Genomic DNA, 57,671 nt, shown 5'->3' with positions numbered 1-57,671 from the left:
GTGCTTCGTGCCTCCGAGATAGTCTCCTCCCAGAGGATGACCTACCGAGAGGTTTGGGGTGCCCTAGTGAGGGCACTGGTTGGAGATCTGCCAGCCCAGATAGCAGGCGCTGACATCGAGAATTTCCTAGAGTCATCCCAACCTGTACAGCCCCGAGCGTTAGCAAGGTTCGCTGAACTCCGTGCATTGGCGGCCTTTCGATACACCCAGTCAATATTTGGGATCGGCGATGGAACCGATCAAAAGGACGAAGCCCTTCAGAATCCCGTCCTCCGGTTGACTCGTCTCGTCGATCCGGTCCGTGATGCACTTCCCGGCACTAACTCTCCGACCTCAGATGGATGGGCCACCCCTCTTTTTGACGCATTTGCCAGTGAAGCCGGCCATGGCTCTCCTCTGGACGCGCTGATGCTCTCTCTCAGCCCAGAGGACCCGTTTCGGGACTGTGTGGGAGCGTTTGATCGCGGTCTGGACGAAGCTTTTGTAGCGGCTCTCGCTTGTTCGGAGCTGAAACAACGGTCCGAAGTCGTGATTTGGTACAGCGGCTATCTCATGCGCTTGTACGCAACCGCAAACGGTATACCTGCTTTCAGACGCGAAATTGAGATTTGGACAAACGCATGGGCTCTGTCGCCCAAGATCCCGGGAACGTTGGAATCGCAGCTTCTGACGCTGCTGAAGCCTGCGCGGGTTCATGGCGCTACGGATGGAGCGTCACTCATCCCTATTTTTGACAGCAGGACGAGTCCAATTACAGGAGAGAGCCGTCCTATTCTCGCTCTCCGCACAAGTTCCATCGAAATGGAGACCTCACGTGACTCGGAGTCTTTATTTCTCCGGCTAAAGGAAAGCGGAAAGGAAATTCGACGCGTTTTGTTGGATTTCCCGCTTGTTCGTGAGGCCCTCGCATGTGGAGAGGGGTATGCCGGTGTTACGGAACTCTCTGACATCACATCGCCACGTCTCGAGAGGTTCCGGGCTGCAAGGTTGGTACCCGGGAAGCAGATGGATACTCAACGGTATCGAGTCGTGGTTGGCCTCACTGACGAGGTGCTCAGCGTTGGGGAGGCGTTCTAGATGTCGAGAATTTCTATGTCGCTACCGCGGCCCCAGTACGTCGCCGTTCCCGAAGCCTTTATCTCAGCGTTGGCCTGGAAGATTCTCCATGTGGACCGTCTAGAGAACTCGACGGATAATTCATCAGAAATACCTATGGTCAAGGACATTGCTGGTAAGCCGATTGGGCTGCTCTTTCGGACAAATGGTGGAACCAGCCGACTAATCAAAATGAAACAGACGCTTCCCACCGGGATTCGACTTGTCGAATTCGTCGACGCGTTGGAAAAGGCGGGGTTGCAAATAGAAGGAGGATCAGACCTTCTGGGGGAGGCCGTCCTCAACAGCCTTGATGGCGTAAGGATTGAAAAGAGTGGAGGCCAGCCGGCCAGTCCACTTACGCCTTCGATCGCGCTCCTCCAGAATATGAGAGGAGCACTCGGAACCAAGGGGCCTCCCGACACGGCGATGATAATTGAATCCTTGTTCGCTCTGGGTGCGTCTACGTCTCCGGAATTGCTCACCGCCTCACGTTTATGGCTGCGAGCAGCGAAGCATCGAATGGAAATTGATCCATTGCTCAACGCACTTGACTCCGCGGTTGATCGAACGATCTTGGGCTCCCAACGCGTGGAGCCGCCGCCACTGCCAGCGGGGTTACCCTCTGCGGAAAGCGTGCCCGAGGGCGATTATTCGGGAACGCCGTTTGATTGGTTCGCCTCGGCCTGGCTCCGCCTCACCAGTGACGAGTGGGTTGAGGCTCTACCCGCTCGGGTTTGGGTAGATTGGGCAACCACCGTCCTTCGTCTGGCCACGGGCCTGGGATTCCTCTGGGAGTGCTCATGGAATGAGGCATTCGCGCGGGCCGTGCTGAAATCAGAAACCGTCTCCTGGGGCGACGTGCGCAGTGAGGTCCGTACAGTTTTGCCTTGGGGGTCGTCGCGTGCGGGCACCGTCGCCTTGGATGTTGCTCCCCAATTGGTCGCGCGAGTATACCGGAGCGAACGATTGAGGTCGTTGATCGCAGATCGATTGGACGCCTGCTCTGCTGCGGCGTCTGACTTTGGCGCTGTTATGGATGAAATGCGCGACGACGAGGGGTTTGCAAGGAGCCTGACTGAGGCCTTGAGCAGTAACGAGCGGGTGGGTTCGGGGAAGAACGTTTGGGAGGCGATCACTTACGCGCTCAAGACGCGAGAGACGAGTGAATCAAGAGCCGACTACTACGGGCTCCTTCAATCAAACGGGCGGTATTTGAAAGTCGACCCGGGAACCGAATGGATCGCTGTTGTAGCGAGTCTCTCTTGTGTGACACCGGGCGCATCGTCGGACGTTGGGCGAGTGATGGCGGACTTGGAAAAGATGGGAATGCGACCCAACCTCTCTGACCTCGTGGCTCTCTTGGAACGCGCAGGCATGGCCCGTGGAAGTGCGGACGCAGATCAGGGTGTACGAGTGGAGAGCGCTTACTAATGACGAGATATATGAACGAGGAGATCCTCGGGCATGCCTTGGCCTTGTGCCTTACCGAGACCGATGGGCTGGGCGCGGTCTACTTGCCGGACGGTACGGGCGAAGAAATTGCCGTGGCAATTGCGAAGGCAGCTAATTTGATCAGGCCCACCCATCCGCCGTACGCGATCATCATTGCGCCGGTTGAAGACACCAGAGATTTGACGTGCATCCGAGTGACATCGCAAACGGCGATCGCCTACCGTAACTCAGACCGCCTAGCGATTGTTACTGGACGCAATCCGGATCTTGCTTCCTTCCGTCAGGCATATAGACCCGTGCTCAACGAGTCTTATCCGGACGGGGACGGGCAGAAGGCGGCCTTGAGATCGCTGGCGCTCGCGGCGATTGACACTCTGATTTCCGCAGCGGGGTTGCCTCTCGACCAAACCTGCGACAAATCAGTTGCCGCTGATCGACTTGCCTCCTGCTTCCGTCAGTTACAGGAGGCGTATCGGGAACTAGGACAGGGTGCCCGCGGATGGAATGCGTATTGGTTCGATCATGTGGCGCTTGGTCTAGAACTGCTGGCCCATCTGACAGTGTCGAAGGTGTATCTTGGCGCGGCCCTCACGCTAGATGACCTCTTCAAGCGGTACACCTACGCGTGTTTCGCTCTCCCATCTCCGGTCGCCGGAACCTCTCTACTCGGCGGTAAGGCGGCAGGGAAGGCGATTGTAGAGGCATTGTCGCTGTGGTGGTCCAGTGCGGCGACGATTGAAATGACTGTTCAACAGCTTGATCATCATCCCGATACACCAAAGGGGCAGAATCATCCCCTAGCGAAACTCGAATGGTCCGGATTCGACCAGACGAATGCAGCACACGGCAATCAGCTCATCGCCATGATCCATCACCTTGAAGGTCAGATCGACGGTGGTCTTGAGGCCTTTTCCCAACTCACTGAGAGACAATTTTTCGACCCTCTGAGCAGCGAAACCCAGACTCGATTCTTGTCGATTTTCGGGCCGGAGGGACAGGACTTGACTGCCGGAGGACAGCCGCATCTCGGTCCGTTCATCCTGCAGTCCTCATTTGTTAGCGAGTCGTCGGTCGGCGCGTCCTCGGTCTCCGAAGAAGTGCGGATTCAGATACCGCTCCTCGCGGCCGTTAGCCCAAGCGCTCTGACTGCCTCTGCGGCAACTGTGCGACTGGTCAAGGCCAAGTTGTCCTGGCAAGGAACACTCGAAGTTGATGCTGATGGCAAGCTTTGGGCCCGTGGGCGATTCGTGCGCGAATTAGGGAAGATCGTTTTCACGAAAGCGGTGATCTCGTCGCGTGTGCTGTTTGTCCTCGATAGTGCAGATTCTCTGGCGGGCGTCGTTGACACTTCGAGCTCGTGCGAGGTCGTATTGCTACCGCCGGTAGGCAGCGGTCTCTTTCACATGAAAATCGGTAAGTCCAGTATTGGGCGCCCCGCATATCTTGGCCAAGACAAGTACGATCTGTCGACGGCCGAATATGTCGATGAGGATCGACATGTGGGCACGTTTGACGACGCCAAAGCCATGCATCTAGTCGTGTTGTGGACCACCACGGGCCGCGAGCGCGTGACGTTCGAAGGGGTGGCAGCTCCTCTCATGAAGGCTCGTGAGCGGATCCACCTCGTCTCTGTCTTGCCTCAACCATCTTCTTCATTTGCAATCGGCGACGCGTCCTATGTGATCAGTTCAACCAGCTCAGCGGGACTATTTCGTTCCCCTGTTGTCGCTGCCATTGAGAACCAGACTGTCTCTGCCACGGCTCCGGCTCAGGACACTCTTGCATCGCTTCAAGGTCAATACGAGGTACTTGCAGCGGGTCATGTCGTTTCGAGGAGCTGGCTTCAGGCACTGGGGCATGTGGTCGTGCCTGAGGACCGTGAGATTCGATTCGGCCAGATAGGTTTCGACGAGTCGGGTGTGCTTATGGACCCGGCAATTGCAGATATTGGCCTGGTCACAGGATTTGCAGTTCCGAAAGCACTGCTGAATTCACCGGAAGCGGACAACTTTCGAAGCTCGTTTGTCAAGCTTGGAGTAGCGCAATGCGTGGACTTCAGCGACGGCGAATCAACGAATCACGAGTGGCCGTCCCGAACGTCTTGGCGCTACCTTTGGGATGACGGTCGGGCCGAGCTGGAAAACTATCTGAATGCCTACTCGGCGCTTATGGCCTTGGCAGCGGAAATCGGAGATCCGCACGGCGTGTTCTGGGCCACTTATCCATTCGGAGTAAGCGCGTGGAACTCCCAGACTGGAGTGTGTCAGGCCGTTCTGCTGAGCCCGCTGCATCCCCTGCGCCTCTCATGGCTGGCGGCGGCAGAGTCCACCTTGTGGCATTCCCGAATTGCGACGCTCCTTGCGGGGACGGTCGAAGGATGGAATTTCCCATTTATTGGGCCCAGCGAGACGGACAACGGTCGGTTGATTGCACTGCCCACGGACAGTGGCGAAGGTCAAGTCTTTTTGGGGTGGTCCATGCTCGTCCAGTGCTCCATCAACGGATACCAAGCGCTGAGCGCGCCCCTGCAAATTGGGGGTTTCCCTGCCCCTGGGAATGCCGTTAGTGGACTGAATTCGAATGCAGCAGCGACAGCGCTAAAGAGCTACATGAGCATGCATCCACACGTTTCCACTCTGACAGTGGACCTAGCGGCGTCCCACCCCATGACGCGATTGAGAGAGGTGGATTCGGCCGTTCTGACTGCAGTCGAAACTTGGTCTGCCGGAAAGGTCAAGCGCTTAGGCGGCGGTGTTCGCGTATGGGACTCTGTGGACAGGGTCGGAGACGTGCCAAGAGAGGCAGTCACGAAGCTCGCCCGTGCGGCTGAAGATATACCGTTCAGCTGGACCCGCTATCTCCGCAAACCCGGGGAACAATCCAAGACATGCAACGTAAGGCTCTTGCAAGACTCTGGCGTGCGGCTGGAGGCTGGCAATGGCGCCTGTCCTAACCAGGGTGTAGTGGGGCGCGTGCCGCTGCGTCGGTTTGAAGCACATGGAGCGCCTGTCGCAAACGCTCCATATGCGGTTTCCCTTCCAGCGGTCGATCGCCACGCCGGGTGGGGTCCCTTCGCCGCGGCGTTAACTAACGTCGAAGGGGCTTCTCTAAGGCCACATCTTCGGTCGAAGTTATTGCAGACTGCCCTTCTGGATATCACTGCCGACTGGACCGTATCAGGTGAAGGTCTCATGGGACCAAGTGCCCTCGCAAATCTCATCGAAAGTACCGGGTCTGGGTCGCAAATGCTTTGGGAATGGCAACCACCCTTCCTGGACCGGTCGGACGGAACGCCGGTGCTGGAGCGCCGTCCCCACGTGTCGGTCGCTAGAATCCCCGATAGTTTCCGAGCCCAGCTACGGATTCTTGTAGAGAAGGCACACGGTGGGGAGGTCGACGATCAGACGATCATGGCGATTATGGCCAAGCTTGGCGCGAGGGGAGTTGGGTTATCGACGCTTCTAGCGATTGGCGGCACCCACGCGGCTGGAGCACTTGGCTTCTATCTCGCGTTTTCCCTCATGGACACCATCGATCCCCGTGGAGCCGAACAATTCGTACTGCCCATCGATGCCACGGACTCCTTCCTCCGAGGGCTCGCCGGCGGTGCTACACCAAATGAGTCCACTCGCCGAGCTGATCTCTTGGTCGTACGCGTCGACGAATCCGGTGTGACTGTTGCGCCGATCGAAATCAAGTTGCACGGGTTGATGGGTGCGCCCTCGTCCGATACCGACCATCTGCCAGGCCCGGAAGGTGCAGCCCTAAAGGAGAGTGTGGCCCAGCTGGCTGCGACGCAGACGCTTCTGAAGAGAGTGGCGACGCACTCCGCTTTGGTTCGCGAAAACGGCCAAGGCCCCGACAGCATTCTGTGGGATAACGCGCTGGCGACAATGCTAGAGGCCGGCAGCCGACTTCAGCCAAGTGGAGCACGATCCACCGGGCGATTGCTGGCCCGTCTCCAAGCTGCAGTTGACGGTCAGCTCCCAATTCGTATCGGCAAGCCAATTGCCAGCTACTTCCAATTCAACGCCGAGACGACCGAGGGGGAGAAGTTCAAAACGCACGTGGATCTAAACCGAGATGGGCTCGATTGTTTCGGAGCACTCATAGCTGATGTGGGTACGACCTTCGGCTCAATCGGCAGCTCGCACTCAAAGATGGCTGGCCAGTGGGCCGATTTGATCTCATGGGCGATGCAGGTAGACGACGAACCGTCATCGAGAGCCTCTGACGTGGGCCCCCAGAACGACCTTGTTCCTCCAGTGCCGCCGATTGAGGCGAGGCACGGCTCTCCTCGATCTGGGGGCGAAGCACTCGCGACACGTGGTATTCCTTCTGGGCCTGATCGTATTAACGCTGAGCTAGTACCGACCCGACCTCCCGCAAATACTGATTCCACCGATGAGTCGAGTACTGAGTCGTCCAAGAGCTCGGTTGTAGTCGTGCCAAATGAAGCAGCCTCTTTAGGGGTGAAGTTCGCGGTGGGTCGACTGATCGATTCAATCGGTGCCGCGAGCGCAGACTTCTGGCCGGGCAATACGGCGCTGAACCAAATGAATATCGGCGTAGTCGGTGACCTCGGTACTGGAAAGACTGAACTCTTGAAGACGGTAGTCTCCGAGCTTCGTTTTCATGCGCAGCGCACGCAACAGAACCCACTAAATTTCTTGATTCTGGACTACAAGCGGGACTATCAGGAAGATACGTTTGTCAAGCGCGTCGGAGCCAAGGTCCTCCTGCCTAACAAGATCCCACTCAACGTTTTTGCATTGTCGGGCGAGTATACAAAACTGGCGGCCTTTCAGAAGGGGCAACAGTTCTCCGACGTAATTTCAAAGATCTACGGTGGAGTAGGGCCGATTCAGAAGGCCCGAATTGCGCGACTGACCGCGGACATCTTTGCCTCACAGGGAGGACGACCGCCCACTATCGCTCAGCTCGCGGAAGCCTATGGCTCAGAAGTCTCGGCTGACTCGGTGACGGCGATTCTGGACGTTTTTGTTTACGGTGAAATCTTCAGCGACGATCCGACCGAGTTGTTGGACTTCGACTCGCTGATTGGCGACCGAGTCTTGGTCGTTGCAATCGATCGTCTGGGCGTCGATCAGAAAACCAAGAACGCCTTGGTGATTCTCTTTCTGAATATGTACTACGACTACATGCTCCGATCAAAGAAGTTTCCGTTTCTGGGTACAGACCCGCAGATCAGGCAGCTCAGCTCGTTCCTCCTGGTCGACGAGGCCACGAATATAATGGAATATGAATTCCCGGTTCTAATGTCCCTGATGCTTCAGGGCCGTCAGTTCGGCTTCGGCACTGTGCTTGCCTCTCAGTACTTGTCGCATTTTCGTACGTCTACTCAGAACTATGGGCAACCTCTGCTGACTTGGTTCATTCATAAGGTCCCGAATGTCACCGATGTCGAATTGACGCGGTTGGGAATTACCGGATTGCCCGTAGCGGCCAGTACAAGGATCGGTGGACTCCAAACGCATGAAGCCCTCTATAAGTCTCTCGGCTACAGCGGCAGTTTCATCCGGGGAAAACCGTTCTACAAGTTGGTCGAGGAGAGCGATACGCATCACGCTGGCTACGACGACGGCCCGAAACAAGGCTGAACGAGGGTACCGCGCGAACGAACCTAGGCAAGACGAGCGCTCTGGCGAGCAGCGCTCGTTGGTAGTGGCGGTCCGCGCAGTTAGTGGCGCGGTTCTGGCGAGGTGGTAGCGACCCGGGCTGGGTGCGGGGGCCGCTGGGGATACCTCCCAGTAATCGTTCTGGCGGGGGCTCGGTCATTGCGGTGTCGACGCATGTGGATCTGGCCGAGGTCGACGACTCGGGAATAGTTGGAAAGGCGGCTCACGATCGAGTCTGCAGCGACTCAGTCGGGCAGCTCGTCAACCCAGTGCATGGGTTCGGACTGGGGCGATCATCGTCAGCAGCCCGTTTCGCAATTGGCGAGGATAGCGAAGAGGTCGCAGCCGAAATCGCTGTCTATGCGGACGGTGAGAAGCCGCAGATGAGGAGCCGGTCGATGTTGGAGAGGTCGTTGAGTCTTTGGCGCGCCATGCTTTTGCCTCCGGCGATGACGGGCGGGGTTACCCATCCGGAGGTAGGCCACGGAGTGTTCGCTTTGGCAGGCGCCGAATGCTAGAGCGCAGGCGAGATCTGTCTTCCTGTCGCCGGCAGGCTAGACGATCAGCAGGTTCGTCGGATCGAAGCTCCAGTCGTGGGCGGCATTACGGCGTATCCGAACCAGAGTGATGCCGTGCCCGTCACGTTAGTCGATCTCGCCGTGGTCGTGTATGGGATCGGGAACGTGGCCTGACGGGCGAGGTTGTCGACCTTGTTGAGGCGCCGGGGCTCAAATGAATCATCGAAGCCTGTGAGGTAGAGCTGCTCGTGGGGTGAGGGTGTCGCTGGCTTCGTCCTGTATGAGTTCATCCAATCTGGTCGCAACATGCGTGACAGGCAGGGCCCGGACCTTGACGCGATCGAGGCTGGTGAACATCAAATGCCTTCCATATTGCGTGCGTAGTGGAAGGCATCGCGAACATTGACGTCGGGCGTGGTGTCGCGGAAGACGAACGGACTGACGCGTTTGCGGGTCGAGGGCGCCGGGACTACCGGCCGCGGCTTCCTCGCATCACGATCGATCGCGGCCACTAGACGCTTGAGGGTCGAGTAGGTTGGGTGCGCGCGGCGGTTCAGGAGGTACGGGGCGACGCCTGACACGAGGCATCCCGGTGCCGGTGCAGGTTCTCACTCTCGCCTCCCGCAGCTCAGCAGCATCGGCCTGAGTGGCGCCTGAGCGGTTGCCGTCCTCGATATTGGCCAGTTTCAGCCAGCGTTCAGACGTGACTCCAAGGTCCCGAGGTCTTTCGCGACCCGCGCGAGGGGGTCTCGTTCTTCGGGCGACTGCAACGACGTCACGATGGAAGTCGAGGGAGAGATCCTTTGGCGCGATGAACATCCTTACGTGAGAAACGAAATGCTCAGAAATCAGGAGGCAATTAGACCGACAGCAGTCCCGCCCTACGCAAGATAGGCGTTTGGGTGTTCGGGTGCACCATCTCCCGTTGGTTGCAGTCCAGCCGTTAAAGGATCGATGTCGGGAGATTCGACAACAGGAAACGTGCCGACGGCGAGTTTCTTCACATACCCGCTAACCATGCTTCCAAGGGCTGTCCCAACGAAGGGTGAAACCGCATTTCCAACCTGAGAATATTGGGGAACGTCGACTCGTCTGCTCTCACCGCCGGTAGTCACTTTGCCGTAGAACTCGAACGCATCGGGGAACCCCTGGAGGCGCGCGAGCTCTCGGACGGAAAAAGTCCGAGGGAGTAGCGGATGGATATAGTCGTCTGGAATCGTGACAACGGTTCGCGAAGGTTCAGTCCAATCAAGTACCGTCTGCGAGTGCTTGAGAGTCAAGTGGTCTCGAATAAGCTGAAAGAAGGCGGCCTCGTTCTCGGCTTTCAAAATCCCATCGGGAGAGCTGACCGGGAAATCGATGCGGGCCATTATTTCCCGAAGAGGCGCGGAGGCCTCATCGGTGAAGTCGCCCATCTTCGCTTTCCTCGCTGCGGCCACAGCCTGATAGCGCTTAAGTATCTTCAAGAGGCGAAAGAGTTGAACAGTCGATGGCCGGTGGCTCCGAAGCTCAGTGTTTGCTCGTCGGGCCTCTCGCCCGTCTGAGCGCACGTCGGCCGCAGTGAGATGCCAGCGAGCTGAATCGGAGATTTCTTCAATGTATCCCGTTTTCGGCCCCAATCGTTCCATGTGGTCGATGCCAGGGTCCAAATCGCCTATCGCCTCAGCAACGGTGCGGACTTCGTTCCTAATGACTCGGCCTCGGGGAAGAAGAGACTTGGCAACGAAGGGAGACTCGTCGGAGAATCCAGATTCCAGAATGGATGTTGAGGGAACAACGCCGAGTTCTTGCGCCACGTCCTCACGAACTCCAATCAGCATCATGCGGGGTCGGCTTTGAGGCGCACCGTAGTGTTTCGCATTGACAAGTACGCCCTGCACGCGATAGCCCTTCGTCCCTTGTTCCGCCAATGCCTTTCGAAGGCTGTCGAATGGAGATTGGCTGCTAGTGGCGTGGAACTTGCGGTGCATGCCGACGACGTTCTCAATGATGACGAAACGCGGGTTCGTTGCATCAACGAAGCGAAGAAACTGCCAGGCAAGTTGGTTTCGTGGATCGCTTGACCTGCGTCGGCCGGCCAGAGAGAAGCCCTGGCAGGGTGGCCCCCCAGCAACGAGGTCGAGTTGAGCGTGAGCCATCCGGCTCATCGTCGCGGCGTCATCAAGTAGGGATTCGACTGTGCCAACTATCAGACCGTGGGCGCCCTGCTCAGTTACGCCGCGCTCCAGATGCTTTCGCCACTCAAAATTGCTGCGGTTCAGTTGGTTCTTGAAATACGTCTCGCTCGCCATCGGCGACTTCTCGACGGCCATTACGTGCGTACCGCCGGCCCTTCTCAAACCCAATGAGAGGCCGCCGCAGCCCGCGAACAGATCGACATATGTGAAGGCACCGGATGTCTGAGCGATTGAGGCCGCGTTCACTCTGTCGCTTCTTTGAACGTGGCTAAGCTAGCGCGACGCAATGTGCGGTTACGGAGGGCGGATTGCCGCAAAAATTCACTGCTTAGCGCGGCGTAAACCATATGATTCCAATCTCGTCGAGGACAGGTCGCAAAGTGCGGTGCACGCTTTCTGGGCAGTCGGCGGCGGTGGTCGGGCGATTCCTCTAAGACCCCCAAGGTAGTTTAACGCCGCAGGCCGTGTGCACTGGATGCGATCTCCCAAGCGCCCTCCGACAACAACTAGTATTTCGCTGCGGCGAAATTCAGCCCGCTGCAACGTCGCACTATGCATCGGAAGAAGTCTCGGGACACTTTCCCTGCATGCGGCTGTCGACTTCTTCCCAGTCAAGGATTTCGATTCGGGGTAGGTTTTTTCTCCCGGTACCCAGTCTGAGGTGGACAGCCGACAGCGTGTTCCCGAAAACGGGCGTCCGTGCTCCAGAACGCCGATCGGCCAGTGATCGATCCGGAGCCCGAGAGCTGCCGGTGCGGATCGTGGTCAGCGGGGTGAACCCTACCGATTGGAAATCGCGCCGCGGCTCAGTACCCGGCGAGTCACCCACGCTTGAGGGGGTTGTGCCCGGACAGAATGGCGCAGGCAGCGTGGTGTTGGTCGGCGCAGGCGTGGCGCACTTCGCTGTGGGCGACCGGGTCTGGCTGGCGCTCGCCGCCTACCAACGGGGAGCAGCGGCTCGGCCCTGGAGCGTGCGGTGCTTCCCGGCGCCGCCGGCGGCCGACAAGCAGGACTTGTCCGGGCGCGACGAACTTCGGTGGCTGGCGGCCGCGATCGTGAGCCACGCGCGGCGAAGACGGAGAAACTTACGCAGATCCACCAGTCGTCAGTTAGCGACCACTGCACGGCAATCAGGCTGATCGCACTCATAACGGCAAGGAGGCTGCCGAGAATCCACAGCACTAACCGGAGGGGCGAGGGATGGTTCCCTTCAATCAAGAGAGCCTTTCAGTGTTCGCGGCCCTAGTCGATCGCAGGCGTCAGAGGGATTGAGTCACTGGTACAAGCTTTGCCTCGTGTAGGCGGCGGATTGCAAAATGCATCCGCTCGAGGGGGTGTCTCCCGCGCCACCGGTGAGAACTACGGCAGGTCGACGATCTCCTTGCCGAGCGGCAGGAGTGCGACCGGGATCAGCTTGAAGTTGGCGATCCCCATGGGGATGCCGATGATCGTGATGCAGAGCGCGATCCCGGTGGTGAGGTGGGTCAGGGCGATCCACCAGCCGACCAGCACCACCCAGAGCACGTTGCCGAGGAACGACCCGAGACCCGCGTTCGGCGTGGAGACGACGGTCTTGCCGAACGGCCAGAGCGCGTAGACGCCGATGCGGGCGGCGGCGATTCCCCAGGGGATGGTGATGATGAGCACGAACATGATCAGCGCGGCCAGCATATAGCCGAGGAACAGCCAGAAGCCCGAGAGCACGAACCAGATGATGTTCAGGAGAGTCCTCATGATGGTGTCCAGTCTCTCAGGTCGTGCATCCCATCTGCCGGAGAGCTCGGCGGTTTCGGGGCTGCGGCGCGCGGGCGTCCCGGAGGCCAGGCCACGCCCGGCGGGCGCGCGGTGAGCGATGCGCCAGACTGGGGAGATGGACTGGACGCGACTCGGGCTCGAAAACGCGGGCTTCACGGGCTTCGTGCGGTTCGCGGATCTCGCGGCTGCGACCCTGCCGGCAGCGCCGGGCGTCTACCTGGTCCTCCGTGCCGATGATCGGAGCCCGTACTTCCTCGAGACGAGCCCGGCCGGGAGGTTCAAGGAGCGCAACCCGACCGTGTCGAATGCGCTCCTGGCGGAGGCGTGGCTCGACGCGGCATCCGTGCTCTATATCGGGAAGGCCGGCGCCGGGGCGAAGGGCAAACGGGGTCTGCGGAAGCGGCTGACCGAGTATCGGCGGCACGGCGCGGGCGAGAAGGTGGGGCACTGGGGAGGCCGCTACGTGTGGCAGCTCGCCGGCAGCGCGGAGCTGCTCGTTGCCTGGCTGGAGACGGGAGTCGAGGATCCCGAGGAGGTTGAGGCCGCTCTCATCGACCACTTCGTGCTCACGTTCGGCGCGCGCCCCTTTGCGAATCGGAAGCTCGGCGCGGCGAGGCGGAAGACCGGGCCGATGGGGCGTCACCGCTGATACGTCGAGTTGTCATTCCCGAACGCGGCTCGCTAGTCTGGCTGCACCGGAAGTAAAACCGCGGGGCTCTGCCCGCGCTCATACGTTGCTCATCGAGCAGCCACTTCTCCCCACGTGGAGAGATGGATATGAGCAACCAGAATGAGCTACCGAACCCGACCGATGATTCCCGCGTCTCACCGGATCGCCACCGCCCGCAGACCCTGAGGGCCGCCGCCGTGGCGCTCGCCGGGTTGTCCGCGGTGTTCCTGTTCGAGATGCTCGACAACTCGATCCTCAACGTCGCGCTCCCCACCATCGGGCGCGAACTGGACGCGTCGACCACCGCACTGCAGTGGGTCACGGGCGCGTATGCGGTCGTCTTCGGCGGGCTGATGCTGCTGTTCAGCGCCATCGCCGACCGGTTCGGCCGCCGCCGGGTGATGCTGATCGGGCTGTCGGTGCTGGGTCTCGCGAGCCTGGCCACCGCCCTCGTCACGACGACCGAACAGCTCATCGCAGTGCGGGTCGCCATGGGCATCGCCGCGGCCATGACCACCCCGGGCTCGATGGCACTGGCGTTCCGGCTCTTCGACGACGAGAACCTGCGCGTCCGCGCGATCACCCTCATCTCCACGGTCGGGCTGGTGGGCCTGGCGATCGGCCCGACCGTCGGCGGCTTCATCCTCGCCGTCGCGCCGTGGCAGGTGCTGCTGCTGATCAACGTGCCGATTGCTGTGCTGGCCTTTGTCGGCATCCGGATCGGCATCGCCCAGGACCTTCCCGCCGAACTCCACCGCGACCCGCTGGACATCGCGGGAGCCCTTCTCGGCACCGCCACTATCGTGCTGGCGATCGTGGCCCCGACGCTGTTCGTGGGGGAGGGCGCCGGTTGCTGGACCCCCTGGGCGGCAACGGGCGGTGCCGTGATCGCGGCGATCCTGTTCGTCGTCCGCGAGCGCATGGCCCGGTATCCCCTTCTGGACCTGCACCTCATCGCCCTGCCCCTCGTCTCCAGCGGACTCGCCTACAAGGCCGCGTCGGGCCTCGCGATCTCCGGCCTCAGCTACATGGTGACCCTGCAGCTCCAGTTCGCCTGGGGCTGGCCGCCGGCCCTGGCCGCAATCGGCATGCTTCCCCAGGTCATCGTGCTGCTCGGCGGCGGCCGCCTCGTCGGCCCCTTCGTCGCCAGATTCGGGATGAACCGCGCAGCCTGGATGAGTGCGGCAGCGGTCGTGCTCGGCCTCGCCGTCTTCGCGGCCGGGAGTCGCTTCGGCTACGTCTGGGTCGCCCTTTCCCTCGTGCTCGTCGCAGCAGGGATGCGCGTGGTCGGCGTGGTCGCCGGCACGAACGTTATGCGGGGCCTGCCGAAGAACCGCACCACAATCGGCGCCGCCCTCGTCGACACGTCGAGCCAGGTCGCCACCGGGGTCGGGATCGCGGTGACCGGCACCATTCTCGCGGCGCTCTTCACCGGCACCATCTCAGCACCGGCCTGGAGCGCGGACCAGGCGGCCGCGTTCCAAACCGGCGTCACCGTCGCCGGGGTCACCCTCACGGCTGCAGCGGCCGCACTTGTGCTGGTCGGAATCGCCCGAAGCCGCCCGGCTCGCGACGTCCTCTGACAGCTGCCGTGGTCACCCGCCACGGGTCGTCGCGTCCCGCCTATTAGGCGGTGTACGCGGCGGCCACGTCGAGAATCCAGGTCACGCCGAACGCGTCGGTGAGCATGCCGAATCCGGGGCTCCAGGCGGATGCCGCGAGCGGCTCCACGATGGAGGCCCCGGCCGAGAGCGCGGCCCAGTAGCCCTGGATTTCGTCGAGGGCGTCGCCGCGGACGGAGACGAAGAACGGCTGGTCAGTGAGGGTGACGCCGTTCTCGCGGCGGGTCGAGCCGGCCGGGCGTGCTGCGGTGGCCGAGTCGCCTGCCTGGCCGGGGATGTCGTACGCCATCACCCGGAAGCCGGCCTCGGTCTCGACCTGGCCGAAGACGACGTTCGCGGCCCCGGGGGCGTCCTGGGGCATCCCGAAGTCGCCGTACGTCGCGATGGTGACCTGGCCGCCGAAGACGGACTGGTAGAACTCGAGAGCCGCTCGGGCGTCGCCGTGGAAGTTGAGGTGCGTGGTGGTCGTGATACTCATGTCTGCTCCTAGTGAGAACGGTGCCGGGCGGGTCCCGACAACGGTCACTCTGACATCCGTCTAGGACAGTTTCGGTCCTCTACTCGAACTACGATCGAGGAATGACGACGACCACCGCGCGGCTGCTGAATCTGCTGTCGCTGCTGCAGACCCGGCGCGACTGGCCCGGCGCCCTGCTCGCCGAACGGCTGGACATCAGCCACCGCACGGTGCGCCGCGACGTCGACCGCCTTCGCGAGCTGGGCTACCGCATCCAGGCGACCATGGGGCCGGACGGCGGCTACCGGCTCGACGCCGGAAGCGAGCTGCCGCCGCTCCTCTTCGACGACGACCAGGTCGTCGCGCTGGCCGTGGCACTCCAAACGGCCACCGTCACCGGGGCGGGAATCGAGGAGGCGGCCCTGCGGACGCTCACCACGGTGCGGCAGGTGATGCCGTCCCGGCTGCGCCACCGCCTAGATGCCCTCGACTTCACGACCGTCCCGCGCCCGGGCGAGGGCCCCGCCGTTCAGGTCTCAGCGGATGTCCTCCTCGCCCTCTCCGCGGCGGTCCGCGCCCGCGAGGTGCTCCGGTTCGACTACGCGAGCGCGGAGCCGGGCGCCGACGCCGCTGAACCGAGGCCGCCACGGCGGGTCGAACCGCACCACCTCGTCACCTCCCACGGCCGCTGGTACCTCGTCGCGTGGGATCTCGACCGGTACGACTGGCGGATCTTCCGCGCCGACCGGATCACCCCGCGCACCCCGACCGGCCCCCGCTTCGGCCAGCGCGAGCTCCCGGGTGGCGACGCCAAGGGCTACGCCTCGGCCCACTTCAAGGGCTCAGCCGAGGCGAACGCGTGGCCGTGCACCGGAACGGTCGAGCTGCACCTTGCCGCTCGTGCCGTGCTCCCGTTCGCGGGCGACGGCGTGGTCGAGGCTCTCGGACCTGACAGGTGTCGGTATACCTCGGGATCCTGGTCCTGGATCGCCCTCGCCGCGTCCCTGAACCGCTTCGACACCGCCATTGACGTGGTCGGCCCGCCGGAACTGACGGATGCCTTCGCCCGGCTCGCCGCACGGAACGCGGCCACGTCGCGGGGCGAGTAGCCCCGACGTTGCCTGCGGACTAGTGCGTCGACGAACCGCCCGGCAGGTTCACGCTTTGATGTGCCGACGTCGGCGCTGCACCAACGCGACACTGCCCGTCACGGCGAGGGCGATCACGGCCAGGGCGAAGAGCCACAGCCCCGCATAGGTGGACATGGCGACCCAGTCGGGCGCATAGATCGGGTCGAGTCCCTGCTCCTCGCGCACGCGATACTTCACGCCTTCGATCACCGTGAGCACGATCGCAGTGAGAAGCCCGAGGCCTCCCAGAATCGTGAAACTTATCCACGTTCGCTTCATCACACGATTCATTTGCGATTCTCCCTCTGGTCAGGGAAATGACGGATCAGAGGTTCATCGTACTGCCGTGGGGAGGGCGTTGTCGATGAGGACAACGGCGATGGCCGCAGAAGTGGCGAAGGCGTCGGCGTCGCGGGCGAGGACGCGGGCTGAGGCGCCGTCCAGGCGCGCCACTTCGGGACGACCGCGCTGGCGCCCGCACCCGTTTCGGCACGCCGCGCCCGAAACGGCGGGCGCGGGCTGCGGAAACCGGCGCGGGCACGGGGTCAAGCGGGGCGCGGGCTGCGGAAACCTGCGCGGGCGCGGTCACGCCTAGCGCGAGGTAGCGGCCAAGGTGACGGTTGCCGTGGGCAAGAGCTAGGCCGTAGAGAACGATCACGATCGAGTGTCGGTGGTCAGCGAGACGCTTTGAGGGAATTCGCCGGTCAAAAAGCACCACCTTCCATCAACCCGTCCAGTGTGCGGTCTTGCTATGCGTATATCGGGAGAATACGCTTGTGATCAAGTCGTTTCGCCACAAGGGACTTGCCCGTTTCTTCTTTTCCGGAAGCAAGGCGGGCATCCGCCCGGATCATGCTTCTCGGCTGCAACGACTACTCGCAGTATTGGACAACGCAGTGTCGATAGCGGATATCCCGGCGTCGTGGAGACCTCACGTGCTGCGAGGCGAGGGGGAGTCGGGGCGCGACGTTCAAGCACACTATTCGATTTGGGTTTCAGGAAATTGGCGTCTCACTTTTTCGTTTGATGGCACGGATGTTGAACTTCTCGATTACGTGGACTATCACTGATTGGCTGTAGACAGAATCGAAGACGGAAGGAGCGGAAGGTTCATGACCGGAATGCACAACCCGCCGCACCCGGGCTCGCTGCTTGAGGACTACCTCGGCGAGGTGAGCGTTGCCGAGGCGGCGCGGCGCCTGGGCGTCACGCGTGCCACGCTCTCCAGGATTCGGCACGGACACTCCGCGGTGACGGCCGACATGGCCGTGCGGTTGGGGCTGCTGTTCGGCACCAGCGCCGAGTTGTGGCTGGGGATGCAGAGTGCCTACGACCTGTGGACCGAGCGACAGAAGCCGCGGCCTGCGATTGTTGCGCTCGCGGGTTCGGGGCGCTGACCAGGACGAATCCTTTGGAAGTGCGGGCGGCATTCGCTGGGGGCGCTAGTCCACTGGGGCGCCGGCTCTCGAGCGCTTGGGCCGGGCCACCCACCCGCCGGGGCGTTGCTCGGGGCGAGCGGGCGCGATGATGACCGGGATGCGCCCCTCGGTATCCGGGGAGTCGGTCGTCCCGAGGACCTGGCATCGTTCGGTGCCGAACTGGGCCCAGAGGGCGGCGGTCCATGCGCAGAGGGTGGCGTCGAGGAGATCCTCGCGGTGCTTGTATGCGGCGTCCTTCAGGGGAGACGGTTCCTCGAGCAGGGCCGCGGTGGTCGGGTGGGAGCGGAGGTCGAGAGCTGGGTGGATGTCGGTGAGGCGCAGCATCCGTTGGAGGAGGTCGTCGCATTCGGCGGCGCGGAAATCGCGCCGGGCCGCGGGGGAGGGCAGCGCCGGGTTGAAGCGTTTGTAGCGCGGGCGCTCCACGTCGTAGCCGAGCTCGGGCGCGCCGACCAGGGTCGTGTACGGGTAGCACTCGAAGAACTGCACTTCGTCGGGGAGGACCGGCCCGCTGCCGTCGGTGTAGCGGAATCCGGCCTGCTCGAGGCGCTTGCGGAGGGTGACGCCGCCGAGCCACGGGAGGCCGAGGTTGGAGGGGTTGGCGTAGACCTGCCACTGGCTGTAGCGCTGGGCGACCTCGCGTTCGCATTCACGGATGCCGGTGGCATTCGCCACGACGAGGGGCGCGTCGATCGCGATCACGTCGCCGGGGGCCGAGCGCGTGATGACCCAGGCGGCGACGGCGTCGATGCCGCGTGCCCAGCCGGCGTCGAGCACGGTTCCGGACGCGTCGATCAGCGCCAGGCCGGTTTCGTTGGCGCGTTTGGTCGCCGTGCCTTCTCCCCAGGCCAGGTCGACGCCGATGTAGTTCACGCTCGCCGAGGTTCCATGTTCATAAGGGTCCTATTCTCGTCTCTGTCTCGCCCCATTCGGTCGTTTGCAATTCGCACCAGACCCTCGGTCCAGCAGGATAGAAGGCATGGCCCACCGACAGCGCAAACCGGCCGATTCCGAGGCCGCCGGTGAGCGGGCGGACAAGACGTGCGCGTCGTGCGGCCGGCGCATGGAGTGGCGCGCGAAGTGGGCGAACAACTGGGATTCGGTGAAGTACTGCTCGGCCACCTGCCGAGCACACGGAGTCACCGCGACCGACCTTCGGCTGGAGGAGGCCATCGCCACCCTGCTCGCTGCGCGGGCGACGGATGCCACGGTCTGCCCCTCCGAGGCGGCGAAGACGGTCGGCGCCGAGGAATGGCGCGAGCTCATGGAACCGGCCCGACGCGCCGCACGCCGTATGGTCGCGCGGGGTGAACTGGAGATCACGCAGGGAGGGGTTGTCGTTGACCCGTCGACGGCGAAGGGTCCGATCCGGTTGCGGCGACCGCGGTGACGGCAGCCCGGCCCTTAGTCAGGACGGTCTGACGGGCGGGCTGCGCGGTGAGTTACCGGGCGGGCTGCGGGGTCGTGGTATCGGTCCACTGGGTGAGGGCCACGATGAAGCCGTGGACCAGGCGGTCGAAGCTCCGGTTGATGTCTGCGCTAAGGGCGAAGGACCCGGCGGTTTCCAAGGAGATGAACCCGTGCAGGGTGGAACGGAAGGCGCGGATCGCGTCGATCGCGTCGTCGCCCTCGAGGTGGTACGCGGTGAGCACGTCGCTGATCAGATCGACGACCGCGAGCGACACGGCTTCGTCCTCGAGGTCGCCCGGCGCGGGCATCCGGTTGGAAGCCTCATAGCGGGCGGGGTGCTGCAGCGCCCACTGCCGGTACGCCCGGGACATGGCGGAAATGGCGTCGGGGCCGGAGCGCCCGACGGAGGCCCGCGCGAGCACCTCGCCCATGTCGCGTTTCGCGTGCACGGCGATGTCGCGGTGGAGGCCGGCCATCGAATCGATGTGCTTGTAGAGCGACGGCTGCCGAACGCCGAGACGCGTGGCCAGCGCGGCCAGGGTGAGCGAGTTGAGGCCGACTTCATCGGCCATCACGGCCGCTTCTTCCGCCACCCGGTCGCGGGTGAGCCCGACCCTAGGCACGGGTCCGTGCTCCGGCTCTGGTGCTGAGGCGTCTGCGAACGAAAGCGGATGCTGTTTCCATGGGGCTAAGGATGACCTTCTTTCTGGCTAGTGTCAATAGCCAGACCGGCGTGCAAGCGTCGCGGCCTGACCGGCCTGGGTGAAGCATCCATTTTTCTGATTTGGCTATTGACACTAGCCAAAAGGGGATGCAGAGTAGCTGCATGACCTCCTCCACTGCAGCTTCTGCCTCGTCGACTCAGTACCTCGCCCGCCCCGAGGGGCGCATCGCCTATGACCTCCAGGGCGCCGGACCGCTTCTCGTGCTCGTGCCCGGCATGGGCGAGCTGCGGTCCTCCTACCGCTTCCTGACCCCGGCGCTTGTCGCCGCCGGATACTCGGTGGCCACCACCGACCTCCGCGGGCACGGCGACAGCGACACGTCCTTCTCCGCCTACGGCGACGTCGAGACCGCGGGCGACATCCAGGCCCTGATCGCCCAGCTCGGCCGGCCGGCGGTGATCGTCGGCAACTCCCTCGCCGCCGGGGCCGCCGTGATCGTCGCCGCCGAGCATCCCGCCCAGGTCGACGGTCTGGTCCTGGTCGGCCCCTTCGTACGGAACCCGCCGTCGAACGCGTTCACCCGCGGGCTGTTCCGCGTGATGATGGCCCCGCTCTGGATCGCGCCGATGTGGAAGAGCTACATGCCCACCCTCTACGCCGGCCGCAAGCCCGACGATTTCGCGGAGTACCGAACGGCGGTCGTCGCGAGCCTGAAGCGCAAGGCCTACGGCAAGGCCTTCTCGCTCACGACCCAGCAGACCACCCACGACCCCGCGGAGGCGAAGCTCGGCGCGGTGACCGCTCCCACGCTCGTCATCATGGGCGACAAGGATCCCGACTTCAAGGACCCGGCCGCCGAGGCGCGTTTCGTAGCGGATGCCCTCCACGGCTCGGTCGTGATGGTCGCCGACGCCGGCCACTACCCCCAGGCCCAGCAGTCGGAGGTCACCGCGGCCGCCGTTCTGAGTTTCCTCAAGACCGTGCCGCGCTCGACCGACCAGTCGGAGTCCGACATCCGCCGTTGAACACTCGTGCCTTGCGAGCTAGGGTCGGAGCACCCGGGGCGACGGCGCTGCGGGCGGGGAACACGCCCGAGCCGGAGGGATCACGCCATGACGAACCACACCTACCGCGTCACCGAGATTGTCGGAACGTCACCGGACGGCACGGATGCGGCCATCCGCAACGGTCTGGAGCGTGCGACCAAGACGCTGCGCAACGTCGACTGGTTCGAGGTGGTGGGCACCCGCGGGCACGTCGTGGACGGCGCGATCGATCACTTCCAGGTGACGCTCAAGGTCGGCTTCCGCCTGGACGACGCCGACTAGGGCGTCGTGTTCTGACGTTCTGACCGCTTCTCGCTGCTCGTGTTCTGACGACTGTCGGCGGGCATCCGCTCGCGCCCGCGCGCGTTTCGGCACGCCGCGCCCGAAACGGCGGGCGCGGCGTGCGGAAACCGGCGCGGGCGCGGGGTGACAGGGGCGCGGCCTGCCGAAACCGGCGCGGACACCTGAACGTCGTTCTGTCCATTGGGGGAGACGACCTCTGCCGAACTGCGCACGAAGTGTGGCACTGTGGCCGGTCACCGCGCGCATCGAGGTCGCAGGTGAGTCATCCACCTGCCCGTCAGCCTTCGTGGAAATGTCCATATGCGCGAGCGCTTTTGCTATGGGCACCGTCGATAGGCGACGCTTAACCTTACGGAGCTAGGACGTAACCACTACAACGACGTAAGGAACACGAGAGTGAAGAAATCACAGGCTCTGGCTGGCGCATTGACCGTCAGCGCAGTACTGGCCCTTCTCACGGGATGCGGTGCCGCGGGCACCACTGCCAGTGCCGGGCCGGTCACGATCGACTACATGGGCTGGGTGCCGAAGGCAGACAAGGCCGTGGACATCTGGAACAAGGCGCACCCCGAGACCCAGGTCAAGTATTCGCCCGTCTCGAACGGCCAGGATGCCTACCCGAAGATCCGCTCGTCCGTGCAGGCCGGGAACGCGGGCTGCCTCGCCCAGCTGACCCTCGACCAGGTGCCGAGCTTCGTCGCCGACGGCATGCTCATGGACGTCACCCAGTACACCGGCGACGTCAAGGACACCTTCCTCGACTGGACCTGGTCGCAGGTGAGCCCCGGCGGCCAGACCTACGCGATCCCGCAGGACACCGGCCCCATGGCGATGTACTACCGCACCGACCTGTTCGAGAAGTTCGGCATCACCGTGCCGAAGACCTGGGACGAGTTCGCCACGGCCGCGAAGACCGTGCACGCCGCCGACCCGTCCGTGTCGCTCGGCTACCTCGCCACTGATGACTCGAGCACTGTCGCCGCGTACGCGTGGCAGCGTGACTCCTCCTGGTTCGCCATCGACGGCGACAGCTGGAAGGTCGGAATCGACGACAGCGCGAGCGCCGCGTCGGCCACCTACTGGCAGGACCTGCTCGACTCCGGCGCCATCGCGACCACCAAGCGCTGGGATCCCGGGTTCTACAGCGAGCTGGCCAGCGGCAAGTACCTGACCATGATGGGCGGGGCCTGGAACACCGCCCTGATCGAAGCCAACGTGGGCGACACCGCCGGCAAGTGGGCGCTCGCCCCGATGCCCACCGTCAAGGGATCGACTGCCTCCGCCAACTCCGGCGGCTCCGCGGTCGCCGTGCTCAAGGGCTGCAAGTACCCCGAGCAGGCGGTCGCCTTCGCCACCTGGCTGAACTCCTCCGAGGACAGCCTGAACATCCTGTCCGCAGCGGATGGCGGCGGGCTCTACCCGGCGGCCACCAAGGCGCTCGACTACGCGGTCGTGAACAAGAAGGACAGCTTCTTCGGCGGTCAGAACCTGAACGACATCTTCCGCGAGTCGGCGAACAACGTGAACGTCGGCTGGGCCTGGGGCCCGACCTACTCCTCGACCGACACCACACTGACGGATGGCCTGGCCAAGGTCGCGACCAAGGGAACCACCCTGCCGGCCCTGATGACCTCGCTGCAGACATCCACCCTGAGCGACATGAAGGGGCGCGGGATCCAGGCAGCCGCCTCCCACTGACCCATGTCCACTGAAACGCTCACCACCCGCAGGGCTGGCACGGACTCCGTGCCCGCCCTGCGGCGGCGGCGCCCGAACCAGTTCGTGAGCGCCATCGTCATCTTCATCGTGCCGTTCGGCGCCCTCTTCCTCTTCGTCTACGTCGCGCCGATTCTCTACTCGATCGGGCAGAGCCTGTTCTCGATCCGGTCCAGCGGTCTCGGCTTCGGCGCACCGGTCACCACCTTCGTCGGAGTCGATAACTACACGAGGGCCCTCTCGAGCTCCGAGTTCTGGACGGCACTCGGCAGGATCCTGCTCTTCGGCGCCGGCCAGGTTCCGGTCATGCTGATCGGGGCGCTCGTGCTCGCGCTGCTCCTGGACTCCGCAGCGGCCCGCTGGGTCAGCGTCTACCGGGTGCTGTTCTTCCTGCCCTATGCGGTGCCCGGCGTGATCGCGGCCGTGCTGTGGGCGTACCTGTATTCGCCCTCACTGAGCCCGTTCGTCGCCTTCGGCAATTCGGTCGGCGTGCCGCTCGACTTCCTGTCTCCGGAGATCGTGCTCTGGTCGATGGCGAACATCACCACCTGGGTGTTCATGGGCTACAACATGCTGATCATGCTCTCGGCGCTGCAGGCCATCCCGCGGGACCAGTTCGAGGCTGCCCGCCTCGACGGCGCCTCCGAATGGCGCATCGCTCTCTCGATCAAGGTTCCCCAGGTGCGCCCGGCACTCGTGCTCACCGGGATCAACTCGATCATCGGCACCATCCAGCTGTTCAACGAACCGCAGGTGCTGCACGTCATCGCCAACTCGGTCGACAGCTCCTACGTGCCCACCATGCTCGCCATGGGCGCCGCATTCATCAAGAACGACTTCGGCTTCGCGGCCGCCGTCTCGGTGCTGCTCGCCATCGTCGCCGGTGTGATCTCGATCATCTACTACCGCATCGCAATGAGGAACCCAGAGTGACTCTCACCCGCACCAGACCCCAGAAAACCGAACGCTTCCAGAACGGCTCCGCCGAATTGCGGGTCAGCCGGTCGACCGCGATGGTCACCATGGGCGTGCTCACCCTGGCCGCCGTCTACTTCCTGATCCCGGTGTGGTGGCTCATCGTCTCCGCGACGAAAAGCAACACCGCGCTGTTCAGTTCCAACGGCTTCGGGTTCTCCGGCTTCAGCCTGTTCGATAACATCGTCGACGTCTTCACCAAGCAGGACGGGCTCTTCGGCCGGTGGCTGCTCAACTCGGTCCTCTACGCCGGAATCGGCGGACTCCTCGCCACCTTCCTCGGTGTCGCCTGCGGCTACGCCCTCGCGAAGTACAACTTCCGCGGACGTGGGGTCATCTTCGGCGCCATCCTCGGCGGCCTGCTCATCCCGAGTGCGCTGCTGACCGTGCCGCTCTACCTGATGTTCTCCCGCATCGGCCTCGTGAACACGGTGTGGGCGGTGCTGATCCCCGCGATCGTCAACCCCTTCGCGGTCTACCTCGGCCGCATCTACGCGGCCGCGAGTATGCCGGACGAGTTACTGGAGGCCGCCCGGCTCGACGGTGCCTCCGAGATCAGGATCTTCTTCAGCGTCGCCCTGCGGCTGATGTCGCCGGCCTTCGTCACCGTGTTCCTGTTCAGCTTCGTGTCCATCTGGAACAACTTCTTCCTGCCGCTGATCATGCTGAGCGACCAATCGCTGTACCCGGTCACCCTCGGCATCTTCAACTGGTACACCCAGACCCGCGAGGCGAACTACAACGTGGTCATCACCGGTTCGCTGCTGTCGGTCATCCCGCTCGTGATCGCCTTCCTCAGCCTGCAACGCTTCTGGCGGGCCGGGCTCTCCGCGGGCAGCGTGAAGTAGCCTCTCGCCCCCTCCGGGCCGCTCGCGGGCGGCCGATACTTCCACGTCATACTCAACACTCTCGAGGCTCACCTCCATGAACTCCCTTCCTTCGCACATCGAGCTGCCGAAGCCGCGCGCCGACCAGCAAGCCATTCTCGACGCCGGGGGCGTGGCCTGCTGGGCGGAAGACGTCGACATCCTCACCTATGAGCCCGGCGCACCCGACCGGTTCCCGATGTTCTTCGACCACCGGGTCTACCAGGGCTCCGACGGCAAGGTATACCCGCTGCCGTTCGTCGACCGGATCGAGAGCCGGCCCGTCGTGAAGGCCTGGCACGCCATCCACATCGAGAACCGCTGGGTGCGCTTGATGCTGCTTCCGGAACTCGGCGGACGCATCCACATCGGCTACGACAAGACCCGCGACTACGACTTCTTCTACCGCAACAACGTGATCAAACCCGCCCTCGTCGGTCTCGGTGGCCCCTGGGTCTCCGGCGGCGTCGAATTCAACTGGCCCCAGCACCACCGCCCGGGCACCTACCTGCCGGTGGAAACGTCGATCGAGCGCTCCGACGACGGTTCGGTAACGGTCTGGCACAGCGACCTCGACCCCCTGCAGCGGATGCGCGGCACCCACGGGGTCAGGCTTCGCCCGAGCGAGTCCAGTGTCGAGGTCACGGCACGCCTGTTCAACCGCACCGACGAGCAGCAGACGTTCCTCTGGTGGGCCAACGTCGCGGCCGCCGTGCACGCGGATTACCAGTCCTTCTTCCCGAGCGACGTGCGTTACGTCGCCGACCACGCCCGCCGCGCCATCACCGGCTTCCCGCGCGCCGACCGCCCCTACTACGGCGTCGACTACCCGGCACTGGCCGAGGAGCGCACGGATGCCGACCGGATCGACCTGTACTCCAACATCCCCGTTCCGACCTCCTATATGGTCACCGACACCGCCGACGAATTCTTCGGCGGCTACGACCACCGCGCCGGGGCCGGCTTCGTGCACTGGGCGGAACACGACATCGCGCCAGGCAAGAAGCAGTGGACCTGGGGCGACGGCTCCATCGGCCGCGCCTGGGACCGCCAGCTGACCGACGCCGACGGGCCGTACGTCGAGCTCATGGCCGGGGTTTTCACCGACAACCAACCCGACTTCAGCTACCTCGCACCGGGGGAGACCCGCGAGTTCTCCCAGTTCTGGTATCCGATCCAGGACATCGGTGCGGCCGACCAGGCCAGCCGCACCGCCGCGCTGAGCGTGACCGTCGACGACGGCCGGGTGAGCATCGGCGTGGCAAGCGCCCGGGAGGTCACCGTGGTCGTGCGCGTGGAACGCGACGACGCTGTGCTGCTGGAGCACACGGCCCCCGTCGGTCCCGGCCTTCCGATCCAGGTGCACGTCGATGTTCCCGGCTGCGCCAGCCGCGACGAACTCGTCGTGCGCGTCCTGCACGACAGCGCCGAATTGGTCGCCTGGCGCCGGCACACCCCGATCGTCGGTGAGCCCTGGCTCGCGACGGCGCCCGCAGCCCCCGGCGACCTCGACTCCGTCGACGAACTGCTGCTGACCGCCCAACACCTCATCCAGTACCGCCACCCCACCCACGCGGCCACGCCGTACCTCGAGCGGGTTCTCGAACTCGACCCCGCCGACTCCCGGGCCAACATCGCGCTCGCCGAAATCGCCCACGCCGCCGGCGACTACGAGCTCTCCCTCCGCCGCCTCGACGTGGCGGCGGCCCGGATCACCCGGCGCAACCTCAATCCGCGCTCCGGAGAACTCTTCTACCGGCGCAGCCTCAGCCTCGAACGCCTCGGGCGGTACGACGAGGCCGCCGCCGACTTCGTGAAGTCCACCTGGGACGGCGCATACGCCCTCGCCGGCGGACTCGGCGCCGCCCGGTCCCTGCTGAGGAGCGGCCAGATCGCGGCCGGCCTCGAGCACGCGACCGCCGCCGTCGCCACCGACCCGCGCAACACCACGGCCCAGGGGCTCCGCGTGCTCGCCCTGCGCCGACTCGGCCGGGCGGATGCCGCGGCTGCGGCCCTCGAGGACGCGCGCGCCGCCGATCCCCTCGACCCGTTCCTCAACGCCATCGCCGGCGACCTCGATGTCGTCGACTCTCGCACCTACCTGACGGTCGCCTACGAATTCGCCCGGGTCGGCGAGACGGATGCCGCACTCCAGTGGGCGTCCCGGGCCGCGCAGGAGGGCGCATCCGTCTTCGGAAATGCGGCCCCCGTGGCCCACTACCTCCGCGCCCAGCTGCTGGAGGGCCTCGGTCGCAGCGCAGAGGCCGCCGTGGAGCGGGACCGAGCGCGGGTCGTGGACCGATCGCTCGCCTTCCCCGCGGGCCTGGACGACGCCGACGTGCTCCGGAACGCCATCCGGCACGCTGAGTCGGTCGGCAGTGCAGACGGCGTCGCCCTCGGCCTGCTCGGCTCGTGGCTGATGGGCGCCCGGCTCGGCGCAGACGCGAGGGACGTGCTCGAATCCGCCGTCGCCGCCGGGCCGGACGACGCGGTGGTGCTGCGGAACACCGCCATCGCCGTCGTCAATGCCGGGGGAGATCTTGACAGGGCCGCCGGCCACCTCGACCGTGCGGTCGCCGTTGCCGGGCCGCTTCCCCGGCTCCTCTTCGAACGCGATCAGCTCGCCCGGCTGCGCGGCATCGCGAGCCTCGACCGGCTCGCGGTGCTCGAGAGCTGCGGCGCCGACCTCCTCGCCCGCGACGACCTCGCCCTGGCCTACGCCGAGCTGTTGCTCGACGCCGGCCGGACCACCGAAGCGGATGCGCTGCTCACCCAGCGCGAATTCCAGCCATTCGAGGGCGGTGAGGGCCAGGTGCTCGCCGCATTCGACCGGGCGAGCATCGCCGTGGCAGCACAGCTCGTGACGAGCGACCCCCGGGCCGCCGCCGCCCTACTCGACGCTGGGATCGAGCCGCCGCGGAACCTCGGAGAGGGAAGGCACCCGGCCGGTCCCCTCGCGGAGCGCCTCGTCGCCGCCGGCGACGCCCACCGCGCCGCCGGCGACGAGCCGGTCGCACGCGCGCGCTGGAAACAGGCACGCACCGCGGGGGGCCCGCTCGCCGTCGCCCCGCGACCCGCCCGCCTCGACGACTACTGGATCGGCGTGGCGCACCTGCGCCTCGGCGAACGCGCGGACGCGGACACGACGTGGGACGCGCTCGAGGCGACCGCAGACGCCCTCGGTGTCGCGGCATCCGCACCGGACTACTTCGCCACCTCACTGCCCCAGATGCTGCTCTTCTCCATCGACGACGTGATCGGCCGGCGCCAGGCGGCCGCCGCCCTGCTCGAGGCCGCCGAACGAGGCCGCGTGCTCTGCGGGGCAGCAGCACGACTCGACGAGGAGAAGACCGCATGACCGTGCCCGACCAGAGACTGACCGACCAGAGACTCCTCGCCGTGAACCAGGGCTGGCAGCGCGCAGAGACGCGGCCGGGAATGACCGTGACCGTCGACCCGCACGACCGGATCAGCCTGACCTCACGTCACCTCCTGCTCGACGGCGTGCCGTGGATTCCCGTCTCCGGCGAGATCCACTACTCCCGAGTGCCGCGCGCGAGCTGGCGCGAACGCTTGCTGCTGATGCGCTCCGGCGGAATCACGGTGGTGTCGAGCTACCTGATCTGGCTGCACCACGAGCCCGTTCAGGGCGAAGCGCGGTTCGACGGCGACCTCGACGTGGCCGCGTTCGTGCGGCTCTGCGGCGAACTCGGGCTCGCCGTCGTGCTCCGGATCGGCCCCTGGGTGCACGGCGAGGTGCGCAACGGCGGCTTCCCCGACTGGGTGCAGGCCGCCCCGGTCGAGCACCGCACGGATGACCCCGCCTACCTCGACCTCGTCCGCCCCTGGTTCGAGCGCCTCGGCACCGAACTCGCCGGCCTGTGCGGGCCGTCGAGCCCCGTGATCGGCATCCAGCTGGAGAACGAACTCTACGGCCGGCCTGGACACCTCAGCACCCTCAAGGCGATGGCCCGGGAGGCCGGCCTCACCGCCCCGCTCTATACCGCGACCGCGTGGGGAGGCGCGGAGCTTCCGCCAGGGGACGTGCTCCCGCTCTACTCGGGGTACGGCGACGGCTTCTGGGTGGACGCCGACGCGGGCTGGGACGACTCCTTCCGCCAGCACTTCTTCTTCTCCCACGACTGGGACGACGTCGGGGTGGGCGCCGACGTGCGCGGGATCGCGATCGGCGAGGTCCAGGCGCGCCCGCGCGACGAGTCCTTCCCCGCGGCGACGTGCGAGCTCGGCGGCGGAATGGCGACGACGTACCACCGTCGCATCGTGCCGACGGGCGAGACGATCGCGGCCGTGGCGAACGCCAAGGTCGGCAGCGGGTCGGCCTGGCAGGGCTACTACATGTACGCGGGCGGCCTCAACCCCCGGGGCCCCGAGCCGGTCCAGGAATCCCACGCGACGGGATACCCCAACGACCTGCCGGTGTACGACTACGACTTCCACGCCGCCGTCGGCGCGGCGGGTCAACTCTCCGCGAGCCACGCCCTGCTCCGTCAGCAGCACGCGTTCCTCGCGGCGTTCGGCGACCGGCTGGCCCGGATGCCGTCGAGCCTGCCCGAGATCGTGCCCACCGGGGTCGACGATGCCGCGACTCTCCGCTGGGCGCTCCGTGCCGACGGCGACAGCGGGTTCGTTTTCCTGAACTGGGCGCAACCGCACATCCCGCTGCCGACGCTCCATAACGTCCGGCTGGCCGTGCGACTCGCAAGTGGCACCGTCGAGCTCGGCTCCGAGCCGCTCGACATCGTTCCGGGCACCATCGCACGGTGGCCCGTCGGCCTCGACATCGGCGGCGCGCGGCTGCACTGGGCGACCGGGTCTGTGCTGACGATGCTCGACTCCGAGACCCTCGTCCTCGTCGCGGATGCCGGAGGGGACGTGGAGATCGCGATCGGCACCGAGCACGACGACGGCGTCACGGTGTACCGGGTTGACGGGGAGGCCGGCGGGAGGCTGACGATCGGGGAACCCGACGCCTCGGTCACGATCATCGTGATCGGCCGGCTCGACGCCGCCAGGGTCTGGGTGCTCGAGGAGGAACAACGGCGGCTGGTGCTCTGTGCCGACCCGCTCTGGACGGATGGCGCCGACCTGGTCGTGCGCGCATCCGCCCGGCCCCGGGTCACCGAGTGGTGGAACGACGGCTGGCACGACCTCGCGTTCACCCCGGTCGGGAGTGCGACCCGTCCGGCGTCGGTCACCCTCGTCCCGCTCCGGGCGGCGGGCGCCCCGCTCGCCGGCTACGGCACGTTCGACGGTCGCGCCTCGGCCCCCGGCGGACAGTACGTCGCCGACTTCGCCTCCGTGCACCGGCTGGTCGGCCTCGGCGAACCGGCCAGCGGATGCCGCCGCGAACTTCGGATCGACTGGGCGGGCGACGTCGCAGAGCTCCTGGTGGATGACGTCGTGGTCGCCGACCGGTTCTGGGACGGCACTCCCTGGGAGATCGACCTCGACACCATCGGCGGGGCCACCGGCTCCAGCGTCACCCTCCGGGTGCTGCCCCTCCATCGGGACTCGCCCGTGCGGGTCCCGGCGGACGCCGAGGACCGGCGCCGCTCGACATCGGGGGCGCTGCATGCCCTCGACGCGGTGACCCTGACCCGCACGACGACCTGGCACCATCCGCTGTGAGCCCCGGCGAGAGACGCCTCGGCGCGATCCCCCTCGACGCGCACGGGGTCACGGCCTCGATCGACCCGGTCGGCGCCGGACTCCGCTGCCTCGAGGTGAACGGTCGTGCGCTCATCGAGTCATACGGGCCGGGGCAGGCAGCCCGGGTCGGCGCCGGCGCACCCTTCGTCGCTGGCGCGACCCTGTTCCCCTGGCCGAACCGTGTGCGTGACGGCCGCTGGTCGTGGGCAGGCGTCGAGCAGCGGCTCGTCATCACCGAACCCGAACGCGCCACTGCGAACCACGGCCTCGTGCGCGACCGGGAATTCGAGCTGCTCTCCCGAGCCCCGGGGACCGTCGTGCTCGGTATCGAGGTGGGTCCCGACCCCGGGTTCCCCTTCGCGCTCAGCCTGATGGTCACATACACCCTGCTTCCGGACGGACTTCGGACCGAGTACGCCGTCGACAACCTCGGCAGCGAACCCGCGCCGTTCGCCCTCGGCGCGCACCCCTACCTGCGCGTGGGCGACGCCGGCGCGGACGACCTCGTGCTGCACATCGACGCCGGCACCGCGCTCGACCTGGACGACCGGTTCCTCCCGGTGGGCCGGCGACCGGTGCGGGGCACTATGGAGGACCCGGCCGGCCTCGCGCTCGCCGGGGTCGACCTGAACCACTGTTACGGCGACCTCGCGCCCGCGCCGGACGGGGGCTTCCGGCATCGGCTGCTCGGCCGGGACGGGGCCGGGGTGGAGCTCCGCACCGACGACCGGTTCGGCTGGGTGCAGGTGTACACGGCCGACGAGTTCCAGCGCGCCGGCGGTGCGGCACGCGCGGTCGCGATCGAGCCGATGACCGCACCACCCGACGCGCTGAACTCCGGCGACGGCCTCACAACCCTGCAACCGGGGGAGTCGTGGCGGGCCGCGTGGTCGCTCCATACCGTGGCCGCCCGGGCCGGATCGTCCATGTCCACGGCTTGATCGGCCATGGGCTCCGGGTGAGCCGGCCGCTAGAAAGAGAGAGCGCCCCTTTTCGGGGGCCGGACAATGTCGTCACGGGAAAGGGATTCATTCGTGTCATCTGCACGACGAAAGAACATAATCCGAGTGGTCGGGCCCACCATCCTCGCTCTCACAGCGAGCCTCCTGCTGCCTCTCTCGGCGGCAGCGTCACCCGCTGCCGAAGCCTTGCCGGGCCCCACGCCGAGCACCGCACTGTCCACCAGCGCTGCTCCGATCGCCGCTCCCGAGAGCGGCCTCAACGCCATCCACAACGACCGGTTCTGGTATGACACCGCCGGGAACCCGATCTACTCGCAGGGCGGCGGCGTCTTCCGCTTCGGTGACACCTACTACTGGTACGGGGTGCGTTACACCGGATCGGAAAGCTACTTCACCAACCCGACCAAGATCTACGGCAACACGGCCAGGGACGTGAAGTTCGTCGCCATCACCGCATACTCCTCTCACGACCTCGTGAACTGGACCTTCGAAGGCAACGTAGCCACTCCCGAGACCGCCCTAGCGATCCCGGCGTCCCAGGACGTCTCCTCCAACTACTTCTCGCGCATGACGAGCCTGAACGACGCGTCGTGGCTCGGCCGGCTCGGCGTGGTCTACAACGAGAACACCGGGAAGTATGTGCTCCTCACTCAGATGGAGACATCATTCGACCCGGTGCGCGACACCAATGCCGCCGTGCTCTCCCTGGAGAGCGACACCCCGACCGGCCCGTTCCACTACGCGAACCTCCAGACGAAGATTCAGAACACGCCGGTGCAGGGCACGGGAGACCAGACCGTATTCACCGATGACGACGGAACCGACTACCTGGTCTTCTCGAGCCGCAACGGCCGCAAGTACTCCTACGTCAGCAAGATCTCCGACGCGGACTCCCTCAGCGTGGAGCCCGCAGTGCAGGTCGGCTACGTCGGTGCCGGACGCGAGGGCAACGCCATGTTCAAACTCGACGGCCGCTACTACATCGCCACCTCGGACCTCCACGGCTGGAATTCATCGGTGACGCATGTGATCTCCTCATCGTCCGCGGACATCCAGGGGGCGTACTCGGCCGAATACACCCTGCCCGGAACCGAGAAGGACTACAGCCACGTGACCCAGACCGGGTTCTTCGTGACGGTCAAGGGCACAACCCGCGACACGGTCATCTACGCGGGCGACCGGTGGGCGGACTTCGCCTGGAACGGTCTCGGCTACAACCAGTGGCTGCCGCTCTCCGCCGGACCCGCCGGGCTCAACTTCGAATCGTTGAGCGAGTGGAATCTCAACGCGACAACCGGCGAATGGACGGTCGGCAGCGGCAACAACTACGTGCTCAATCCGGACTTCGCCGCCGATCGCGTCGCGGTGACCCAGGTGACCGGGTGGACCACGACGGTCGATCCGGGATCGGCCACGAGCCAGTTCGTGACCAACCCCTCCCCGGGCGGCAATGCGACCCGCTTCGCCCTGCGCCTCGGCAGCGCCGGCGCCTTCTCCGGTTCGGTATCGCAACAGGTCACGGTCCCGGCCGGGGTCTACGGGTTCGCGCTCTCGTCGACCACGACCGACGGTCTCGACCATGCGCGGGTCAGGATCGCCGGCGCAGCGGGCGAGGACTACGTGCTCGACCTCGGCGAGACAGCCGGAGGCTGGTCGAGGCATGCGCTCGAGAACCTCAGGCTCGCGGCGGGAACGGTGACGGTGAGTATCGAGGCCGGCAGTGCCGGCGCCGGCCGGTCCGTGACCGTCGACGGCCTGTCGCTCACCCCGGTGGACTCCCCGGTGTGGGAGCCGGAATCTCGCTATCGGGGCGGCGACCGGGTGACGTTCGCCGGATCGCTGTGGACGGCGACCTGGTCCACGACCGGCCAGACACCCGGCGACCCGAATGGCTCGTGGCAGGAGACGCTGGCCGGGTCGAACGGCACAGCGGTGTGGACGCCGAGCAGGATCTTCGTGGCCGGTGATGTCGTGGCGAGTGCCGGCATCCGCTACACGGCGAAATGGTGGACCCGGAACCAGGCGCCGGGAGACCCGTACGGTCCCTGGGCGCCGCAGGCCGGATAGCGCATATGGACGGAGTGACGGAATCTGCGAGTATGAGCAGATGAAGCTGGTCGAGGGTTTCCGTAACGAGCGGATGTGCGTGGTCCCGCGCCCGCTCGTTGACGAGATCCTCGCCCGGCCCGTCACCCGGAGGCTCGTCGTGACGGACGCCGGCCTCTTTCCGGAGGCCAGGAACCACGAACGGTTCCGGCCTTCCGGATCTCCGGAGACCATTCTTCTGGCGTGCACGGCGGGGTCCGGGTGGGTGGAACTCGGCGGCGTGCGCACGGGCGTCGGCAGTGGGTCGGTGGTGCTCATTCCCGGCGGGGTCCCGCACCGGTACGCCTCCTCGGACTCGAATCCCTGGACGATCTGGTGGTGCCATCTGCGGGGAACCGACGCCGCCGAGCTGGTCGAAGCCACGGGAGCGACCGTGGAACGGCCCGTGCTGCCGATGCACAACATCGAACGGTGCGTGGCCCTGATCGATGAGATCATCACCGCCCTGGAACGCGACCTGTTGCCCGCCCGCATGATCGGGGCATCCGGAATCGCCTGGCAGTTGCTCACCCGGATCGCCCTGGACCGGGCGCTGCCCGAGCGCGGCGACCCCCTGCAGCGGGCGATGGCGTACCTGTCCGAACGGCTCGACAGCGCGGTGAAGGTCTCGGAACTGGCCTCAATGGTGGGGGTCTCCGCCTCGCACCTGGGCGCGATGTTCCGCACGGCCACGGGCGGCGGCGTGCTCGCCCACCACACCGCACTGCGGATGTCGCGGGCGCGGCAACTGCTCGACACCAGTTCGCTCGGCATCGCGCAGATCGCGCACGCCGTCGGATACCAGGACGCGCTCTACTTCTCGCGGCAGTTCCATCGCACGCACGGGGTCAGCCCGAGCGAGTACCGCGCCCACCGCAAGGGCTGAGGCGACTCAGGCGACGCGGGCGACGCCGGCGAGCGGCCTGCGCCGTCCACGCCAGGGAACCGGCTACCCGAGGAGGATCGCCGAGGCACGGCGCTGCCACGCGACATCCGCCCAGAGCGGATGCTGCGGAGCGGCATTCGAGGACAGCACCGCACCCCAGGCTCCGTTGTCGACGGCGGCGTGCAGCCCCGTTTCGGCGAGGTCCTTCCCGACCGGACCCTCTTCGAAACCGGCGTGCAGTGGCGTGTAACCGACCCAGCCCTCGCCGAAGACGACCGGCGTGCTGTGCTGGCGGCCCCACGCGGCGGCGGCCGCGACCCGCGACCGGATCTCGCCGTGCATCCGATCTCGGAACGGGGCATAGCGGTCGTACAGCCAGAGGTCCCAGCCGTCCGGGTCGACGTTGTCGTAGCCGTAGAGCATCTGGTCGGTCACGACGGTCGCGTCGAACCGCCAGCCCTCCGGCCGGCCGGCGTCCGCCCAGGCGGGTGCGCCCGGGCGGAGCAGCCCGCGCAGGGCCGTGTTCGGGAAGTCTTCCGTGCCCGAACCGCGGATGTCGATCGTCTGTTGCAGCGCATCCAGCACCCCGTAGGCGTAGATGTGGAACTGGCCGACCTGCAGGTCTGCCGGCAGCGACTCCCAGTCGGGGTGCGGCGGCTTGCCATAGCTGACCGTCGTCAGGATGCCGGGGAACTGCCGGGAGACCGTCTGCACGGCCCGCTCCAGCGTGGCGCCGTCGGTGGGAACCCGGGAGAAGTCGACCTCGTTGTGGAGCTCGAGGAAGGCGACCAGGTCGAGACACCCGTTGTCGTCCAGGACGTGCAGCAGCGTGATGTTCGCCGAGGCGAGCGCGTCCATCCGCTCGGCGAACGGGACGGCGTCGATCGCTCGCCACCAACGGTCGTCGGCGGCGAACGCGGGTGACTGCTGGTACTCCCACGATGACAGGATGACGACGAAACCGTGGCGGCGGGCGGCAGCGAAGAGAGCGAGGAGCCTCTGCAACAGGGGCACCGAGTAGCCGCCGGTCACGTTGTACCAGCGGGTGCCGTCGCCGAACGAGCCGCCGCCCGGACGGGGACCGAAACCCGAGATCGCGAGGTCGGCCGGTAGCGCGTTCGGCCCGAACAAGTAGAGGGGTGCTGCGCAGATACGCACGGTGTTGTAGCCGCGCTCCGCGGCCTCGGCGAAGGCGCGGTCGAGATCCGCGAACGGTTCGCCCGGGCCGGCCTGGGTGTACCAGGAAAAGTCCCAGAGGGTGATCACCAGCCGGGCTGGCAGATGAGCCGGGATGTCCCCGCTTGCTGCTTTCGACACGGGCACATCCTCCAGGGTCTCGTCGTCACTGACAGGCTCGTGCAGTGGAACACCCGAAACGTATCGCGGGCGGCGGCGTGATCGTCAGGCTCGGAGACCTGCGGATATGGACGATCCGACTGCAATCGCGTGGCGTGACGCCGCGCGGGAGAGCGCAACGGATGCGCCTATCCGGCGACGGTAACGTGTGTTACCTTGTAGTTGGCATAACAAGCAACCGGGTTTCACAAGGTACAGGTGACGAGGCGGGACGATGGCGATCGAGGGCGAGGCGATTCCGTCTCAGTTGCGCAAGGGCGTCGTCGAGCTGGCTGTGCTCGCGCTGCTGCACCGCGGCGAGGCCTACGGTGCCGAGATCGTCGACCGGCTCGTCCGGTACCCGGGCCTCGCGATCAGCGCCGGCACCGCGTACCCGCTGCTGAACCGGCTGAAGAAGAGCGGCCTGATCACCTCGGAGTGGCAGGAATCGCCGGTCGGCCCGCCGCGCAAGTACTACCGGCTGTCACCAGCGGGCGAGCGGGCCTTCGTCTCGATGACCAAGGTCTGGACCGCGATGAGCACCGACATGACCGACCTTCTGGGAAAGGACACGACCCATGCGTGACGCCTCCGAACCGCTACCCGGCGACGGACTCCCGCCCGTCGGTGCGGACGCGCTGCTGGACGACTACTTCGACCGCCTGCGCGCCGCCGCGGTGCGACTGCGCATCGACATCGACGCGGACGCGCTCGCCGAGCTGCTCGCGCACGTCGAGCATCGCCTCGACGGGACCGATCGCAGCGGAGACGAGGCGCGCCGGGTGCTCGCCGAGCTTGGCGAGCCCGAGGCGCTCGCGCGCGCCTATACGACCGACGATCGCGACTCTGACGTCAACGGCGACTTCGACACCGACCGTGGTTCCGAATCCGGCCTCGACCGCGACGGGGGCACGGATGCCGCCGCTCGCGGCCACCGGGACCTCACCGCCGGGAGCGCCGGGCGAGTGCCGCGCACCCACCGGGCCGGCCGGTTCCTCGGCGTTCCGTATGACACCCGCCAGCCCACGTCGGAACGGTTCGCGAGCCGGTCCTGGGATCCCAGCGATCCGAGCATCCTCGTGCCGAAGGCGCTCGGCGTCGGCTGGACGGTCAATTTCGCCGCGCTCGCCGTGCGGGCGCACCTGATCCGGCCGGACGACGAGGACGAGCCGTTCGCCGAGGCGCCCGCACGCGTGGTCACCGCAACGCTCGCCGCACCGGTCCTCGCCGGGGTCGCGTTCGCGATCCTCGCGGCCGTGACCTGGGCCGGCCTGCCCGACACCGTTCCCTCGCACTGGGGAGCCACCGGGGAACCGGACGGTTACTCGAGCCGCACCGCCAATCTGCTGATCCTGACCGGGTTCATTGTGGTGCCGCTGCTCGCCGCGGCCTGGGTGCACCTGGCCGGGCGTCCGGCGTGGAACCGCGTCGCCGCATCCGCTGGGAGCCTCGCGCTCGCGCTGGTCGCTCTCGTCAGCATGCTGCAGACCCTGTACTCGGTGCAGGGCGGCACCGGAATCTGGCCGACGCTGATCGGCCTGGGCCTCACTCTCGTGCTGCCGTTGGGGCTGCTCGTTGCCGTATCCCGAAGCGGTCGCGCCGCTGAGCAGCGCCGTGACTTCGCGTCGGCCTCGAAGAAGGGTTCCGTGTCATGAATATTCCTCTGTCGTCACTCCCCGGGTGGGCGTGGATCGTGATCGCGGTGATGGCGGTCATCCAGGTCACGCTCGACGTCATCGCCCTGGTCGACCTGTACCGGCGTCCCGCCGACCGGGTGCTCACCGGCAACAAGTGGGTGTGGCTGGCGGTGATCCTGCTCGCCAACCTGATCGGCGCCATCCTCTACCTGGTGGTGGCCCGGAAGCCCGCGGTGCTCGATGCGGCAGCGTCGGCGCCCCGCCCGCCGTCGACCAGCCCCGACGCCGTCGCCGACGCGCTCTATGGGTCACGCAGCGACCCCACCGAGCGGCCGGGCACCGACCCGCGGAGTGAAGCCGGCACTCGATGAGCCTCGCGATCCGTACCAGCGGCCTGACCAAGACCTACGGCGAGCACCGCGCCCTCGACAGCGTCGACCTCGAGGTCGAGGAGGGCTCGATCTTCGGGTTCCTCGGCCCGAACGGCGCCGGCAAGACCACGCTGCTCCGGATGCTGACCGGGCTCGCCCGGCCCACGAGCGGCGTCGTGCAGATCCTCGGGCACGACGTCACGGCGGTGGACGACTCGATCCGCGCCCGGATCGGCTTCCTCCCCGACGTACCCGGCTTTTACGACTGGATGACCGCCGAGGAATTCCTCAGGTTCGTCGGCCGACTCTTTTCGATCGACCGGCGCACCCTGGATGACCGTGTCGGCATGCTTCTCGGACTCGCCGGACTGACCGACGTGACCACCGCGATCGGCGGGTACTCCCGCGGCATGAAGCAGCGCCTCGGCGTGGCCCAGGCGCTGATCAACGCACCCGAGCTCCTGCTCCTCGACGAGCCGACGAGCGCTCTAGACCCGATGGGTCGCCGCGACGTGCTCGACATGCTCACCTCGCTGCGCGGGCGCACCACCGTATTCTTCTCGACGCATATTCTCGCCGACGTGGAGCGGGTCTGCGACACCGTCGCCATTCTCGACCGCGGTCGCGTGGTCGCGCACGGGCCGATCCAGGAGCTGACCTCCCGGTATGCCGAACGCAAGGTGATCCTCGAGGTGACGGATGCCGCGGGCGACCTCGCGCAGGACATCTCCCGAGAGCCGTGGGCGGCATCCGTTGCCGTGGGCCCGACCGGCGCCCTCGAAATCACGGTCACCGACATGGACGCGGCCCGCCTGGCCATTCCGGTGCTCGTCGCCGGGAGACACACCGGGCTCTGCCGCATGGACGCCGGTGAGCTGGGCCTCGAAGACGTCTTCGTCAGCCTGGTCGGAGGGGGAGCACGATGAGGGGATTCGCGGCGTTCGCGCGCAAGGAGTTTCTCGAGATCGTGCGGACCTGGCGACTCTGGGTGCTCCCGGGCATCGTGCTGTTCTTCGCGCTGACCGGCCCGGTGATGGCCCGGTTCACGCCGGAGATCCTCCGCGCGGTCGCCGCAGACCAGCTCGGTCAGTTCACGCTGCCCGACCCGACCTACGCGGATGCCTACACGGGCTGGATCAAGAACCTGTCCCAGATCGTGCTGTTCGCTCTGATCATCGTCTACGGCGGCATCGTCTCCTCGGAGCGGCGCAGCGGCACCGCGGTGCTCGTGCTGACCAAGCCGGTGTCGCGTGGCGCGTTCATCCTCGCCAAGGCCACCGTGCACTCGGTATTCCTCGCGGTGCTCGTGGTCGCGGGCACGCTCGTCACCTGGGGAGGCACGGCGATCGTCTTCGGGGAGGCGCCCGGGGGTGCGCTCTGGTCGGCGTCACTCGCCTGGCTGGTGTTCGGCATCCTGTTCGTCGCCCTGATGACGCTGTTCTCGGTGCTGATCAGTCCCACGGCGGGAGCCGCCGGCGCCGGGCTGGGCGCGTATGCGCTCGTGTCGATCGCCGCACTCTGGACGCCGCTCGGCACCTATTCGCCGGCCGCGCTGACCGGCGTGCCGACCTCGCTCGCGCTCGGGAAGTCCGTCGAAACGTTCTGGCCGGTCTGCACGGCCTTGCTGCTGGCTGCGGCCCTGGTCGCGCTCGCGGTGACGGCGTTCAAGCGCAAGGAACTGTAGCCCTGGCGGGCGGGACCTGCGCCCGTCTCGGCAGCCCGCGTCCGAAACGGCGGGTGCGGGTTGCCGAAACCGGCGCGGGCGCGGGGCGAAGGGGGCGCGGGCTGCCGAAACCGGCGCGGGCGCGGGGTGAGCGGATGCAGCGCGGCCGGTGAGCCGGACGCCGGCGGCGACGGGCGGCATCCGCTTGGAGGTGCTCGTCAGCCTCGGTATTCGTGGGCCGGTGCCGGCTCGACGACCCTGGCGTCGACCATGACGGGCAAGGGGACGAGCAGGTCGAGCGCGGCGGGAACGGCGGTTTCGGAGCCGGCCGCACGCACGGCCGCGATGCCTCCGAGGATGAGCGCGCCGCCGAGGAGCTGGAGCGGCGTGAGCTGTTCGCCGAGCAGCAACCAGGCGAACAGGGCGGCGAAGACGACCTCGAGCAGCGAGACGAAGGAGGCGAGCCTCGACCCGAGGGCCTCGGCGGAGGTGATTCCGGAGACGTAGGCGAGCGCGGTGCTGACGAGCGCGACGATGACGAGCGGCACCCACCACGGCAGGGCGGCGCCCGCGAGAGGCACCGGGCCGAACGTCGCGGCGAGCGGGAGAACGCCGGTGAGGCCCAGCGCGCCGAGCACGAGGCCGCCGAGCACGAGTCCCGCGGCCGCGAACCCGACCGGTGGCAGTCCGTCGCTCGGGCGGGCGGCGATCACGAAGTAGATCGCGCAGCCGACCATGGCGCAGGCGGCGAAGGCGAGGCCGAGCGGGTCTACGGCGCGAATCGCGCCGGGGCCGACCACGAGCACGAGCCCGCCGACGGCGAACAGCGACCCGACCAGAACCAGGGCATGCGGGATGCGCCGGGTCATCACCCACACGACGCCGACCAGAAGCAGCGGCGCGAGAAGTTCGATGAGCGCGGCCGTGGCCACGGGAATGGTCTGGATTGCCGCGAAGTAGAAGAACTGGGTGGACGCGACGCCGGCGACGGCCATCGCGAGCACGCGCCACCGTGCCCGCCACAGGGCGGGCCAGGATCCGCGCAACGAGATCAGGGCGAGCGGCAGCAGCACGAGCCCGCCGAGGAGCACGCGTGCGGTGACGGCGGCGCTCGGGGACCAGCCGGCCTCGAGCAGGGGCTTGATGAACGCGCCGGAGGTGCCGAAGGAGAGCGACGCGATGACCGCCACGACGAGACCCGCGGAGGGGGACGAGATCTTCATGGGACTCCTTCGGTTGTCTGTGGCTGGCTGCTTCTGTCGCGCGCTCTGTTGCCGCGCGCTGCGGCAGGGTGATGCTGCCGAGCTTGACTGCCGCGCACAACCACCGCGCGCAGCGTTACGGTCTACAATTGGGTATGACCATAACGTTAGGCGATGGTCGGGTTAGGAGTCAACATGCAGTTTGCCCATGACACTGTGGAGTCTCTCGAGTTCGCGGTTGACCTCGGCAATACCGATCCCGCGGCCTCCCGGAGCGGCACGGATGAGCTCGCGACCCTCGACCAGCTCTCCGACTTCATCGCCGGGTACCCCTTCTCCGGTCGCATCGACGGCGACGAGCGCGAGCGGCTCGACGTGCTGCGCGCCCGCGACGAGGTGCGGCTCGTCTGGACCCTTGACCGCGACGCCGCGGCGCTCCAGGTCAACGCCATGCTCGCCGAGGCCCGGGCCATGCCGTACCTCGCCCGGCACGACGCGTCCGACTGGCACCTGCACGCGACTACGCCCGATGCCCCGCTCGGCGAACGCCTGCGGGTGGAAGCCTCGCTGGCCCTGATGGACGTGATCCGGATGGACGAGATGCGGCGGCTGCGCAGCTGCGAAGCGGATGACTGCGCCGGCCTGATCCTGGACCTCTCGCGCAACGGGTCCAAGCGCTTCTGCAGCGCGCGCTGCGGCAGCCGGATGAACATGATCGCCTTCCGGAAACGGAAGGGCGCGGGCGCGCAAGACTGAACCGGGTCTCGCGGAACGTTATGTCGGAGATTTTCGCGACTCGCGGCATCCGCTGCCGGGAAACGCGGCGTGTCGCGAGAATCTCCGACTGTGCGCCGCGGGCGTGGATGCGCGCGGGCGCAGGACCCTGCAACCAGCCCATCGCGGCAATATAGCTGCGAGCTATACTCGCGGCATGACAACCTCGGAGCGCATTCTCGAGGCACGCACGCGCGCCGGGCTCTCGCAGAGCCAGCTCGCCGTGCGCGCCGACGTGCCGCAACCGAATCTCTCCGCCTATGAGTCCGGTCGGGTGCAGCCGCGCCCGGAAACCCTTGCCCGCATCCTGGCCGCGACTGCCGAGCGACCATCGGTCGTGCTGCAGCGGGGTCGCGAGCGCGTGCTCGAGCTGGCCGCCCGCCGCCGCGCCGGCCATGTACGAGTCTTCGGGAGCATCGCCCGGGGCACGGATGTCGCCGGCAGCGACATCGACCTCCTCGTCGAATTCGCGCCCGAGGCCTCCCTCCTCGATGCGGCGGGCCTGGTCCTCGACCTCGAGCACCTTCTCGGCGTGCGGGTGGACGTGATGAGCGACCGGGCCGAGGGCAGCATCCGCGATCGTGCCGTCGCCGAGGCGGTGCCGCTGTGAGCGTGACCCGATGACCCACGAGTTCGACCGCACGGATGCGCTGCTCGCGGACATCCGCGACCTCGTGCGTCATGTGCGCCTCATCACCGCCCGCGGCCGGGAGGTCTTCTTCGACCGGGCGGACCGAACCCAGCAACTCGCGGCCAAGGCCATCGTGATCGATCTGCAAACCGCGGTCGAGCGGTTGCCGGACGCATACCGGGACAAACACCCGGAGGTCGCGTGGGCGGAGTTGCGTGCGATGCGGAATTACCTAGCCCATGACTACGCGAACACGGACTATCAGATCGTCTGGAACGCGCTCGTCACGGACTTTCCCCGGCTTCTGCGGCAGCTGGGCCTTGCCGAGAGCTGAGGTAACGGATTCAGTGCACCTTTCCCGATTCCCTTGCGCGATCGTGCGAACGACGGGTACCGTGGCAGCAACGCCACACGACGAGAGGAGCCGTCCCATGATTCAGTCAAACTTTTCCGCAGTGAACTGCCTCGCCGCCGGCCTCGTCGGCGTCTTTACCGCCTGACCGGCGCGAGTTTCCACCACCGGTTCTGCGGTGGCGACGCCCTCGATGCCCGCTCGCAGCCGGCGCTTTGCGCGCCCCGGGATCAGTCCCGTTCCCTGACGTCGCATACCTGACGACGTCCATTCTTGCGCCGCTTCGGCGGCCCCGCCGGTGCAGCAGACGGATGCCTCCGCATCCGTCCTGCGCGCCGTCACAGTGAGGCTCAATCACCATGACCATAACCTTGCCGACCGATCCCGGTCGCCACGACCACCCGCTGCCCACGCAGCACGAACCGGAACCACCGTCCGCATCGGAACCCGAATCCGTAGTGGAGTCGGTTGCGCCGCAGCTGCGGCCTCTCGGCCGGGTCGATCGCCTGGCGCTGCACCTGGGTGTCGCGTTGATCCGGTGGGGGCGGCGGCCGCGCCCGGCGCGCCCGGTCGCATCCGTCGACTGGGAGGTGCTGCGGCGGGTGCGCGAAGAACGCGAGCGCGCTCTCGAACGCCAGCACGCGGACCTGCTCCGCTACCGGATGACCACTCCCTATCGGTGAGGGAGGGTGCGAGGCCGACCGGGCCTCGCGCCCTCTCGACGCAACGTCGGAGATTTTCGCGACTCGCGGCATCCGCTGCCAGGAGTTGCGGCGTGGCGCGAAAATCTCCGACTTTACGTCTGACCGAGTTCCGCTTCGCCGGAACAATCGGGCGGTGTCAGTGGTTTGAGTTTCAATAGCGACACCGCCTTACATCTGCACCGCCTCACATCTTGACCGCACACCTCGACGGGACCTTCATGTCTGAAACCGCCACCGCCAGTACCGACACGAATACAGGCACCCTCGCAGGTGCGTCTGCACACAACACAGCGAGCACGGATGCCGCAACGACCGCGGCCGAGGCGGCCCTCGGTGTCCGCAACCGCCTCGTCATCACCCTGCTGCTCATCTCGACGTTCGTCGTCATCCTGAACGAGACGATCATGGGCGTCGCGCTGCCGCGGCTGATGGAAGACCTCAACATCTCGGCGAGTGCCGCGCAGTGGCTGACGAGCGCGTTCATGCTCACGATGGCGGTGGTCATCCCGATCACGGGGTTCCTGCTGCAGCGGTTCAACACCCGGCCGGTGTTCATCGCGGCGATGACCCTGTTCAGCACGGGCACGCTGATCGCGGCCCTCGCGCCCGGCTTCACCGTGCTGCTCCTTGCCCGAGTGGTGCAGGCCACCGGCACGGCGATCATGTTCCCGTTGCTCCTCACGACCGTGATGACGCTCGTGCCCGCCGCACACCTCGGGCGGATGATGGGCAACATCTCCATCGTGATCTCGGTCGCACCGGCAATCGGCCCGACGATTTCCGGCGCGATCCTGAGCGTGCTCGACTGGCGCTGGATGTTCATCCTGGTGCTGCCGATCGCGCTGACCGCGCTCGTCGTGGGCGGCATCCTGATGAAGAACGTGACCACGCCGACCAAGACCCCGATCGACGTGCTCTCGGTGATCCTCTCCGCGCTCGGCTTCGGCGGGCTCGTCTACGGGCTGAGCAACCTGGGCGCCGCGAGTGGTGGCATCGGCTCGGTGTCCGGCTGGCTGCCCCTGGCCGTCGGTGTGCTCGGCCTCACCGCGTTCATCCTCCGCCAACTGTCGTTGCAGAAGCGCAACCGCGCCCTGCTCGACCTGCGCACCTTCCGCTCGCGCACCTTCACGTTCGCGATCGTGATGATGGCGATCAGCATGATGGCCTTGTTCGGCACCATCATCCTGCTGCCGATCTACATGCAGACGGTGCTCGGCCTCGACGCGCTCACGACCGGGCTGATGCTGCTGCCGGGCGGACTCGTGATGGGTCTGCTCGCGCCAGTGGTCGGGCGCCTCTACGACCGGTCGGGCCCGACCGGTCTGCTCATCGTCGGCTCGGTGATCGTGAGCGCGGTGTTCTGGTCGATGACCCTGCTCAACCAGCACAGTGCGCCCTGGCTGGTGCTCGCCGCGCACGTCACCCTGAGTCTCGGCCTCGCCCTGCTCTTCACCCCGCTGTTCACCGCGGGTCTGGCCGCCGTGCGCCCCGAGCTCTACTCGCACGGCAGCGCGATGGTCGGCACGATCCAGCAGCTCGCCGGCGCCTTCGGCACCGCTCTGTTCGTCACCGTGATGTCGTCGGTCGCGGCGTCGCAGCTGTCGACCGGCGCGACGGGGGTCTCCGCGACGAGTGCGGGCATCCAGGCCGCCTTCTTCTGCGGCGCCGTGATCTCCCTGTTCGCGATCCCGGCCGCGTTCTTCATCCGGCGCGCGCCGGCAAGTGAGGGCGCGGATGCCGGTGCGCCCGCCGGAGCGCACGCGCACTGACCCGAGCGACCCGTATTGAGTTGCCCTGACGATGTGACGTCTGCCGGGCGGGCCCGGGTCGGGATCCCGGCCGCGGGCGGTCCCTCGTCAGGGCAGCTGGGCGGCGAGGACCGTCACGGCGTGCTGGCGCGCGGCGGCAATGATCTCATCATCGCTGAAATCCGTGCCGGCGGCCGCGTTCACGGCCGCGTTGATGCTCAGGAGGGCCATCCGAAGCTGAAGTTCCGCGATGGGGGTGTGGTTCGGGAGCAGCGGCGCCAGGGCGTCGACAATCGCGATCAGCGTGGACCCGATGCGCTCGCCGGCCGACGCGGTGGTCGAGCGTGCCAGGAGCGGATTCGCTGACATGAACCGGATGCCGCGGAGCTTGTCGCCGCTGAACGAATCGACCCAGCGCAACACGGCCGTCTCGATGAGGGCGGGGTCCTGAGGCTGGCCGGCGATCCATTCCAGGAGGTCTTGTGCCTCGTCTCCTCGCTGTTCGAAAAGCGAGCGGAGGAGGTCCTCCTTGCCGGCGAAGTGGTAGTACAGGGACGCCTTTTTGATGCCGAGCACGCCGGCGATCTCCCGCATCGTCGTCACCTCGTACCCCTGCGTCGTGAAGAGGTCGGTCGCCACCTGCTGGATCGCGGCACGCGTTTCCGGCCCGGAACGCCGCTCGGGCGAGGATGTCGTGGTACTCATCGTGCCAGCCTACCGCACGGTAGGGTAGGCTACCTACCGGCAGGTAGTCTGTCCGTTCAGTGTCACCGAGGGAGGAACACAATGAGTCACTACAGCGTCGCTCGCGAGTACCCATACCCGATCGAGGATGTCTGGACAGTGGTGACGGACCCGGACTATGTCGCCCAGTGGACCACCACCGGCCAGGGCGGCCGACCGGACGGGTTCGTCGCCATCCCGGGAACGCAATTTCAGCTCGTGGGCAAACCCACGATCGGCTGGGCCGGTGTCGTCTACTGCGAGGTGGTCGAGGTCGACGCCCCACGCCTGCTGCACTACACGTGGAAGGGGGACAAGGACGCCGACACGGTCACCCAGGTGCGATACCGGCTCGAGCCGATGCCCGGCGGTACCCGCTTCACCGTGGAACACACCGGGTTCACCGGGTTGGCCGGGTTTGCGATGTCCCGGCTGCTCGGCAGCGTCCGCCGGAAGATGCTGACGGTCGGCATCCCCCCGGTTCTGGCCGAATATCAGCGGAACCGGGCGGCCTGACTGAGTGACGGGGTGTCGGAACGGCGGCGCGCGGCGTGCGTCGCGCAGCCCCTCCGGTGTAGCGTCGTGGTAACGAAATTGGGGGATTTTTCAGCATGGCGTCTTCACTGCTCAGTTCACTCGATAAGCCCGATCAGCAGGTTGTTCCGCGGAAGGACCCGCGGCAAGACAGCGAGCCGCTCGTACACATCAGCAACTTCCGGATGGACTTCGGCCGCACGACCGTGATCCGGGACCTGTCCTTCGACATTAACCGGGGTGAGACCTTCGGGTTCCTGGGCTCCAACGGATCCGGCAAGACCACCACCATCCGTGCCCTGCTCGGGATCTACCAGCCGACCGCCGGCCTGCTGCACATCAACGGGAAGCCGTTCAGCCCCGAAGATGGCGGCACGCTCGGCTACCTGCCCGAGGAGCGCGGCCTCTACAAGAAGGAATCCGTCATCGACGTGATGACCTACTTCGGCCGCCTGAAAGGGCTCAGCCGTTCGGCCGCGCACGCCTGGTCGCTGCAGTATCTCGAACGGGTCGCCCTCGGCGACAAGGCAAAGCTGCGGCTCGACAAGCTGTCGGGCGGCCAGCAGCAGAAGGTGCAGCTCGGCGTCACCATCATGAACGACCCGGAGCTGCTGATCCTCGACGAGCCCACCAAGGGGTTCGACCCAGTCAACCGGAAACTGCTGATGGACATCATCGAAGACCAGAAGCGGGCCGGAGCGACCGTGCTCATGGTGACCCACCAGATGGAGGAGGTCGAACGGCTCTGCGACCGGATCGTGCTCCTGAAGAACGGCACGGTGGAGGCCTACGGCACGGTCGAGGACGTGCAGGAGCAGTACGGCGGAACCGTGGTCCGAATCCGGTACACCGGCGACATCCCCGAGTCACCGCACTTCACGGTCACCCTCCGGGAGAGCAGCTACGCCGAACTCACCGTGACGGGTCCGATCGACGAGGCCGTCATCCTGCGCGAACTGATGGATGCCGGGGTGACCGTTCGCGAGTTCACCGCCGGTCGTCCTTCGCTCGATGACATCTTCGTGGCCGTTTATGGCGATCAGAACCCCGGCGCCACTGCCGGCGAACGCACCGGAACGGCAGGGGAGTAGACCATGGCTCGGCACAATCTCGGCACGGTCGTCTCGTTCGAAGTCACCCGCACGCTCAAGAAGAAGCAGTTCTGGCTCACAACCCTGCTCGTCCCGGTGGTGATCGGCATCGTGATCGCGCTCATCGTGCTGTCCAACACCGCCACGGACAGCAAAGTGGACTCGCAAAAGGACGCGACCCTCCGGTTCACCTACAGCGACGCATCCGGTTACATCGACCCGGCCATTGCCACCGCATTCGGCGGCACCCTCGCCACAGACCCCGACCAGGCGATCGCCGACGTGAAATCGGGACAATCGGCGGCCTATTTCTCCTATCCGGCCCAGCCGACGAAGGAGGCCACCACGGCCTACGGCGCCGACCTCGGCATCTTCGACAACGGCAAGTACTCCTCGGTGGCCACCCAGCTGATGGTCGCCAGCGCGCAGGAGAAGATCGGCGACCCCACCCTGACCGGGCTGGCGCGCGGCTCCTTCCAGGTCGACGCGGTCACGTACAAGGACGGCGCGGTCTCCGGCGGGATCCTCGGGGCCATCGCGCCCCTGCTCTTCCTGCTGATCTTCTACGTCGTGATCGTGATGCTGGGCAACCAGATGCTCACGAGCACGCTCGAGGAGAAGGAGAACCGGGTGACGGAGATGATCCTGACCACCCTGAACCCGACAACCCTGATCATGGGCAAGATCATTTCCCTGTTCATCATCGGGATCGTGCAGATGCTCGTGTTCATCCTGCCCGTGCTGTTCGGCTATCTGTTCTTCCGTACCTCGCTGAGCCTGCCCGACGTGGACTTCTCCCAGCTCATCGTCAACCCCGGCCAGATGGTCGTCGGCGCGCTGCTCCTCATCGGTGGGTTCACGCTGTTCATGGGCACCCTCGTCGCGGCCGGGGCGATCATGCCCACCGCCAAGGAGGCCAGCCAGGTCTTCGGAATCGTGATGGCGCTCGTGTTCGTGCCCCTCTATGCGGTGTCGCTCGTGGTGTCGGACCCGCACGCGCTGATCGTGCAGCTCTTCACGTTCTTCCCGTATTCCGCGCCGGTGACGGCCATGCTCCGGAATGGGCTCGGCTCGCTCAGCCCGCTGGAGTCCGGCATCGTCATCGCTGAGCTCTTCATCCTCGGCGGAATCGTGCTCCGGCTCGCCGTGCAACTGTTCCGCTACGGCTCGGTCGAATACACGAAGCGCGTCTCGCTGCGCACCGTGTTCGCGCGCTCGCGGGGGTAGGCGCGGGAGCCATTCCCTCGGGAGGGAACGGTGACACCGAGCATTCACGAGCTGTTCAGGCGGGCACCGCTGTCCCGTCAAGAGCGTCTTTTAGTCTCTCGGTGACCAGCACCGCGGCAACGAACTGCGCGCGCCGATGCGTGTGCGGCCACTCGCTGCTGGTCCGACGGAGGAAAATTGATCACCCCACGCACCCTGATCACATCCCTGGCGGCAACGGCCGTGATTGCGATCGGCCTCACCGGATGCTCCGGCACGGCCGCGAGCGGAACCACCACCACCGACGCCGCAACAGCCACGAGCCTGAGCGCGTTCGGCGACCTGCCCGCTCTCGAGAGCGCGGCCAAGGCGGAAGGCAACCTCAATGTCATCGCCCTCCCGCGGGACTGGGCGAACTACGGCGCGGTGCTCGACGCGTTCTCGAAGAAGTACCCCGAGATCACGATCAACGAAGCCTCGCCGGACGGCTCGAGCGCCGAGGAAATCCAGGCGGCAGACACCCTCAAGGGCCAGGACACCGCGCCGGACGTCTTCGACCTGGGCCTGGCCGTCGCCCTGTCGAGCACCGACCGGTTCGCCCCGTACAAGGTGGCCACCTGGGCCGACATCCCCGACGCCCTCAAGGAAGCCACCGGGCTCTACACCGGCGACTACGGCGGATACCTCGCCGTCGGCTATGACCCCGACGCCGTCCCGGCGCCGACGCAGCTGAGCGACCTGCTCGGCGCAGCATATAAGGGCAAGGTCGCCATCAACGGCGACCCGACCCAGGCCGGGGCAGCGTTCGCCGCCGTCGGCATGGCGACCGTGCAGAACGGCGGCACCGTCGACAACTTCCAGCCCGGGATCGACTTCTTCACGAAGCTCAACGCCGCAGGCAACTTCGTCAAGATCGACCCGACGCCGGCCACGATCGCGTCCGGCGAGACCCCCGTCGTCTTCGACTGGGACTACCTCAATGTCGGTTACGGCAAGAAGCTCGCCGGTCAGCGCAACTGGAAGGTCGTCGTGTTCCCGGGCACCGGATACGCCGGGTACTACAACCAGGCCGTGAGTAAGGACGCCCCGCACCCGGCCGCCGCCCGGCTGTGGCAGGAGTTCCTCTACAGTGACGAGGGGCAGAACCTGTGGCTCGCCGGTGGTGCACGCCCCGCGCGCGCCGAAGCGATGACGACCGCGGGCACGATCGACGCGGCGCTGCTGAGCGCCCTTCCGAAGGCCCCCACGGCGACCGTGGTCCCGTCCAAAGAGCAGAGCGCGGCCGCGGCCACCCTGCTCGGCTCGACCTGGGCCGCCGCTGTCCAGTAGCACCCGCACGACGGCAGCGGCCTTCGGGCTGCTGCCGTTCGCGGTCTACGTGCTTCTCTTCCTCGCCCTGCCGACCCTGATCGCCGTCGGGACCGGATTCTTCGACAAGTCCGGCAGGTTCACCCTAGCGACGATCGCGGCGCTCGGTAACCCGGTGGTGCTCACCGCGTTCGGCAATTCCCTGTGGCTGTCCGCCCTGACCGCCGTGCTCGGCGCTGTGCTCGGCGCGATCGCCTGTTACGGGCTGCTCGGCGCACGGCCGGACGGTGCCCTCCGCACGGTGGTCGATTCGCTCAGCGGAGTCCTCGCCCAGTTCGGCGGCGTGATGCTGGCCTTCGCGTTCATCGCGACCATCGGCATCCAGGGCATGGTCACGCTCATTCTGCGCGACACCTTCGGCGTGGACATCTTCTCGGGCGGTGTCTGGCTCTACGAGCTGCCCGGGCTGGTGCTGCCCTACCTCTATTTTCAGGTTCCGCTGATGATCATCACGTTCATGCCCGCTCTTCAGGCGCTCAAACCGACCTGGGCCGAGGCCAATGCCAGCCTGGGCGGGAGTACCGTCTCCTACTGGCTGCGGATTGCCGGCCCGGTGCTCGCGCCCTCCTTCCTCGGCAGCCTGCTGCTGCTGTTCGCAAACGCGTTCTCGTCGTATGCGACCGCTGCGGCCCTCACGAGCCAGGGCTCCCAGATCGTGCCCCTGCAGATCCGGTCGGCGCTGACCAGTGAGACCGTGCTCGGCCGGGAGAACCTGGCCGGTGCGCTCGCACTCGGGATGGTCGCGGTGATGGTGGTCGTGATGGCCGGTTATTCGGCCCTGCAATCGAGGGCCGCCCGGTGGCAGCGGTGACCGGCCCGATCGTGCGGGACGGTGTCGCGCACGCTCCCTCGCGCGTCGTCCGCGCCCTGATCCTGGGTGCGATCGGCCTCCTCTTCGCCATTCCGTTCGTGGCCATGGTCGAGTTCACCCTGCGCAAGGGGCTGGCCGGCGGTCACGACTTCTCCCGCTGGATCGCGCTGTTCCAGGGCGGCCTCACCGGACCGTACCGGCAGGTGCTCGTCGCCGTCGGCAATTCGGTCGGCCTGGCCGTGGGAACGGTGCTGATCGTGCTCCTGCTGCTCGTGCCTGCGATGCTGCTGGTGCACATCCGCTTTCCCCGGCTGCGCCGCGTGCTGGAGTTCGTCTGCATCCTGCCGATCAGCATCCCGGCGATCGTGCTCGTCGTCGGATTGGGGCCGGTCTACTCGGTGCTCTCCCGGATCGCCGGCAGCGGAGTCTGGACCCTGTCTCTCGCCTACGGCATCATCGTGCTGCCGTACGCCTACCGGGCGATCCAGGCCAACCTCGACGCCGTCGACGTGCGCACGCTGAGCGAGGCGGCCCGCACGCTCGGGGCCGGGTGGGGGAGCGTGCTGCTCCGGGTGCTCCTGCCCAACCTGCGTCGCGGCCTCCTGGCCGGCGCGTTCATCGCGGTCGCGGTCGTGCTCGGCGAATTCACCATCGCGTCGCTGCTCAGCCGGGTGAACCTGCAGACCGCGCTCGTCGTGGTCAGCAAGGCCGACCCGTACACGGCCGTGATCCTGTCCCTGCTGTCGCTGATCCTCGCGTTCCTGCTGCTCCTGCTCATCGGCCGACTGGGCGCCGAACGCACCCGCTCGCCACGACACCGCCCCATCGGAGGCCGGCCATGACCCGCACCACGAACAACACCTCGACCGCGACAGACGTGTCGCCGAGCGCACCGCCGAAGCTGCACGGAGCCGTCGTCGAATTCTCCGGGGTCACCAAGAATTTCGGGGGACATCGAGCCCTCGACGGATTCGATCTCACCCTGCACGCCGGCGAGTTCGTGGCGCTCCTCGGCCCGAGCGGCAGCGGCAAGACCACGGCGCTGCGCGCGCTCGCCGGCCTCGAATCGACGGATGCCGGCATCATCCTGGTCGACGGAGTCGACGTGTCCACCCTCCCCACGAGCCGGCGCGACATGGGCATGGTGTTCCAGGCGTACTCGTTGTTCCCGCACCTGAGTGCGGGCGAGAACGTCGAATTCGGGCTGCGGATGCGTGGAGTCGCCGCCGCGGCTCGCCGTCGCCGAGCCAGGGACGCCCTCGCCCTCGTCGGGCTCGACGACCACTCCGACCGGTTCGCCCACCAGCTGTCCGGCGGTCAGCAGCAGCGCGTCGCGCTCGCCCGTGCTCTGGTCACCGAACCGCGGGTGCTCCTTCTCGACGAGCCGCTCTCCGCCCTCGACGCCAAGGTGCGGGTGACCCTGCGCGAGGAGATCCGACGCATCCAGACCGAGCTGGGCATCACGACCCTGTTCGTGACGCACGACCAGGACGAGGCGCTCGCGATCGCCGACCGGGTCGCGGTCATGCGCGACGGCCGGATCGAGCAGGTCGGCACGCCCGAAGACCTCTACTCCCGGCCGGCGTCGCCGTTCATCGCCGATTTCGTCGGCCTGAGCAACCAGCTGACCGGGGTCGTGCTCAACGGGTTCGCGGAACTGTACGGAACCCGACTGCCCCTGCTCGACCCGTCGCAGGCGGACGGTCCCGTCCTCGTCGCGGTGCGGCCCGAGGACCTCGAACTCGCCGCGGACGGGGTGGACGGGGTGGGCGGCCTCGTCACCGCATCCAGCTTCCACGGGTCGCTGCGCCGCACCCGGGTGCGGTTCGCCGACGGCGCCGAGGTGACGGTGCAGCACGGCGTACGGGTGCACCCCGCGCCCGGCGACAACATGCGGGTGCGCTTCACCGGCGCCCCGGTCTCGGTTGAAGCGGTCACGAACCGGGCGTAGCCGCGTCGTCGGCCGGGCCGGCTACGCGGGCGGGGCAGCCGGGGCGGGCACGCGCACGGTGAGGCCGCCCGGAGAGATCCAGGTCTTGAAGGCGACCGCCGAGCCGAATTCGTCGCCGTCGAGTTCGATCTCCTCCGGCCGGTGAAGGCGCAGGACGAGTTCGGTTCCGGTCGCGTAGTTGAGGGCGTCGACGTCCTTCGTCTTCAGCCGCCGCCCGAGCGGGGTGCGGCTGAGCACCCCGTTCTCCCAGATCACCTTGGCGAGGATCTGCACCCAGCCGAGCACCCCCGTCGGCTTGAGCACGACGATGTCGAAGTGCCCGTCGTCGACGGCCGCGTCGGGGAGCAGCACGATCTCGGCCGGAAGCAGGCCGCAGTTGCCGATCATCACGGTGTGTGCGCGCATGGACTGCGCGGGCTGCTTGTCGAGGCTGTACCGGAAGTGCAGGTCGTTCCGGTCCTGGCCGACGGCGACGAGGGCCTTCGCGTAGGCCAGCCAGCCGACCTTCGCCTTCAGCTCGGAGTCGGTGTTGGCGAGCATCTTGGCGTCGAGGCCGAGACCGGCCATCACCAGGTACGCGTGCCGGTCGACCGTGCCGTCGGCGCGCCGGATGTCGATCATGCCCACGTCGATGGAACGGTCGATCCCGGTGAACGCCGAGCGGACCGAGGCGCCGGGATCGCCGAGGGTGAGCTTCAGGTTGCGGGCGAGCAGGTTCCCGGTGCCCGAAGGCAGCAGGACGAGCGCGCGATCGGTGCCGTGCACGACCTCGGCGACCGCGCGTACGGTACCGTCGCCGCCCGCGACGATGATGACGGATGCGCCCGCCTCGATCGCCTGCCGGGCCGCGCCCTGCCCCGGGTCGTCCTCCGAGGTCTCGAACCAGAGGGTCTCCGGCCAGCCGGCGGCGGATTCTTCGGTCGCGACGGCGGCCTGGAGCGCAGGAAGGTCGACCTTGATCGGGTTGTAGACGACCGCGGCGAGGCCGGTCCGGGTCGCCGCGTCGGCATCGGTGCCGCGCAGGAACGTACCGGGCGCGTCGGTACCGCGCGCGTTGGGGGTGGTCAGGTCGGTGCTCGTCATGGCGGATCCTCCGGGTTGGGCGCGGGGACTCTGTCCCGCGCGGCTCGGCGGCCACAAGGGTGCGACATCCGTCACTGTTAGGACGGTGCCCGGGCGAATTCGTCACGCCGAGTGCCGGGATTTTCTCCCACGGTCCTCCCGCCGGGTCAGGGAGTGCGGGCGAGATCCCTGGGCAGCCACCAGCCACGGGGCAGTTCGCCGGCCGAGGCGAGGTCGAGCTCGCGTCGCCAGCCACGCTCCAGGCCGAACAGGATGGCGTAGGCGAGCAGTGGATCGTTGAGGTCGGCGACCTCGACGGATGCCCGACGCTGGGTGTACAGCGCGCCGGAGGGGCTCTGGAGGAAGTCGATCCGGAGCTGCTCGGCGACCCGGATGTACTCCCGCAGGCCGAGCAGGTGCTCCCGGGCGAGGGCGCCCTTCCGGGTCAGCGGGTAGCGGGTCACGGCGAGCGTGAAGGCGCTGAACGTGACGGCGGCGCTCGCCACGCTCACCCAGAACAGCAACCAGGCCTGCGATTCGATGCCGTCGTAGGCGAGTTGGCGGGAGAGACCCCATTGGAGGGCGGTCGTGGCGATGACACCCCAGGTCAGCAGGTCCCTGACGAAACCGGTCGGCACCCGCCGGTAGCCCTCGGCGAGGGACCGGCGCCATCCGCTCAGGCTCAGCTGCCGGAACGCCGGTCGCAACAGGCCGCCGCGCGCCTCGAGGCGGACGGGGCGCATCGAGCGTTTGGCGGGACGTCTCTTCGTGCTGATGATGCGGGCGTCGCCGAAGACGGCGTTGAGCAGGCCCTTGTCGCCGTCGGTCAGGGCTGTATCATTCACGTATTCGAACTCGTACCAGTGCCGGCCGGCGGGGGAGTTCGCGCCGTTGCCGCCGCCGCCGGCCCTGCCGCCGACCCTGCCGTCGGTCACGGGGCTCACCCGCAGCAGTCGCACGTTACCGCGCACGGCGAGGTCGAGCAGGGAGGCCACAATGGCCCGGCGGCTGCGGCCCAGGATGTGCGAGGCGAGCAGGAGATCGACGCCCGCCTGGGGTGTGCTCTCGGCGATGACGATGCCGCGACCGGAGGCATTCCGCCACACCGTGGCCCGGGCGAGGAGTCCGAGCAGGAGCAGCACGACGCCCACCAGGATCGGCAGGAACGGCGCGAGCAGGCGCATCCACTCGAGCAGCGAGCGGTCGGAGGGGACGAAGGTGCCGTCGGCGAAGTGGAACTCGACCCAGACCGTGCCGAACGGCGGCAGCGTGGACAACACCCGGTTGTGGAAGACCGCCTGCCCGGGCTGGGCGAGGGGATCGTCGTCGGCGACCCGGTCGAACGAGGCGGTGCTGCCCAGGATCGCCCAGGCGACGCCCCAGCTCGGTTCTCCGGTCATATGCCCCGCGAGGGCCTTGTCCATGCGCACGGTCACGTCGACCCCGCCCATGCCCTGCAACCAGCGCTCGCCGGTCACGCTCCAGTTCAGGCTGTCCTCGAACGCGGTGTTCTGGGCGTCCTGGACATGATCGGTCAGCTCGGTCTGCACGTAACGGATCAGGAACCGGTGGTCGCCGACGAGTCGGGCGCCGGTGTCCGTGGAGATCTTCCAGGTGTCGCCGCTGCGGGTGACCGTGAACGGAACGGCGGTGCCCCCGGCATCCGTCACCGAGGTCACCGTGGTGTGCACGGTATGGCCGCGGCTCTCGGCGACCAGGTAGCGGGTGATGCCGGTGGCCGTGGAGTCGGAGCCGAAGATTCCGTCGACGGTCTCGAGCACGGTCGCCCGCGAGTAGCCCTGCGCGTCGGCGTCGAGCGTGTAGTCGACCGCCAGGTTGCGGATCAGGAACTCGTCCGCCGAGGTCTTCGCCGGGTGCAGGTAGTCGTCGAGGGTGTCGGGCGGGGTCAGGTCCTTGCCGAACAGCATGACCAGCCCGGCCAGGGTGAGGAGCACGCACACCGCGCGGAGGATCAGCCGCTTGCGACCGATGCCGGTCGCGTCCGCCCAGTGGTCGAGGCGTTCCAGGCGCCGGCCGAGGGAGGCGACCATTCCGGATGCCGGTGGTGCCGCCGGCGCCGGCGGGCTGGCGTCGTGCGCTGGGCTGGAGCTGGAGTCGGCCATCCCGCCAGCCTAGGGGGCGGTTCCCCTGTGCCGAATTCAGGAGTTGAGGGCGCAGGAGAAGGGTTCGGGCGGCATCCGTCGCACTGGTCTGCGGAATGCTGAGGGGGCGGATGTCCCGACTCCTGAATTCGGGACAGGGCGCGAGGGTTCGAGGTTCGCGGGGATAACGACCCCACCGTTCACGACACGCTGCTACGATCGCGGCCGTCGGGGATTCCGGGTGGGCAAGCGTCGAGCGGTGGGGGAACATGGCGGGCGTGGGCGTCAGACGAGAGGTCGATCCATTCGCTTCCTACCATCGGATTCTACGGCGTCGCCGTTCGACCGCACTGCTCGCGTCAGCCGTGGCCCTGGTCGTAGTGGCCGGAGGGGTTGCCGCCGTGACGATGGCGAGTCCGCGACCGAACGCCATCGCGTCGACCGGCACGCCCGGGCCTCCTTCCGCCGGGGCAGCCGCCGATCCGTCCCTCGTCGGTGAGTCGGTGCCCTCGGCGGCGATCCCGTCCGCGGAAGCGCCGCCCGCGATCCAGGAGCCCGAGTCGAAGGTCCAGGCTCCGACCGTCGCCGAAGGGTCAGGTGCCCAAGCGCTCGGCCCGATGCCCAGGCCTCTGATCCTCGGGTTCACGGCGCTTACGAGCACCGGACAACAGATCAACGTGTCGGTCGGTGACTGTGTCGCCAGGAACCCCGGGGGTGTCGCCGAGGTCGCCCTGCATTCGTATATCGTGCCGTGCGACACCGGCGGTGCGGAACTGGTGACGGCCTTCATCACACTTCCGGATCCGATTCCGTCGGCCGAGATCCTGAACCGGATCGTCTTCGACGCCTGCTTCGCCCAGATCGGGTGGTACACCGTCGTGCGCGATGGCCAGACGTCGCGGAGCAACGTCGAAACCGGCAGTGTCAACAGTGGTGGCTCCATCGGTCAGCCGGCGCGCTGGTGGTCAGTCACCGCCGGGACCCGGTTATTCGCGGCGCGTCGGGACGACGGTGGCACAGTCGAGTGCTCGTCGGGTGCCCTTGTCGCCGAGGGTGACCAGCCCATCCGCTAAGAGGCCTCCCGGCGGCGTCACCGTTCCGCCGGACGGGTATAGCGTCGGGACGTGGCCCCAACCGAGAATCCGCCCATCGATCGGGTCAGCGTGGACGACCTGATGTCGCTCGCCACCGAGCGCGGGTCCTCACCCATGCAGGTCGGCGCGGTGCTCTTCCTCGACAGTCGTACGGGCCTCGACACCGAGGCGGCCCTCGGCGTGCTGGCCGACCGCATCCGCCGGGTGCCGCGGCTGCGGCAACGCCTCGTCGACGTGCCGGTCGGATGCGGCCGGCCGGCCTGGGTCGACGACCCCGCGTTCGACGTGGCGAACCATTTGTCCTCGCGAGTGTGCCCGGCGCCCGGGGGTGAGGCGGCGGTCTTCGACGTCGCCGCCGGGCTGCTCGGTGCGCGGCTGCCGCGCTCCCGTCCGCTCTGGACCGCGGTGCTCCTGACCGGCGTCGGTGCGGGTGCGGCCGGCACCTCATCGGACGACCGCGCCGCGCTCATCATCGTGTTCCACCACGTGCTTGCGGACGGCATGGGCGGCCTCGCCGTGATGTCGCACCTCGTCGACCGTCCGGAGGAATCCCCTCCGCGAAAGCGGGTGAATCGTCGGTCTGGGACGCCCAGACCGACGGCTCACCCGCTTTCGCGAGAGGGAGCCGGTGCGGCGAACCCGGGTTTTCCCCGGCCGATGCCGTCGGTCGGGGCGCTCGCGCGTGACGCGTGGGCGCGCCGGGTTCGCGCAGTGCCGCGGCTGCCGGCCTCGCTGGCGCGCGCGGTCGGCGGGCTGCTCGCGCTGCGCGGATCG

Annotated in this window: 51 protein-coding genes (1 of these 51 running past the window's edge); 39 read left to right on the top strand and 12 right to left on the bottom strand. The window is 66.8% G+C overall.

What is annotated here, in order from left to right:
- The 3 genes in view from E3O44_RS15815 to E3O44_RS15805 are tightly spaced (at most 11 nt apart) and all read left to right on the top strand, a layout consistent with a single transcriptional unit that may run on beyond the window.
- Positions 1-1,077, top strand: the 3' portion of a protein-coding gene (locus E3O44_RS15815; protein WP_134535739.1) for a hypothetical protein. 753 nt of this gene lie to the left of the window's left edge; only the last 1,077 of its 1,830 coding nucleotides appear in the window; its start codon lies beyond the left edge, outside the window; its stop codon occupies positions 1,075-1,077.
- The gene (locus tag E3O44_RS15810; RefSeq protein ID WP_134535738.1) at positions 1,078-2,529 is read left to right on the top strand and encodes a hypothetical protein; all 1,452 of its coding nucleotides are present in this window, start codon (positions 1,078-1,080) and stop codon (positions 2,527-2,529) included.
- A gap of 11 nt (positions 2,530-2,540) precedes the next feature.
- A complete protein-coding gene (locus E3O44_RS15805; RefSeq protein ID WP_134535737.1) occupies positions 2,541-8,171 on the top strand; it encodes an ATP-binding protein in 5,631 nt (1,876 codons plus the stop codon).
- Positions 8,172-9,063: 892 nt separating this feature from the next.
- Here E3O44_RS15805 and E3O44_RS15795 read toward each other — a convergent pair.
- Positions 9,064-9,288: a hypothetical protein gene (locus E3O44_RS15795; RefSeq protein WP_134535736.1), complete on the bottom strand. Its 225-nt coding sequence runs from the start codon at positions 9,286-9,288 to the stop codon at positions 9,064-9,066.
- A 300-nt stretch (positions 9,289-9,588) separates the two neighbouring features.
- Positions 9,589-11,130 carry a DNA cytosine methyltransferase gene (locus tag E3O44_RS15790; RefSeq protein WP_134535735.1) on the bottom strand — a complete coding sequence of 514 codons (1,542 nt, stop codon included), beginning with the start codon at positions 11,128-11,130 and terminating at the stop codon, positions 9,589-9,591.
- A gap of 341 nt (positions 11,131-11,471) precedes the next feature.
- Here E3O44_RS15790 and E3O44_RS15785 point away from each other — a divergent pair, with 341 nt between their 5' ends.
- Entirely contained in the window at positions 11,472-12,023 is a 552-nt protein-coding gene (locus tag E3O44_RS15785; RefSeq protein ID WP_174775093.1) for an alcohol dehydrogenase catalytic domain-containing protein, read from the top strand.
- Between the two features lie 220 nt (positions 12,024-12,243).
- Here E3O44_RS15785 and E3O44_RS15780 read toward each other — a convergent pair whose 3' ends face one another.
- Positions 12,244-12,618, bottom strand: a complete 375-nt coding sequence (locus E3O44_RS15780; RefSeq protein WP_134535734.1) for a YccF domain-containing protein — start codon at positions 12,616-12,618, stop codon at positions 12,244-12,246.
- Between the two features lie 136 nt (positions 12,619-12,754).
- Here E3O44_RS15780 and E3O44_RS15775 point away from each other — a divergent pair, with 136 nt between their 5' ends.
- Both E3O44_RS15775 and E3O44_RS15770 read left to right on the top strand, forming a co-directional pair.
- Positions 12,755-13,288, top strand: coding sequence for a hypothetical protein (locus tag E3O44_RS15775; protein ID WP_134535733.1), 534 nt, complete (start codon positions 12,755-12,757; stop codon positions 13,286-13,288).
- A gap of 128 nt (positions 13,289-13,416) precedes the next feature.
- Positions 13,417-14,892, top strand: a complete 1,476-nt coding sequence (locus E3O44_RS15770) for an MFS transporter (RefSeq protein ID WP_134535732.1) — start codon at positions 13,417-13,419, stop codon at positions 14,890-14,892.
- 43 nt (positions 14,893-14,935) lie between these two features.
- Here the strand turns inward: E3O44_RS15770 and E3O44_RS15765 are convergent, their stop codons facing one another.
- On the bottom strand, positions 14,936-15,409 hold the full coding sequence (locus E3O44_RS15765; RefSeq protein WP_134535731.1) for a VOC family protein: 474 nt from the start codon (positions 15,407-15,409) through the stop codon (positions 14,936-14,938).
- Positions 15,410-15,510: 101 nt separating this feature from the next.
- Between E3O44_RS15765 and E3O44_RS15760 the strand changes: the two genes are divergently transcribed.
- Positions 15,511-16,497, top strand: coding sequence for a helix-turn-helix transcriptional regulator (locus E3O44_RS15760; protein ID WP_134535730.1), 987 nt, complete (start codon positions 15,511-15,513; stop codon positions 16,495-16,497).
- A gap of 48 nt (positions 16,498-16,545) precedes the next feature.
- Here the strand turns inward: E3O44_RS15760 and E3O44_RS15755 are convergent, their stop codons facing one another.
- Positions 16,546-16,797, bottom strand: a complete 252-nt coding sequence (locus E3O44_RS15755; protein ID WP_134535729.1) for a hypothetical protein — start codon at positions 16,795-16,797, stop codon at positions 16,546-16,548.
- Positions 16,798-17,294: 497 nt separating this feature from the next.
- Here E3O44_RS15755 and E3O44_RS15745 point away from each other — a divergent pair, with 497 nt between their 5' ends.
- Positions 17,295-17,588 (top strand): type II toxin-antitoxin system RelE/ParE family toxin, encoded by a 294-nt coding sequence (locus tag E3O44_RS15745; protein WP_134535728.1) that lies wholly within the window; start codon positions 17,295-17,297, stop codon positions 17,586-17,588.
- 42 nt (positions 17,589-17,630) lie between these two features.
- Entirely contained in the window at positions 17,631-17,915 is a 285-nt protein-coding gene (locus E3O44_RS15740) for a HigA family addiction module antitoxin (protein ID WP_134535727.1), read from the top strand.
- 45 nt (positions 17,916-17,960) lie between these two features.
- On the opposite strand, the gene E3O44_RS15735 is transcribed toward E3O44_RS15740, so the two are convergent.
- A complete protein-coding gene (locus tag E3O44_RS15735) occupies positions 17,961-18,827 on the bottom strand; it encodes a DUF429 domain-containing protein (protein WP_134535726.1) in 867 nt (288 codons plus the stop codon).
- Between the two features lie 106 nt (positions 18,828-18,933).
- On the opposite strand from E3O44_RS15735, the gene E3O44_RS15730 reads away from it, so the two are divergent.
- Positions 18,934-19,344 carry a DUF2256 and DUF3253 domain-containing protein gene (locus E3O44_RS15730; RefSeq protein ID WP_134535725.1) on the top strand — a complete coding sequence of 137 codons (411 nt, stop codon included), beginning with the start codon at positions 18,934-18,936 and terminating at the stop codon, positions 19,342-19,344.
- A 52-nt stretch (positions 19,345-19,396) separates the two neighbouring features.
- On the opposite strand, the gene E3O44_RS15725 is transcribed toward E3O44_RS15730, so the two are convergent.
- Positions 19,397-19,987 carry a TetR/AcrR family transcriptional regulator gene (locus E3O44_RS15725; RefSeq protein WP_134535724.1) on the bottom strand — a complete coding sequence of 197 codons (591 nt, stop codon included), beginning with the start codon at positions 19,985-19,987 and terminating at the stop codon, positions 19,397-19,399.
- 203 nt (positions 19,988-20,190) lie between these two features.
- On the opposite strand from E3O44_RS15725, the gene E3O44_RS15720 reads away from it, so the two are divergent.
- From E3O44_RS15720 to E3O44_RS15675, 10 genes are all read left to right on the top strand, one after another.
- Positions 20,191-21,054, top strand: coding sequence for an alpha/beta fold hydrolase (locus tag E3O44_RS15720; RefSeq protein WP_134535723.1), 864 nt, complete (start codon positions 20,191-20,193; stop codon positions 21,052-21,054).
- An 87-nt stretch (positions 21,055-21,141) separates the two neighbouring features.
- The gene (locus tag E3O44_RS15715) at positions 21,142-21,357 is read left to right on the top strand and encodes a dodecin (protein WP_134535722.1); all 216 of its coding nucleotides are present in this window, start codon (positions 21,142-21,144) and stop codon (positions 21,355-21,357) included.
- 417 nt (positions 21,358-21,774) lie between these two features.
- Entirely contained in the window at positions 21,775-23,076 is a 1,302-nt protein-coding gene (locus tag E3O44_RS15710; protein WP_134535721.1) for an ABC transporter substrate-binding protein, read from the top strand.
- A 3-nt stretch (positions 23,077-23,079) separates the two neighbouring features.
- Positions 23,080-24,027, top strand: coding sequence for a carbohydrate ABC transporter permease (locus E3O44_RS15705; RefSeq protein ID WP_134535720.1), 948 nt, complete (start codon positions 23,080-23,082; stop codon positions 24,025-24,027).
- Positions 24,024-24,917, top strand: coding sequence for a carbohydrate ABC transporter permease (locus E3O44_RS15700; protein ID WP_241976375.1), 894 nt, complete (start codon positions 24,024-24,026; stop codon positions 24,915-24,917). Before E3O44_RS15705 ends, E3O44_RS15700 begins: the two co-directional genes overlap by 4 nt.
- 76 nt (positions 24,918-24,993) lie before the next feature.
- Positions 24,994-28,293, top strand: coding sequence for a DUF5107 domain-containing protein (locus tag E3O44_RS15695; RefSeq protein ID WP_134535719.1), 3,300 nt, complete (start codon positions 24,994-24,996; stop codon positions 28,291-28,293).
- Positions 28,290-30,584: a beta-galactosidase gene (locus tag E3O44_RS15690; protein ID WP_241976374.1), complete on the top strand. Its 2,295-nt coding sequence runs from the start codon at positions 28,290-28,292 to the stop codon at positions 30,582-30,584. The genes E3O44_RS15695 and E3O44_RS15690 overlap by 4 nt, the downstream gene beginning before the upstream one ends.
- On the top strand, positions 30,581-31,546 hold the full coding sequence (locus tag E3O44_RS15685) for an aldose 1-epimerase family protein (RefSeq protein ID WP_166792682.1): 966 nt from the start codon (positions 30,581-30,583) through the stop codon (positions 31,544-31,546). Before E3O44_RS15690 ends, E3O44_RS15685 begins: the two co-directional genes overlap by 4 nt.
- Before the next feature lie 126 nt (positions 31,547-31,672).
- Positions 31,673-33,634, top strand: coding sequence for a family 43 glycosylhydrolase (locus E3O44_RS15680; protein ID WP_198415967.1), 1,962 nt, complete (start codon positions 31,673-31,675; stop codon positions 33,632-33,634).
- 40 nt (positions 33,635-33,674) lie between these two features.
- A complete protein-coding gene (locus E3O44_RS15675) occupies positions 33,675-34,538 on the top strand; it encodes an AraC family transcriptional regulator (protein WP_134535716.1) in 864 nt (287 codons plus the stop codon).
- A 63-nt stretch (positions 34,539-34,601) separates the two neighbouring features.
- On the opposite strand, the gene E3O44_RS15670 is transcribed toward E3O44_RS15675, so the two are convergent.
- Positions 34,602-35,855, bottom strand: coding sequence for a cellulase-like family protein (locus E3O44_RS15670; RefSeq protein WP_174775092.1), 1,254 nt, complete (start codon positions 35,853-35,855; stop codon positions 34,602-34,604).
- Positions 35,856-36,108: 253 nt separating this feature from the next.
- Here E3O44_RS15670 and E3O44_RS15665 point away from each other — a divergent pair, with 253 nt between their 5' ends.
- Genes E3O44_RS15665 through E3O44_RS15645 form a run of 5 tightly spaced genes read left to right on the top strand, consistent with a single transcriptional unit; the run spans position 36,109 to position 39,565 of the window.
- The gene (locus E3O44_RS15665; protein ID WP_134535714.1) at positions 36,109-36,459 is read left to right on the top strand and encodes a PadR family transcriptional regulator; all 351 of its coding nucleotides are present in this window, start codon (positions 36,109-36,111) and stop codon (positions 36,457-36,459) included.
- The gene (locus E3O44_RS15660) at positions 36,452-37,528 is read left to right on the top strand and encodes a DUF1648 domain-containing protein (RefSeq protein WP_134535713.1); all 1,077 of its coding nucleotides are present in this window, start codon (positions 36,452-36,454) and stop codon (positions 37,526-37,528) included. The genes E3O44_RS15665 and E3O44_RS15660 overlap by 8 nt, the downstream gene beginning before the upstream one ends.
- On the top strand, positions 37,525-37,881 hold the full coding sequence (locus tag E3O44_RS15655) for a PLD nuclease N-terminal domain-containing protein (protein WP_134535712.1): 357 nt from the start codon (positions 37,525-37,527) through the stop codon (positions 37,879-37,881). The genes E3O44_RS15660 and E3O44_RS15655 overlap by 4 nt, the downstream gene beginning before the upstream one ends.
- Complete coding sequence (locus E3O44_RS15650) at positions 37,878-38,807, top strand: ABC transporter ATP-binding protein (RefSeq protein WP_134535711.1); 930 nt, start codon at positions 37,878-37,880, stop codon at positions 38,805-38,807. The genes E3O44_RS15655 and E3O44_RS15650 overlap by 4 nt, the downstream gene beginning before the upstream one ends.
- Entirely contained in the window at positions 38,804-39,565 is a 762-nt protein-coding gene (locus tag E3O44_RS15645; RefSeq protein ID WP_134535710.1) for an ABC transporter permease, read from the top strand. Before E3O44_RS15650 ends, E3O44_RS15645 begins: the two co-directional genes overlap by 4 nt.
- Before the next feature lie 197 nt (positions 39,566-39,762).
- Here the strand turns inward: E3O44_RS15645 and E3O44_RS15640 are convergent, their stop codons facing one another.
- A complete protein-coding gene (locus tag E3O44_RS15640; RefSeq protein ID WP_134535709.1) occupies positions 39,763-40,767 on the bottom strand; it encodes a DMT family transporter in 1,005 nt (334 codons plus the stop codon).
- 174 nt (positions 40,768-40,941) lie between these two features.
- On the opposite strand from E3O44_RS15640, the gene E3O44_RS15635 reads away from it, so the two are divergent.
- From E3O44_RS15635 to E3O44_RS15615, 5 genes are all read left to right on the top strand, one after another.
- The gene (locus E3O44_RS15635; RefSeq protein WP_134535708.1) at positions 40,942-41,502 is read left to right on the top strand and encodes a CGNR zinc finger domain-containing protein; all 561 of its coding nucleotides are present in this window, start codon (positions 40,942-40,944) and stop codon (positions 41,500-41,502) included.
- A 175-nt stretch (positions 41,503-41,677) separates the two neighbouring features.
- Positions 41,678-42,130 (top strand): helix-turn-helix domain-containing protein, encoded by a 453-nt coding sequence (locus E3O44_RS15630; protein WP_134535707.1) that lies wholly within the window; start codon positions 41,678-41,680, stop codon positions 42,128-42,130.
- Positions 42,131-42,140: 10 nt separating this feature from the next.
- Positions 42,141-42,485 (top strand): HepT-like ribonuclease domain-containing protein, encoded by a 345-nt coding sequence (locus tag E3O44_RS15625; RefSeq protein ID WP_134535706.1) that lies wholly within the window; start codon positions 42,141-42,143, stop codon positions 42,483-42,485.
- A 377-nt stretch (positions 42,486-42,862) separates the two neighbouring features.
- Positions 42,863-43,186 carry a hypothetical protein gene (locus E3O44_RS15620; protein ID WP_134535705.1) on the top strand — a complete coding sequence of 108 codons (324 nt, stop codon included), beginning with the start codon at positions 42,863-42,865 and terminating at the stop codon, positions 43,184-43,186.
- 239 nt (positions 43,187-43,425) lie between these two features.
- Complete coding sequence (locus tag E3O44_RS15615) at positions 43,426-44,976, top strand: MDR family MFS transporter (RefSeq protein WP_134535704.1); 1,551 nt, start codon at positions 43,426-43,428, stop codon at positions 44,974-44,976.
- A gap of 87 nt (positions 44,977-45,063) precedes the next feature.
- On the opposite strand, the gene E3O44_RS15610 is transcribed toward E3O44_RS15615, so the two are convergent.
- The gene (locus tag E3O44_RS15610; protein ID WP_134535703.1) at positions 45,064-45,660 is read right to left on the bottom strand and encodes a TetR/AcrR family transcriptional regulator; all 597 of its coding nucleotides are present in this window, start codon (positions 45,658-45,660) and stop codon (positions 45,064-45,066) included.
- Between the two features lie 81 nt (positions 45,661-45,741).
- On the opposite strand from E3O44_RS15610, the gene E3O44_RS15605 reads away from it, so the two are divergent.
- The 7 genes from E3O44_RS15605 to E3O44_RS15575 all read left to right on the top strand — a co-directional run bounded on the left by E3O44_RS15605 (position 45,742) and on the right by E3O44_RS15575 (position 52,639).
- A complete protein-coding gene (locus E3O44_RS15605; protein WP_134535702.1) occupies positions 45,742-46,194 on the top strand; it encodes an SRPBCC family protein in 453 nt (150 codons plus the stop codon).
- A gap of 203 nt (positions 46,195-46,397) precedes the next feature.
- Positions 46,398-47,303 carry an ABC transporter ATP-binding protein gene (locus tag E3O44_RS15600; RefSeq protein ID WP_134535775.1) on the top strand — a complete coding sequence of 302 codons (906 nt, stop codon included), beginning with the start codon at positions 46,398-46,400 and terminating at the stop codon, positions 47,301-47,303.
- 3 nt (positions 47,304-47,306) lie between these two features.
- The gene (locus E3O44_RS15595; protein ID WP_134535701.1) at positions 47,307-48,530 is read left to right on the top strand and encodes an ABC transporter permease; all 1,224 of its coding nucleotides are present in this window, start codon (positions 47,307-47,309) and stop codon (positions 48,528-48,530) included.
- A 177-nt stretch (positions 48,531-48,707) separates the two neighbouring features.
- Positions 48,708-49,838, top strand: coding sequence for an ABC transporter substrate-binding protein (locus E3O44_RS15590; protein ID WP_134535700.1), 1,131 nt, complete (start codon positions 48,708-48,710; stop codon positions 49,836-49,838).
- A complete protein-coding gene (locus E3O44_RS15585) occupies positions 49,828-50,688 on the top strand; it encodes an ABC transporter permease (RefSeq protein WP_134535699.1) in 861 nt (286 codons plus the stop codon). Before E3O44_RS15590 ends, E3O44_RS15585 begins: the two co-directional genes overlap by 11 nt.
- A complete protein-coding gene (locus tag E3O44_RS15580; protein ID WP_241976373.1) occupies positions 50,676-51,530 on the top strand; it encodes an ABC transporter permease in 855 nt (284 codons plus the stop codon). The genes E3O44_RS15585 and E3O44_RS15580 overlap by 13 nt, the downstream gene beginning before the upstream one ends.
- Positions 51,527-52,639, top strand: a complete 1,113-nt coding sequence (locus E3O44_RS15575; protein ID WP_134535698.1) for an ABC transporter ATP-binding protein — start codon at positions 51,527-51,529, stop codon at positions 52,637-52,639. The genes E3O44_RS15580 and E3O44_RS15575 overlap by 4 nt, the downstream gene beginning before the upstream one ends.
- 21 nt (positions 52,640-52,660) lie before the next feature.
- Here the strand turns inward: E3O44_RS15575 and E3O44_RS15570 are convergent, their stop codons facing one another.
- Complete coding sequence (locus tag E3O44_RS15570; protein WP_134535697.1) at positions 52,661-53,722, bottom strand: diacylglycerol/lipid kinase family protein; 1,062 nt, start codon at positions 53,720-53,722, stop codon at positions 52,661-52,663.
- A gap of 146 nt (positions 53,723-53,868) precedes the next feature.
- On the bottom strand, positions 53,869-55,824 hold the full coding sequence (locus E3O44_RS15565; protein WP_134535696.1) for a DUF2207 family protein: 1,956 nt from the start codon (positions 55,822-55,824) through the stop codon (positions 53,869-53,871).
- 344 nt (positions 55,825-56,168) lie between these two features.
- On the opposite strand from E3O44_RS15565, the gene E3O44_RS15560 reads away from it, so the two are divergent.
- Together E3O44_RS15560 and E3O44_RS15555 are read left to right on the top strand one after the other, a co-directional pair.
- On the top strand, positions 56,169-56,876 hold the full coding sequence (locus E3O44_RS15560; protein WP_134535695.1) for a hypothetical protein: 708 nt from the start codon (positions 56,169-56,171) through the stop codon (positions 56,874-56,876).
- Positions 56,877-56,927: 51 nt separating this feature from the next.
- A partial coding sequence (locus E3O44_RS15555) for a wax ester/triacylglycerol synthase domain-containing protein (protein WP_241976372.1) occupies positions 56,928-57,671 on the top strand: 744 nt, incomplete at its 3' end.

This window comes from Cryobacterium algoricola, assembly GCF_004402485.1.
GTDB classification, from domain to species: domain Bacteria; phylum Actinomycetota; class Actinomycetes; order Actinomycetales; family Microbacteriaceae; genus Cryobacterium; species Cryobacterium algoricola.
This window is presented reverse-complemented; position numbering and strand designations above follow the sequence as displayed.

Excerpts from the sequence above, each read along its gene's own strand:
- E3O44_RS15565 (WP_134535696.1), bottom strand. The coding sequence starts at position 55,824 with ATGGCCGACTCCAGCTCCAGCCCAGCGCACGACGCCAGCCCGCCGGCG.
- E3O44_RS15615 (WP_134535704.1), top strand. The coding sequence starts at position 43,426 with ATGTCTGAAACCGCCACCGCCAGTACCGACACGAATACAGGCACCCTC.
- E3O44_RS15705 (WP_134535720.1), top strand. The coding sequence starts at position 23,080 with ATGTCCACTGAAACGCTCACCACCCGCAGGGCTGGCACGGACTCCGTG.
- E3O44_RS15655 (WP_134535712.1), top strand. The coding sequence starts at position 37,525 with ATGAATATTCCTCTGTCGTCACTCCCCGGGTGGGCGTGGATCGTGATC.
- E3O44_RS15610 (WP_134535703.1), bottom strand. The coding sequence starts at position 45,660 with ATGAGTACCACGACATCCTCGCCCGAGCGGCGTTCCGGGCCGGAAACG.
- E3O44_RS15675 (WP_134535716.1), top strand. The coding sequence starts at position 33,675 with ATGAAGCTGGTCGAGGGTTTCCGTAACGAGCGGATGTGCGTGGTCCCG.
- E3O44_RS15625 (WP_134535706.1), top strand. The coding sequence starts at position 42,141 with ATGACCCACGAGTTCGACCGCACGGATGCGCTGCTCGCGGACATCCGC.
- E3O44_RS15780 (WP_134535734.1), bottom strand. The coding sequence starts at position 12,618 with ATGAGGACTCTCCTGAACATCATCTGGTTCGTGCTCTCGGGCTTCTGG.
- E3O44_RS15630 (WP_134535707.1), top strand. The coding sequence starts at position 41,678 with ATGACAACCTCGGAGCGCATTCTCGAGGCACGCACGCGCGCCGGGCTC.
- E3O44_RS15645 (WP_134535710.1), top strand. The coding sequence starts at position 38,804 with ATGAGGGGATTCGCGGCGTTCGCGCGCAAGGAGTTTCTCGAGATCGTG.
- E3O44_RS15660 (WP_134535713.1), top strand. The coding sequence starts at position 36,452 with ATGCGTGACGCCTCCGAACCGCTACCCGGCGACGGACTCCCGCCCGTC.
- E3O44_RS15730 (WP_134535725.1), top strand. The coding sequence starts at position 18,934 with ATGGCCCACCGACAGCGCAAACCGGCCGATTCCGAGGCCGCCGGTGAG.
- E3O44_RS15810 (WP_134535738.1), top strand. The coding sequence starts at position 1,078 with ATGTCGAGAATTTCTATGTCGCTACCGCGGCCCCAGTACGTCGCCGTT.
- E3O44_RS15755 (WP_134535729.1), bottom strand. The coding sequence starts at position 16,797 with ATGAAGCGAACGTGGATAAGTTTCACGATTCTGGGAGGCCTCGGGCTT.
- E3O44_RS15695 (WP_134535719.1), top strand. The coding sequence starts at position 24,994 with ATGAACTCCCTTCCTTCGCACATCGAGCTGCCGAAGCCGCGCGCCGAC.
- E3O44_RS15775 (WP_134535733.1), top strand. The coding sequence starts at position 12,755 with ATGGACTGGACGCGACTCGGGCTCGAAAACGCGGGCTTCACGGGCTTC.
- E3O44_RS15765 (WP_134535731.1), bottom strand. The coding sequence starts at position 15,409 with ATGAGTATCACGACCACCACGCACCTCAACTTCCACGGCGACGCCCGA.
- E3O44_RS15640 (WP_134535709.1), bottom strand. The coding sequence starts at position 40,767 with ATGAAGATCTCGTCCCCCTCCGCGGGTCTCGTCGTGGCGGTCATCGCG.
- E3O44_RS15665 (WP_134535714.1), top strand. The coding sequence starts at position 36,109 with ATGGCGATCGAGGGCGAGGCGATTCCGTCTCAGTTGCGCAAGGGCGTC.
- E3O44_RS15740 (WP_134535727.1), top strand. The coding sequence starts at position 17,631 with ATGACCGGAATGCACAACCCGCCGCACCCGGGCTCGCTGCTTGAGGAC.
- E3O44_RS15785 (WP_174775093.1), top strand. The coding sequence starts at position 11,472 with ATGCGGCTGTCGACTTCTTCCCAGTCAAGGATTTCGATTCGGGGTAGG.
- E3O44_RS15605 (WP_134535702.1), top strand. The coding sequence starts at position 45,742 with ATGAGTCACTACAGCGTCGCTCGCGAGTACCCATACCCGATCGAGGAT.
- E3O44_RS15760 (WP_134535730.1), top strand. The coding sequence starts at position 15,511 with ATGACGACGACCACCGCGCGGCTGCTGAATCTGCTGTCGCTGCTGCAG.
- E3O44_RS15690 (WP_241976374.1), top strand. The coding sequence starts at position 28,290 with ATGACCGTGCCCGACCAGAGACTGACCGACCAGAGACTCCTCGCCGTG.
- E3O44_RS15600 (WP_134535775.1), top strand. The coding sequence starts at position 46,398 with ATGGACTTCGGCCGCACGACCGTGATCCGGGACCTGTCCTTCGACATT.
- E3O44_RS15570 (WP_134535697.1), bottom strand. The coding sequence starts at position 53,722 with ATGACGAGCACCGACCTGACCACCCCCAACGCGCGCGGTACCGACGCG.
- E3O44_RS15650 (WP_134535711.1), top strand. The coding sequence starts at position 37,878 with ATGAGCCTCGCGATCCGTACCAGCGGCCTGACCAAGACCTACGGCGAG.
- E3O44_RS15620 (WP_134535705.1), top strand. The coding sequence starts at position 42,863 with ATGACCATAACCTTGCCGACCGATCCCGGTCGCCACGACCACCCGCTG.
- E3O44_RS15805 (WP_134535737.1), top strand. The coding sequence starts at position 2,541 with ATGAACGAGGAGATCCTCGGGCATGCCTTGGCCTTGTGCCTTACCGAG.
- E3O44_RS15720 (WP_134535723.1), top strand. The coding sequence starts at position 20,191 with ATGACCTCCTCCACTGCAGCTTCTGCCTCGTCGACTCAGTACCTCGCC.
- E3O44_RS15770 (WP_134535732.1), top strand. The coding sequence starts at position 13,417 with ATGAGCAACCAGAATGAGCTACCGAACCCGACCGATGATTCCCGCGTC.
- E3O44_RS15575 (WP_134535698.1), top strand. The coding sequence starts at position 51,527 with ATGACCCGCACCACGAACAACACCTCGACCGCGACAGACGTGTCGCCG.
- E3O44_RS15715 (WP_134535722.1), top strand. The coding sequence starts at position 21,142 with ATGACGAACCACACCTACCGCGTCACCGAGATTGTCGGAACGTCACCG.
- E3O44_RS15595 (WP_134535701.1), top strand. The coding sequence starts at position 47,307 with ATGGCTCGGCACAATCTCGGCACGGTCGTCTCGTTCGAAGTCACCCGC.
- E3O44_RS15635 (WP_134535708.1), top strand. The coding sequence starts at position 40,942 with ATGCAGTTTGCCCATGACACTGTGGAGTCTCTCGAGTTCGCGGTTGAC.